At 72.8% G+C, this 57,366-nt stretch carries 50 protein-coding genes and 1 riboswitch (2 of these 51 cut by a window edge); of the genes, 32 read left to right on the top strand and 18 right to left on the bottom strand.

All coding sequences use genetic code 11. From position 1 onward, the window contains the following. The 6 genes from ACF089_RS17610 to ACF089_RS17585 form a co-directional block, all read left to right on the top strand. On the top strand, positions 1–203 hold the final stretch of the coding sequence (locus ACF089_RS17610) for a VOC family protein (RefSeq protein ID WP_392027048.1). Its footprint begins 328 nt before the window's first position; only the last 203 of its 531 coding nucleotides appear in the window; its start codon lies beyond the left edge, outside the window; the stop codon is at positions 201–203. Between the two features lie 240 nt (positions 204–443). Continuing rightward, positions 444–1,748, top strand: coding sequence for an MFS transporter (locus ACF089_RS17605; protein ID WP_392027045.1), 1,305 nt, complete (start codon positions 444–446; stop codon positions 1,746–1,748). 353 nt (positions 1,749–2,101) lie between these two features. Then, a complete protein-coding gene (locus ACF089_RS17600; protein ID WP_392027043.1) occupies positions 2,102–7,837 on the top strand; it encodes an amino acid adenylation domain-containing protein in 5,736 nt (1,911 codons plus the stop codon). Between the two features lie 313 nt (positions 7,838–8,150). After that, complete coding sequence (locus ACF089_RS17595; RefSeq protein WP_392027040.1) at positions 8,151–8,795, top strand: LmbU family transcriptional regulator; 645 nt, start codon at positions 8,151–8,153, stop codon at positions 8,793–8,795. A 415-nt stretch (positions 8,796–9,210) separates the two neighbouring features. Beyond that, positions 9,211–10,293 (top strand): nitrous oxide reductase family maturation protein NosD, encoded by a 1,083-nt coding sequence (locus ACF089_RS17590; RefSeq protein ID WP_392027038.1) that lies wholly within the window; start codon positions 9,211–9,213, stop codon positions 10,291–10,293. A gap of 54 nt (positions 10,294–10,347) precedes the next feature. Further along, positions 10,348–11,409, top strand: coding sequence for a methyltransferase (locus tag ACF089_RS17585; RefSeq protein ID WP_392027035.1), 1,062 nt, complete (start codon positions 10,348–10,350; stop codon positions 11,407–11,409). 77 nt (positions 11,410–11,486) lie between these two features. On the opposite strand, the gene ACF089_RS17580 is transcribed toward ACF089_RS17585, so the two are convergent. From ACF089_RS17580 to ACF089_RS17550, 7 genes are read right to left on the bottom strand one after another with little or no spacing between them, the layout of a single operon-like run. Then, on the bottom strand, positions 11,487–11,831 hold the full coding sequence (locus ACF089_RS17580) for a TcmI family type II polyketide cyclase (RefSeq protein ID WP_392027032.1): 345 nt from the start codon (positions 11,829–11,831) through the stop codon (positions 11,487–11,489). A gap of 20 nt (positions 11,832–11,851) precedes the next feature. After that, the gene (locus ACF089_RS17575) at positions 11,852–12,331 is read right to left on the bottom strand and encodes an SRPBCC family protein (RefSeq protein ID WP_392027030.1); all 480 of its coding nucleotides are present in this window, start codon (positions 12,329–12,331) and stop codon (positions 11,852–11,854) included. A gap of 1 nt (position 12,332) precedes the next feature. Further along, positions 12,333–12,593 carry an acyl carrier protein gene (locus tag ACF089_RS17570; protein ID WP_392027027.1) on the bottom strand — a complete coding sequence of 87 codons (261 nt, stop codon included), beginning with the start codon at positions 12,591–12,593 and terminating at the stop codon, positions 12,333–12,335. Then, the gene (locus ACF089_RS17565) at positions 12,590–13,921 is read right to left on the bottom strand and encodes a ketosynthase chain-length factor (RefSeq protein ID WP_392027025.1); all 1,332 of its coding nucleotides are present in this window, start codon (positions 13,919–13,921) and stop codon (positions 12,590–12,592) included. Before ACF089_RS17565 ends, ACF089_RS17570 begins: the two co-directional genes overlap by 4 nt. Continuing rightward, the gene (locus tag ACF089_RS17560; RefSeq protein ID WP_392027023.1) at positions 13,918–15,186 is read right to left on the bottom strand and encodes a beta-ketoacyl-[acyl-carrier-protein] synthase family protein; all 1,269 of its coding nucleotides are present in this window, start codon (positions 15,184–15,186) and stop codon (positions 13,918–13,920) included. The genes ACF089_RS17565 and ACF089_RS17560 overlap by 4 nt, the downstream gene beginning before the upstream one ends. Next, positions 15,183–15,629 (bottom strand): cupin domain-containing protein, encoded by a 447-nt coding sequence (locus ACF089_RS17555; RefSeq protein ID WP_392027021.1) that lies wholly within the window; start codon positions 15,627–15,629, stop codon positions 15,183–15,185. The genes ACF089_RS17560 and ACF089_RS17555 overlap by 4 nt, the downstream gene beginning before the upstream one ends. Before the next feature lie 54 nt (positions 15,630–15,683). Continuing rightward, positions 15,684–16,808, bottom strand: coding sequence for a SchA/CurD-like domain-containing protein (locus ACF089_RS17550; protein WP_392027018.1), 1,125 nt, complete (start codon positions 16,806–16,808; stop codon positions 15,684–15,686). 234 nt (positions 16,809–17,042) lie between these two features. Between ACF089_RS17550 and ACF089_RS17545 the strand changes: the two genes are divergently transcribed. The 3 genes from ACF089_RS17545 to ACF089_RS17535 all read left to right on the top strand — a co-directional run bounded on the left by ACF089_RS17545 (position 17,043) and on the right by ACF089_RS17535 (position 22,439). After that, entirely contained in the window at positions 17,043–18,800 is a 1,758-nt protein-coding gene (locus ACF089_RS17545; RefSeq protein WP_392027015.1) for an FAD-dependent oxidoreductase, read from the top strand. Positions 18,801–18,930: 130 nt separating this feature from the next. Beyond that, the gene (locus ACF089_RS17540) at positions 18,931–21,654 is read left to right on the top strand and encodes a SpoIIE family protein phosphatase (protein WP_392027013.1); all 2,724 of its coding nucleotides are present in this window, start codon (positions 18,931–18,933) and stop codon (positions 21,652–21,654) included. Positions 21,655–21,695: 41 nt separating this feature from the next. Then, positions 21,696–22,439, top strand: a complete 744-nt coding sequence (locus tag ACF089_RS17535; protein WP_392027010.1) for a hypothetical protein — start codon at positions 21,696–21,698, stop codon at positions 22,437–22,439. A gap of 57 nt (positions 22,440–22,496) precedes the next feature. Here the strand turns inward: ACF089_RS17535 and ACF089_RS17530 are convergent, their stop codons facing one another. Further along, on the bottom strand, positions 22,497–23,099 hold the full coding sequence (locus ACF089_RS17530; RefSeq protein WP_392027007.1) for a histidine phosphatase family protein: 603 nt from the start codon (positions 23,097–23,099) through the stop codon (positions 22,497–22,499). Positions 23,100–23,152: 53 nt separating this feature from the next. After that, positions 23,153–23,287, top strand: a riboswitch (cobalamin riboswitch). Positions 23,288–23,330: 43 nt separating this feature from the next. On the opposite strand from ACF089_RS17530, the gene ACF089_RS17525 reads away from it, so the two are divergent. From ACF089_RS17525 to ACF089_RS17515, 3 genes are all read left to right on the top strand, one after another. Continuing rightward, the gene (locus tag ACF089_RS17525; protein WP_392027005.1) at positions 23,331–23,552 is read left to right on the top strand and encodes a CbtB domain-containing protein; all 222 of its coding nucleotides are present in this window, start codon (positions 23,331–23,333) and stop codon (positions 23,550–23,552) included. A gap of 60 nt (positions 23,553–23,612) precedes the next feature. Then, entirely contained in the window at positions 23,613–24,386 is a 774-nt protein-coding gene (locus ACF089_RS17520) for a CbtA family protein (protein ID WP_392027002.1), read from the top strand. Positions 24,387–24,720: 334 nt separating this feature from the next. Then, the gene (locus ACF089_RS17515; RefSeq protein ID WP_392026999.1) at positions 24,721–25,113 is read left to right on the top strand and encodes a VOC family protein; all 393 of its coding nucleotides are present in this window, start codon (positions 24,721–24,723) and stop codon (positions 25,111–25,113) included. Here ACF089_RS17515 and ACF089_RS17510 read toward each other — a convergent pair. Both ACF089_RS17510 and ACF089_RS17505 read right to left on the bottom strand, forming a co-directional pair. Then, positions 25,089–25,781: a DUF6597 domain-containing transcriptional factor gene (locus ACF089_RS17510; protein WP_392026997.1), complete on the bottom strand. Its 693-nt coding sequence runs from the start codon at positions 25,779–25,781 to the stop codon at positions 25,089–25,091. The two genes, ACF089_RS17515 and ACF089_RS17510, sit on opposite strands and share 25 nt — an antisense overlap. 55 nt (positions 25,782–25,836) lie before the next feature. Continuing rightward, positions 25,837–27,036, bottom strand: coding sequence for a YihY/virulence factor BrkB family protein (locus ACF089_RS17505; protein ID WP_392026994.1), 1,200 nt, complete (start codon positions 27,034–27,036; stop codon positions 25,837–25,839). A gap of 17 nt (positions 27,037–27,053) precedes the next feature. Here ACF089_RS17505 and ACF089_RS17500 point away from each other — a divergent pair, with 17 nt between their 5' ends. The 16 genes from ACF089_RS17500 to ACF089_RS17425 all read left to right on the top strand — a co-directional run bounded on the left by ACF089_RS17500 (position 27,054) and on the right by ACF089_RS17425 (position 41,582). Beyond that, positions 27,054–28,688, top strand: a complete 1,635-nt coding sequence (locus tag ACF089_RS17500) for an acyl-CoA dehydrogenase family protein (RefSeq protein WP_392026991.1) — start codon at positions 27,054–27,056, stop codon at positions 28,686–28,688. A gap of 237 nt (positions 28,689–28,925) precedes the next feature. After that, on the top strand, positions 28,926–30,173 hold the full coding sequence (locus tag ACF089_RS17495) for a GAF domain-containing protein (RefSeq protein WP_392026988.1): 1,248 nt from the start codon (positions 28,926–28,928) through the stop codon (positions 30,171–30,173). Positions 30,174–30,178: 5 nt separating this feature from the next. Beyond that, positions 30,179–30,766, top strand: coding sequence for a GNAT family N-acetyltransferase (locus ACF089_RS17490; protein ID WP_392026985.1), 588 nt, complete (start codon positions 30,179–30,181; stop codon positions 30,764–30,766). Between the two features lie 244 nt (positions 30,767–31,010). Further along, complete coding sequence (locus ACF089_RS17485; protein WP_353590813.1) at positions 31,011–31,094, top strand: putative leader peptide; 84 nt, start codon at positions 31,011–31,013, stop codon at positions 31,092–31,094. A 185-nt stretch (positions 31,095–31,279) separates the two neighbouring features. Then, complete coding sequence (locus tag ACF089_RS17480) at positions 31,280–32,977, top strand: nitrite/sulfite reductase (protein WP_392026982.1); 1,698 nt, start codon at positions 31,280–31,282, stop codon at positions 32,975–32,977. Then, positions 32,974–33,153 carry a hypothetical protein gene (locus tag ACF089_RS17475; protein ID WP_392026979.1) on the top strand — a complete coding sequence of 60 codons (180 nt, stop codon included), beginning with the start codon at positions 32,974–32,976 and terminating at the stop codon, positions 33,151–33,153. The genes ACF089_RS17480 and ACF089_RS17475 overlap by 4 nt, the downstream gene beginning before the upstream one ends. Continuing rightward, positions 33,150–33,845, top strand: coding sequence for a phosphoadenylyl-sulfate reductase (locus ACF089_RS17470; protein ID WP_392026976.1), 696 nt, complete (start codon positions 33,150–33,152; stop codon positions 33,843–33,845). The genes ACF089_RS17475 and ACF089_RS17470 overlap by 4 nt, the downstream gene beginning before the upstream one ends. Then, a complete protein-coding gene (cysC, locus tag ACF089_RS17465; RefSeq protein WP_392026973.1) occupies positions 33,842–34,420 on the top strand; it encodes an adenylyl-sulfate kinase in 579 nt (192 codons plus the stop codon). The genes ACF089_RS17470 and cysC overlap by 4 nt, the downstream gene beginning before the upstream one ends. After that, on the top strand, positions 34,417–35,367 hold the full coding sequence (gene cysD / locus ACF089_RS17460) for a sulfate adenylyltransferase subunit CysD (RefSeq protein ID WP_392026970.1): 951 nt from the start codon (positions 34,417–34,419) through the stop codon (positions 35,365–35,367). Before cysC ends, cysD begins: the two co-directional genes overlap by 4 nt. A gap of 2 nt (positions 35,368–35,369) precedes the next feature. Continuing rightward, the gene (locus ACF089_RS17455; RefSeq protein WP_392026967.1) at positions 35,370–36,704 is read left to right on the top strand and encodes a sulfate adenylyltransferase subunit 1; all 1,335 of its coding nucleotides are present in this window, start codon (positions 35,370–35,372) and stop codon (positions 36,702–36,704) included. A 207-nt stretch (positions 36,705–36,911) separates the two neighbouring features. After that, positions 36,912–38,021, top strand: a complete 1,110-nt coding sequence (locus ACF089_RS17450; protein WP_392026964.1) for an ABC transporter substrate-binding protein — start codon at positions 36,912–36,914, stop codon at positions 38,019–38,021. 31 nt (positions 38,022–38,052) lie between these two features. Next, complete coding sequence (locus ACF089_RS17445; RefSeq protein WP_392026960.1) at positions 38,053–38,841, top strand: ABC transporter ATP-binding protein; 789 nt, start codon at positions 38,053–38,055, stop codon at positions 38,839–38,841. Further along, positions 38,828–39,721, top strand: coding sequence for an ABC transporter permease (locus tag ACF089_RS17440; RefSeq protein ID WP_392026957.1), 894 nt, complete (start codon positions 38,828–38,830; stop codon positions 39,719–39,721). The genes ACF089_RS17445 and ACF089_RS17440 overlap by 14 nt, the downstream gene beginning before the upstream one ends. Before the next feature lie 50 nt (positions 39,722–39,771). Beyond that, positions 39,772–40,542: a sirohydrochlorin chelatase gene (locus tag ACF089_RS17435; RefSeq protein WP_392026954.1), complete on the top strand. Its 771-nt coding sequence runs from the start codon at positions 39,772–39,774 to the stop codon at positions 40,540–40,542. 246 nt (positions 40,543–40,788) lie between these two features. Continuing rightward, positions 40,789–40,980 (top strand): DUF4236 domain-containing protein, encoded by a 192-nt coding sequence (locus ACF089_RS17430; RefSeq protein WP_392026952.1) that lies wholly within the window; start codon positions 40,789–40,791, stop codon positions 40,978–40,980. 35 nt (positions 40,981–41,015) lie between these two features. After that, the gene (locus tag ACF089_RS17425; protein ID WP_392026949.1) at positions 41,016–41,582 is read left to right on the top strand and encodes a GNAT family N-acetyltransferase; all 567 of its coding nucleotides are present in this window, start codon (positions 41,016–41,018) and stop codon (positions 41,580–41,582) included. Here the strand turns inward: ACF089_RS17425 and ACF089_RS17420 are convergent. From ACF089_RS17420 to ACF089_RS17400, 5 genes are all read right to left on the bottom strand, one after another. Continuing rightward, positions 41,566–42,765 (bottom strand): S8 family serine peptidase, encoded by a 1,200-nt coding sequence (locus tag ACF089_RS17420; RefSeq protein ID WP_392026946.1) that lies wholly within the window; start codon positions 42,763–42,765, stop codon positions 41,566–41,568. The genes ACF089_RS17425 and ACF089_RS17420 overlap by 17 nt on opposite strands. A gap of 322 nt (positions 42,766–43,087) precedes the next feature. After that, positions 43,088–44,296, bottom strand: a complete 1,209-nt coding sequence (mgt, locus tag ACF089_RS17415; protein WP_392026943.1) for a macrolide-inactivating glycosyltransferase — start codon at positions 44,294–44,296, stop codon at positions 43,088–43,090. 109 nt (positions 44,297–44,405) lie between these two features. Next, positions 44,406–45,764 (bottom strand): ABC transporter substrate-binding protein, encoded by a 1,359-nt coding sequence (locus ACF089_RS17410; protein ID WP_392026940.1) that lies wholly within the window; start codon positions 45,762–45,764, stop codon positions 44,406–44,408. Further along, positions 45,764–46,597 carry a carbohydrate ABC transporter permease gene (locus ACF089_RS17405; protein WP_392027222.1) on the bottom strand — a complete coding sequence of 278 codons (834 nt, stop codon included), beginning with the start codon at positions 46,595–46,597 and terminating at the stop codon, positions 45,764–45,766. Before ACF089_RS17405 ends, ACF089_RS17410 begins: the two co-directional genes overlap by 1 nt. Continuing rightward, a complete protein-coding gene (locus ACF089_RS17400; protein ID WP_392027219.1) occupies positions 46,597–47,556 on the bottom strand; it encodes a carbohydrate ABC transporter permease in 960 nt (319 codons plus the stop codon). Before ACF089_RS17400 ends, ACF089_RS17405 begins: the two co-directional genes overlap by 1 nt. Positions 47,557–47,733: 177 nt before the next feature. On the opposite strand from ACF089_RS17400, the gene ACF089_RS17395 reads away from it, so the two are divergent. After that, entirely contained in the window at positions 47,734–48,588 is an 855-nt protein-coding gene (locus ACF089_RS17395) for an aminoglycoside phosphotransferase family protein (RefSeq protein WP_392026937.1), read from the top strand. A gap of 316 nt (positions 48,589–48,904) precedes the next feature. Here ACF089_RS17395 and ACF089_RS17390 read toward each other — a convergent pair whose 3' ends face one another. Both ACF089_RS17390 and ACF089_RS17385 read right to left on the bottom strand, forming a co-directional pair. Then, entirely contained in the window at positions 48,905–49,627 is a 723-nt protein-coding gene (locus ACF089_RS17390) for a 3'-5' exonuclease (RefSeq protein ID WP_392026934.1), read from the bottom strand. Positions 49,628–49,879: 252 nt separating this feature from the next. After that, complete coding sequence (locus tag ACF089_RS17385) at positions 49,880–51,112, bottom strand: SAV2148 family HEPN domain-containing protein (protein WP_392026931.1); 1,233 nt, start codon at positions 51,110–51,112, stop codon at positions 49,880–49,882. A gap of 308 nt (positions 51,113–51,420) precedes the next feature. Here ACF089_RS17385 and glgX point away from each other — a divergent pair, with 308 nt between their 5' ends. Continuing rightward, positions 51,421–53,541, top strand: coding sequence for a glycogen debranching protein GlgX (gene glgX / locus ACF089_RS17380; protein WP_392026929.1), 2,121 nt, complete (start codon positions 51,421–51,423; stop codon positions 53,539–53,541). A 139-nt stretch (positions 53,542–53,680) separates the two neighbouring features. Next, complete coding sequence (gene treY, locus ACF089_RS17375) at positions 53,681–56,017, top strand: malto-oligosyltrehalose synthase (protein WP_392026926.1); 2,337 nt, start codon at positions 53,681–53,683, stop codon at positions 56,015–56,017. A 149-nt stretch (positions 56,018–56,166) separates the two neighbouring features. Here the strand turns inward: treY and ACF089_RS17370 are convergent, their stop codons facing one another. Next, the gene (locus ACF089_RS17370; protein ID WP_392026924.1) at positions 56,167–56,733 is read right to left on the bottom strand and encodes an FHA domain-containing protein; all 567 of its coding nucleotides are present in this window, start codon (positions 56,731–56,733) and stop codon (positions 56,167–56,169) included. Positions 56,734–57,012: 279 nt separating this feature from the next. Between ACF089_RS17370 and ACF089_RS17365 the strand changes: the two genes are divergently transcribed. Further along, positions 57,013–57,366 carry the 5' end (the start) of a GNAT family N-acetyltransferase gene (locus ACF089_RS17365; protein ID WP_392026922.1) on the top strand. It continues 549 nt past the right edge of the window, so the window shows 354 of its 903 coding nt (coding positions 1–354); its start codon is at positions 57,013–57,015; the stop codon falls past the right edge of the window.

The following is a 57,366-nucleotide window of genomic DNA, read 5'->3' as shown; positions in this document are numbered from 1 at the left end:
GCGCGGAGGAGCTGACCGCCTGGCACGCCCGCTGGTTCGCCGTCCACGCCTCGGGCGCCCACCGGTTCACCCGGGACGAGCCGGCCACCGACATCGTCGTCGACGGCGACGGGGTGCGCAGTTTCTACGCGTACGACGTCAACGGGGTGGAGTTCGAATTCACCTGGATCCCGGGCGATCCGCCGGCCGCCCCGGGCCTCTGAACGGCGGCCGGGCGGCCGGACGGGAGCCACGCGATCCGGTTCCGTCGGCCGGGAGTGAGCCATGCCGTCCGGTTCCGGCGGCCGGGCATGGGACCTACCGTCCGGTTCCGGCGGCCGGGCATGGGACCTACCGTCCGGTTCCGGTTCCGGTTCCGTCGGCCGGCAGTGAACAGCCGGTGCGAACGGCCTCCCTCGGGAAGGGTGTGACCGAAACGGTTCACCGACTCACCGGAGGTATCCGTGGCGCCCGCCCTCGGCCGCATGCTGCGCTCCTCGCCGTACTGGCCCGTCGTCAGCGACCGGACCCTGCGGCGGGCTCTGCCCGGGTTCGCGTTCTCCGCCCTGGGCCACGGGATGGCCGCGGTCGGGGTGAGCTGGCTGGCGATCGAGCTGGCGCCGGCCGGATCGCGCGGGGCCTGGGTCGCGGTGGCCGTGGCCGCCTACACCCTGCCCGGGGCGGCGGGCGCCCTGCTCCTCGGCCGCTTCCTGCGCGACCGCGACCCCGTGCGGCTGGTCCGCTGGGACGCCTCGCTCCGAGCCGTCGCCCTGGGCCTGATCCCGGTGGCGTACGCGCTGGACGCGCTGGACGGCCCGCTGTACGTGGGGCTGCTGGCGGCCTCCTCCGTACTGCACTCCTGGGGTCAGGCCGGCGTGTACACCCTGCTCGCCCGAGTGCTGCCCGAACGCGACCATCTGGCGGGCAACGCCGTGCTCTCCACGGTGTTCTCGCTCGCCACCGTGATCGGCCCCGCGCTGGCGGGCGCGCTGATCGCGTGGACCGGGGCGGCGGTCGTGGTCATCGCGGTGGACGCGGTGGCCTTCCTGGTGCTGGCGATCGTCTTCCGCTTCGTGTCCGCGCCGGAGGACGGCCCGGCGGGCGGCCAGGCGGAGAGAACGGAGGAGGGGCCGGTGGAGCCCGGGGCCGCCCCGCCGCCCCGGCCGGCCGGGCTCACGATCATCCGGAACGATCCCGCGCTCTTCGGCGTGCTCGGGCTGAGCTTCGGCTTCTTCTTCCTCTTCGGACCGGTGTACGTCGCCCTCCCGCTGTACGTCTCCGAGGATCTGCGCGGCTCGGCGAGCCTGCTCAGCGGCTTCTACACCGCGTTCGGCGTCGGAGCCGTCCTCGGGGCCCTGGTCTCGGGCTACTTGAGCCGCTGGCGGCTGTGGCCCACCGTGATCGGCATCGTCATCGGCTTCGGGATCTTTCTGCTGCCGGTCGGACTCGGGGCGTTCACCCCGGTCGCCATGGCCTCGTTCGCGCTGGCCGGACTGGTCTGGCCGCCGTACTCCTCGCTCTCCACCACGCTCGTCCAGCGCGCGGCCCGGGGGCCGGAGCTGGCCCAGGTGCTGGCCGTCAACTCCTCGGTGAGGGTGGTGTCGGTGCCGCTGGGGACCGCGCTCGGCGGTCCGCTGGTGGCGGCCTTCGGCTCGGGGCGGACCCTGCAGATCTCGGCGGTCGGCATCCTGGCGCTCGGGATCGCCTCGGCGCTCGCGCTGGGGCTGCGCACGGCGGGGGGAGCCAGGTCCGTCCGTCCGCGGAAGTGAGCCGGGGCCGCACCCTCCGGGCCCCGCCCACGGGCCCGTTGGGACCTCGGCCCGGGCCGGCCGCGCAGACGGCCGCCGCGAGGACACCCGTACCGGCAGTCGTCCAGACCCCCGCACAGACCCCAGTAGAGACCGCCGTACAGGCAGCCGTAAAGCCCCCCGCACCGCCCGGCGTCCCGCCGGCGGGACGGAAGCGAGCGCTCCTGTGGATTCCCGGTCACGGGATCGTGTGGGCAGATATCATCTCGAATGCTTCCGGATCGCGGAAATTCAGATGTTCCCGACGGACGCTGAGATATGCACATCTTTTCGAGTTCCCCGCTGTGGCCGCCGGCTGATGGAGCGTTATGAGGATGGACGAAGCGATCGACGAGTCCGAGGGGCATCTGCTGGACCGGTTCGAGGCGGTGGTCCGCTCCGTCCCCGACGCGGTGGCCCTGGACCATCTCGGCGAACATCTCGCCTACCGCGAACTCGACGTCCGCGCCAACCGGCTCGCCCACCAGCTCACCGAGCACGGCGTCGGGCCCGAGGACGTCGTCGCCGTCTGCCTGGGCCGGGGACCCGACGCCATCACCGCGCTCCTCGCCGTCCTCAAGGCCGGAGCCGCCTATCTCCCCCTCGACCCGGCGCTCCCCCCGCAGCGCCTCGCCCACATGATCCAGGACGCCGGCACCCGGCTCGTCCTCACCGCTTCCACCCACACCCCCGCCCTCCCCACCGGCGACCTGCCTGTCCTCCACCACGACAAACACACCCCCGACCGTCACCCCGCCACTCCGCCGGACGTCCCCCGGGACCGGGACGCCCTCGCCTATGTCGTCTACACCTCGGGCACCACCGGCGTGCCCAAGGGCATCGCCGCGACCTGGCACACCCTCCACCACGTCATCCGCTTCGCCGTCGACGAGGAGGGGCCGGCGGCCGACGAACCGCTCGTCTGCCCGCAGTTCGCCTCGCTCGGCTTCGACGTCTCCCTGCTGGAGATCTTCACGACGCTGCTCCGGGGCGGGCGGCTGCTGCTGATCCCCGAGGTGCTGCGGCACGACCCCGACGGTTTACTCGATCTGCTCGCGGACCGGCGGGCCACCCGGATGTATCTGCCCCCCGCGATGCTCGATCAGCTGGCGGTCGCCCGGGCGGACCGGCCGGTGGATCTCGCCCTGACCCGGCTCTGTCTCTCGGGAGAGGCGCTCAGCCTGCACCCGGGCATCCGGGAGCTGTTGTCGGCGTTGCCGGGGGTGGTGCTGGAGAACCAGTACGGACCCTCCGAAACCCACCACGCCACCTCCGCCCTCCTCACCGGAGACCCCGGAACCTGGCCCACCACACCCCCCATCGGCCACCCCCTCCCCGGCCTCCACATCCACCTCCTCGACCACCGCCTCAACCCCGTACCCCCCGGCGTACCCGGCGAGCTGTACATCACCGGACCCACCCTCGCCCGCGGCTACCTCGGCCAACCCGCCCTCACCGCCCAACGCTTCACCGCCAGCCCCTTCCACCCGGGCACCCGCATGTACCGCACCGGCGACCTCGCCCAATGGACCCACCACGGCACCCTCACCTACCTCGGACGCACCGACGACCAGATCAAAATCCGAGGCCACCGCATCGAACCCGCCGAAATCGAAACCACCCTCACCACCCACCCCCACATCACCCACGCCACCGTCCACCTCCGCCACGACCAACCCCACCACCCCCACCTCACCGCCTACCTCGTCCCCACCGAGGGCGAGGAGTGTCCCGGGCCGGGGGACCTCCACGCGTTCCTGCGGTCCCGGCTGCCCGCGTACATGGTCCCGACCGCGTTCGTGCCGGTGGACGCGGTGCCGCTGACCCGCAACGGGAAGGTCGACCGGCTGCGGCTGCCCGCGCCGGCCCAGGAGCACCGGCCCTCGGGGGCCGGGGCGGCGCCGGAGAACGGGACGGAGCGGGCGATCGCCGACATCTGGCGGGAGCTGTTCGGCACGGAGGGCATCGGCGTCGAGGACGACTTCTTCGACCTGGGCGGGCACTCGCTGATCGCGACCAGGATCGTCTCCCGGCTGCGCGCCGCCGTGGACCCGGCCGTCTCGGTGCGCGATCTCTTCGAGCACCGTACGGTCCGGGCGCTCGCGGCGGCCGTGCGGGCGGCGGAGCCCGCGTCCGGGACGGGCCGGGTGCTGCCCCGGGCCGCCGGGACGGGCGAGCTGTCGTTCGCCCAGCGGCGGCTGTGGTTCTTCGACCAGCTCTCCCCCGGCTCCGCCACGTACAACGTCACGGTGGCGTGGCGGGTCGGCGGCCGGATCGATCCCCAGGTGCTGGCCCGGGCCCTGCGGGAGATCTGCGAGCGGCACGAGGTGCTGCGGACCTCCTTCGCCGAGTCCGAGGGCCGGCCGTATCCGGTGGTGAGCCCCTCGGCCGCGTTCGTCCTGGAGACGGAGGACCTCCGGGGCGCGGAGGACGAGGCCGTACGCCGGGTGCAGCGGCTGGCGGTCAAGCCCTTCGATCTCAACGCGGGGCCGCTGCTGCGCGTCCAGCTCTTCAAGGTCGCCGAGGACCGGCACCGGCTCGCGCTCCATCTGCACCACATCGTGGTCGACGGCTGGTCGATGGACGTCCTGTGGAAGGAGCTGTCGGCGCTGTACGACGCGTACGCGGCCGGGCTGCCCTCGCCGCTGCCGCCGCCCGCGATCCAGTACGCGGACTACGCGGCCTGGCAGAACGCCTGGCTGGAGAGCGAGCCGGTCCGGGAGCAGCTGCGGTACTGGACCGGGGCGCTGGCGGGGGCTCCCGAGTCGCCCGTGCTGCCGTCCCGGCCCCGGCCGAAGGTGCGCAGCGGGCGCGGGCGCACCCATCGCTTCACGGTGCCGGCCGAGACCGCCGAGGCGCTGGGCGCGGTCGGCCGGGCGCACGGGGCGACGCCGTTCATGGTCTTCCTCACCGCCTTCCATGTGCTGCTGGCGCGGTACACGGGCGGCAGTGACATCGTCACCGGCTCCCCGGTCGCGGGGCGGGTGCGGCCCGAGAGCGAGGAGCTGATCGGGTTCTTCGTCAACGCCATGGCGCTGCGGCTGAGGTGGTCGGGGGATCCGGCCTTCTCCGAGCTGCTGGCGCGGGCGCGCGCCACCGTCCTGGACGCGCAGCGCCATCAGGACATCCCCTTCGACCGGGTGGTGGAGGAGCTGGGTCCGGAGCGCGACCTCAGCCGTAATCCGGTCTTCCAGATCTTCTTCGCGTACAACGCGGCCGACGACCACCCCACTCCCGCGGGCTGGTCGGTGGAGCGCGCGGACACGGATCCGGGGCTGGCCCGCTTCGATCTGGAGCTGGAGCTGGAGGAGGGTCCGGAGGGGGTGCGCGGGGCGCTCTGCTACAGCACGGATCTCTTCGAGCCGTCGACGGTGCGCGGGCTGGCGGAGCATTTCGTCACCCTGTGCGCGGGGATCGCGGCGGATCCCGGGCGTACGGTGTCGGGGCTGCCGCTGCTGGACGAGACGGAGCGGGACCGGATTCTGCGAGTCTGGAACGAGCAGGAGGAGCGGGGGGAGCCCCGGGCGGACGAGGGGCATCCGCTGGACCGGTTCGAGGCGGTGGTCCGCGCGGCCCCGGACGCGGTGGCCCTGGACCATCTCGGCGAACATCTCGCCTACCGCGAACTCGACGTCCGTGCCAACCGGCTCGCCCACCGGATCGCCGAACAGGGCGTCGGGCCCGAGGACGTCGTCGCCGTCTGCCTGGGCCGGGGACCCGAGGCCATCACCGCGCTCCTCGCCGTGCTCAAGGCCGGAGCCGCCTATCTGCCCCTGGACCCGGCGCTCCCCGTACGGCGTCTCGCCCATATGCTCCAGGACGCCGGCGCGCGGCTCGTCCTCACCGCCTCCGCCCACACCGCCGCCCTCCCCGCCGGCGATCTGCCCGTCCTGCTCGTGGACGGGCGGGCGTCCGGCCGTCACCCGGCCACTCCGCCGGACGTGCCCCGGGACCGGGACGCCCTCGCCTATGTCGTCTACACCTCGGGCACCACGGGGGTGCCCAAGGGCATCGCCGTCACCTGGCGCACCCTCGACCACGTCATCCGTTTTGACGGGCACCGGGAGCGGACGCGGGGGATCGCGCCCCGGTCGTGCGCGCAGCTGGCGTCGCTGAGCTTCGACGTGTCGTTGCAGGAGGTGTTCGTCACCCTGCTGCGCGCGGGGCGGCTGGTGCTGGTGGGGGACGAGGCCCGGCGGGATCCGGACCGGCTGCTGGAGCTTCTGTCGGAGCGGGAGGTCGAGCGGGTGTATCTCTCGCCCGCGCAGCTCGACCAGCTGGCGGTCTCCTGGAGCGAGCGGCCCTCGGCGCTGGCGGTGCGCCATGTGAGCGCGGGCGGGGAGGCGCTGCGGCTGGGGCCGGAGGCGGTGGAGCTGTTGTCGGCGTTGCCGGGGGTGGTGCTGGAGAACCAGTACGGACCCTCCGAAACCCACCACGCCACCTCCGCCCTCCTCACCGGAGACCCCGGAACCTGGCCCACCACACCCCCCATCGGCCACCCCCTCCCCGGCCTCCACATCCACCTCCTCGACCACCGCCTCAACCCCGTACCCCCCGGCGTACCCGGCGAGCTGTACATCACCGGACCCACCCTCGCCCGCGGCTACCTCGGCCAACCCGCCCTCACCGCCCAACGCTTCACCGCCAGCCCCTTCCACCCCGGCACCCGCATGTACCGCACCGGCGACCTCGCCCAATGGACCCACCACGGCACCCTCACCTACCTCGGACGCACCGACGACCAGATCAAAATCCGAGGCCACCGCATCGAACCCGCCGAAATCGAAACCACCCTCACCACCCACCCCCACATCACCCACGCCACCGTCCACCTCCGCCACGACCAACCCCACCACCCCCACCTCACCGCCTACCTCGTCCCCACCGATCCGGGCACGCTGGATCTGGCGGCGGTCCGGGCACATCTGGCCCGTTTCCTCCCCGATTACATGGTCCCGTCCGCGCTGGTGCCGATCGACCGGCTGCCGCTGAACGCCAACGGCAAGGTGGACGTACGGGCGCTGCCGCGTCCCCGGCCGGCGGCGGCGGCGCGGCGGCGGCCCCGGTCGATGCGGGAGGGGCTGCTGTGCGAGCTGTTCGCGGAGGTGCTGGGCGTGGACGCGGTGGGCGTGGATCAGAACTTCTTCGACCTGGGCGGTCATTCGCTGCTCGTGCCCCGGCTGATCAGCAGGATCCGCTCGGCGCTGGGGGTGGAGCTGCCGATCCGGCGGCTCTTCGACGCGCCGACGGCGGGCGGGCTGGCCGCCGCGCTGGACGAGCGGGTCGCGGGACGGCAGGTCACGAGCGGGCTGGAGACGCTCTTCCCGCTGCGTACGGCGGGGACGGGCGTGCCGCTGTTCTGTGTCCATCCGGCGGCCGGGATCAGCTGGTGCTACGCGGGGCTGCCCCGGCTGCTGGGCCGGGGCGTTCCGGTGTACGGGCTCCAGGATCCGGGGCTGGCCGATCCGGCGCGGCTGCCGGGGAGTGTGGAGGAGATGGCGGCCGGCTATGTCGAGCACATCCGCGCGGTGCGTCCGCACGGTCCGTACCATCTGCTCGGCTGGTCGTTCGGCGGTCTGGTGGCGCAGGAGGCCGCGGTGCGGCTCCAGGAGCAGGGCGAGGAGGTCGGGCTGCTCTGTCTGCTCGACAGCTATCCGCGGTACGGGATGCGCGACGGCGGGCGGTTCGCGCTGTCGGCCCCGGCGGATCCGGGTGAGCGGGCCGGTGAGCTGCGGAGGGTGGCCGGGGTCTCGGTCGAGCTGGACGAGCGGGAGCTGGCCGCGGTGTATCGGTGCACGGTCAACAACGCGCGTCTGATGAGCCGGTTCGAGCCGAGGCGGTTCGACGGCGATCTCACCTTCGTCACGGCGGCCCTGGAGCGGGAGGAGGGCGATCCCGGCTGGGAGAGCTGGCGGCCGTATGTGTCGGGGGCGGTGGAGAACTCCGCGGTGGCGTGCGCGCATCTGGGGATGATGCGGCCGGAGCCGCTGGCCGAGGTGGCGGCGACGGTGCTCCGGGCGCTGCGGCCGGGGCCGGGGCGCGGGCGGCGGGCCCGCTCCGGTCCGGCCTGACGGCGCGGGGGCACGGGGTCCGGGGTCGCGGCGGACGGCGCCGGGCGGAGGAGGCAGTGCCTCCGCCCGGCAAGGGCTATTCCGGCCCTTTCCTTTTCCTTTCAGTATTGATCGAATTCGCTCGGGAATGAGATCACGGGTGACATTTTTAGCTGGGTGTCCATCGTGCGCCCCCGGTGATCTAGGAGCCCTTGTATCATCCATCGGGCGTGTTACGTTCTGTCCGGTCGACGCCTCCGGACAGAGGTGATACGCATCGGTCATCTCATGCTGAGAAGAGGCAGATCCGCACCTGGACCGAGAGGAATCACTTATGCGCGCCGACCTTCCGGTAAGGAACTCGACCGGCCTCGCGCTCACCGGGCGTTCCGCGTTCCCGCGCGAGAGCCGCCCGCTCGACCAGCCCGGCTCCTGCTGCACACCCGTCGGCGCGGTGGCCGAGCGGACCCGCCTCACCCTCCCCGACGATCTTCCGCTCGACGTCTGGTGCCGAATCGGGGATCAGATCGTCTCGGTGGCGGACTCCTCCGCGTGGTGGATCGGCGACTGGCTCGTCTTCGGCCAGGAGCAGTACCACGACCGGTACAAACACGCCATGAAGGAGACCTCGCTCGACTATCAGACGCTGCGCAACTACGCCTGGGTGGCCCGGAAGTTCGAGCCGTCACGCCGACGGGACGCGCTGACCTTCCAGCACCACATGGAGGTCGCGGCGCTCTCGGCGGACGACCAGGAGCACTGGCTGGACTTCGCGGTGCGGCTGGGCTGGTCGCGGAACGAGCTGCGGAAGCAGATCAGGGCGAGCACCGCCCCGGACGAGATACCGGACGCGAATCCGGAGATCCAGCTGAATCTGCGGCTGGACAAGGACCGGCTGAAGTGCTGGGAAGAGGCGGCGCACAAGAGCAATCAGAGCCTGATGGAGTGGATGTCCACGGTGCTCGACCGAGCTGTCTGAAACCCCCGGGGCCATCGATCGGGCAGCAGGGATCGGGCGTCGGGGATCAGGGATCAGGGATCAGGGATCACCCGGATTCTTCGGCGCGGAAATACTTGAGCGGGTTGATTCTTCGGTCCGGCGCGCATTTCCCGCCGCTCACGATCTCCGTCTCCTCCGCTTCCCACTCCCCGCTCGACACTCCGCACTGCGCAGTCCACACTCCGCCGAATATCGAATCGGTATGCGCGGCGGCCGCCCTCGTGCCCGGCTTCCGCATATCGCGGAGAACCACGACCGGAGCGGCCCGGGACGAAAGAGCGAATACGGCCGGCGTCCGGCCGCCCGCCCCCGCCGGGTCGCACGATCGGCGCACGGCCCATCCATCCGGCTACTCCATGTGGCGAGCCCTCAGGAACGCCCATAGCTTCGCCTCATGGCACAACGACAAAAGCACCAGAGAAGACAGATCGGATGCCTGCTGGGCGTGCTCGCCGCCGTGGTGTCGGGCGTCGGCGCCGCGCCGGCGGCCGAGGGCCCGGCGCGTCACACCGTACGCCCCGGGGAGTCGATCCAGGCGGCGGTCGACGCCGCGAAGCCCGGGGACACGGTCGTCGTCCGCGCCGGCACCTACCGCGAGAGCGTCCTGATCACCACGGCGAATCTGACCCTGCGCGGGTCGGGACCCGACACCGTGCTGGTCCCCGCCCCGGTCCGGTCCCTCGCCGCCAACAGCTGCGCGCGGGCCGGCCACGGCATCTGTGTGACCGGCACCGAGAAGGCGGACGCCGACCGGGTCGCCGTCCGCTCGCTGACCGTGCGCGGCTTCAAGCAGCACGGACTGTGGGCCTCCCGCACCGACCGGCTCTCGGTGCGGCAGGTGACCGCGGAGGACAACGGCGTCTGGGGGATCGCCCAGCAGCGCTCGACGCGGGCCTCGTTCCGCGAGAACACCGTCCGGGGCAACGGCGACGCGGGCATCTTCCTCGCCAACGCCGTCGACGCCGAGGGCGGGGCCACCGACCAGGGCGGGGCGCTGATCGCCGGCAACACGGCGACCGGGAACCGTATCGGGCTGACCGTACGGCGGGTCAGAAACCTCACCGTCCGGGACAACCGGCTCGCCGAGAACTGCGCCGGGATGTTCGTCGTGGGCGACGAGTCCAAGCCCGCCGCCGGGGCGATGACCATCCGCTCCAACACGATCGAGAAGAACAACAGGCTCTGCCCCGCGACCGCGCGGCTCCCCGTGATCCAGGGCTCCGGCATCGTCCTCACCGGCTCCGAGGCCACCGTCGTCCGCTCCAACACGATCCGCGACAACGTGGGCTCCGCCCCCATGTCCGGGGGCGTCGTGCTGTTCGAGTCGCTGGTGGGCGCGTCCAACACCGACAACGTCGTCGAGAACAACCGGATCGAGGGCAACGCCACCGCCGATCTGGTCCACCGAGGCGGCGGCGCGGGCAACCGGTTCACCGGCAACGCCTGCGCCTCGTCCGAGCCCGCCGGACTGTGCTGATCCCCAGCCGCCCGCCCCGCGCTCCCCCACCCGTCCCAAGGATGCGAGCAACGTATGACCACCCTCAGTACCCGACCGGTCCAGACCGCCCCCGCCGACGCCGCCCCTCCCCCGGGCATGCGACTGCGCGAAATCGTCTTCGGGGCGGCCTGCGCCGCCGCCGTACGGGCCGCGGCGCGGCTCGGGGTCGCCGACGCGCTCGGCGATGTGCCGGCGAGCGCGGAGAAGCTCGCCGCCGCCGTCGGCGCCGAGCCGGGGCCGCTGCGGCGGCTGCTGCGCGCCCTGTCCTGCCACGGTCTCTTCGAGGAGCGCCCGGACGGGACCTTCGGCCACACCGAGATGTCCCGGATGCTCCGCTCGGACGATCCGCAGAGCCTGCGCGACATCGCCCTGTGGTGCACCGAGCCCTGGACCTGGGCCGCCTGGCCCCGGCTGGACGACGCGGTCCGCCCCGGCGGGACCCCGGTCTTCCAGGAGCTGTTCGGGAAGGGCTTCTTCGAGTATCTGCACCAGGACGCCGCCGAGTCGGCCCAGATCTTCAACCGGGCCATGACCACCTCCAGCAAGCAGTCCGCGCTGGAGGTGGCCGAGCTGCTCGACCTCACCGGGGTCTCCTCGGTCGCCGACATCGGCGGCGGGCAGGGGCATGTGCTCGCCGGTCTGCTGGAGAAGCACCCCGAGGTGCGGGGCACCCTGCTCGATCTGCCCGATGTGGTCGTCAAGGCGGATCCCCGGCTGCTGGAGGGCGGCTCGCTGGCCGGGCGGGTCACGATCGAGCCCGGCGACTGCCGGCGGGCGATCCCGGTCCGGGCGGACCTCTACATCATCAAGAACATTCTGGAGTGGGACGACGACAGCACCCGGGCCACCCTCGGCCATGTGATCGCCGCGGCCCGCCCCGGCGCGCGGGTCGTCGTGATCGAGAACCTGGTGGACGACACCCCGTCGATGAAGTTCACCACCGCGATGGACCTGCTGCTGCTGCTCAATGTGGGCGGCGCCAAGCACACCCGGCAGAGCATGGTCGAGCGGATGACCCTGGCGGGCCTTCCGCCGGTCGACATCCGCCCGGTCAACGCCTATCTGCACGCCTTCGAGGCCGTCGTCCCCGGCTGAGCGCGACCGGCGCGCCGACGCCCCGGGCCCCTCCTCGGCGGAGGGGCCCGGGGCGTTCTCGCGGTCGCGCGCCGGTGCTAGCCCGGCGGCGCCCAGGTGTAGAAGCGGCGGGCCATCGCGTCCTTGGGACCCCGCCAGGTCTCCGGGTCGTACGGGCTGATGAACGCGTCCAGCCGGTCGCTCAGATCCCGGAACTCGGGGTGCTCGACCACTTTCGCCACCGCCGGTCCCGGCGGCCGGTCCGATTCGATCAGATGCAGATACACATCGCCGAACTGGAAGAGGCTGCGCCGCCGGACGCCGACGAGATGCGGCAGTTCGCCCTCGTCGGACGCGGCGAACAGCCGGGCGATGCCGTCGGCCGAGTCCGGCGTCATCCGGGCCACGATCAGCGCCTGGTGCGGAAAGGGGGCTTCGGTCATCGCTGGTCCGCCTCCCCCGCTCAGCCCGCGGCGGGAGCCGCCGTGCGGCGCTCCCGGTCCCGCTGCTCGATCTTGTCCCGGATGAGCGCCATCTGGATCTTCGAGTTGCGGTTGATGTTGTCGGTCATCCAGTCGTCGTCGACCGGCGCGTCCGGCTTCATCGCGAAGTCCTGCCGCCAGTGCATCCGGGTCCCGCCGGGGACCTCGGAGAACTCCCAGTGGATGTCCATGTGCTGGAACGGGCCGGTCTCCACCCGGCGCGCCCGTACCGTACGGCTCTCCCGGTCGGGGGTGCGCTCGGAGACCCAGCTCCACACCTTGCCGTTGTCGTCGGGGTGCATGGTCAGCCGGAAGGTGGTCGTGTCGCCCTTGCGCTCCAGAACCTCGACCGAGGCGTACTCGCTGAAGAGCTGGGGCCAGTTCTCCAGGTCGTTGGTGATGTCCCAGACGACGTCCAGGGGGGCTCTGACGGTGATCTCGTTCTCGGTGTGTCCGGGCACTTCAGGCTCCGCTCTTGGTCAGGGACTTGTTCACGAGGTCGAGGAACTCCCTCGGGGTGCGGCTCTTCTCCGCGTCCTGCGGCATCGGCGCGCCGTGCCGGTTCTCCAGCGCGGCGACGATGCCGAGCAGGCCCAGCGAGTCCAGGCCGTACTCCTCGAAAGAGGTGTCGGGGTGGTCCGCCAGCTGGGCCGGCTCCACGGCGATGCCGGCGTTCTGCCGCATCAGGCCGGCCAGTTCCTCCGGGGTCACTGCGTCTGTCATGCGCTTTCTCCTTGTCGGGTGGGGTTCCGCGGCGGGGGCGCGGGGGCCGCGCTGCGCAGCACGAGCGCCGCGTTCGACCCCATGAGGCCCCGGCTGAGCACCAGTGCCGTGCGCAGCGGGGCCCGGCGCGCCTTGCCGGTCACGACATCGATGTCGTGACAGACGTCGAAGACGTTCGGCGTGGGCGGTACGACGCCGTGCTCCATCGCCATGACCGCCGTGGCCACATCGAGCACCGGTCCGCCGCAGTAGGCCCGTCCGATGCCGGTCTTCGGGGCGGTGACCGGCACCCGCCGTCCGTGCGCGCCGAGCGCGTCGGTGATCGCCAGGGCCTCGGCGCGGTCGGCCTCCGGGACCCCGAGCGCGTCGGCGAAGACCACGTCGATCTCCTCCGGCGCGCACCGGGCGTCCTGGAGCGCGCCCTGGATCGCCCTGGCCAGTCCTTCCCGGGACTCCTGCCACCGGGAAGGACCGGTAAAGGTGGCCGCGTGCCCGGCGATCCGGGCGCGGGGCCGCGCGCCGCGGCGCAGCGCGGCCGTCTCCTCCTCGACCACCAGCATCGCGCCGCCCTCGGCGGGCACGAAGCCGCGGGCCTCGGTGGTGAAGGGCCGGTAGGCGCGGGCGGGGTCGTCGCTGGTGCTGAGGTCCTCGTAGCCGAGCTGGCAGACGACCGAGTAGGGCGCGAGGGGGGCCTCGGCGGAGCCGACGACGACCGCGTCGGTGCCGCGCCAGATCGCCCCGGCGGCGTGGGCGAAGGCGTCGAGGCCGCCGGCCTCGTCGCTGCACACCACTCCGCAGGGGCCCTTGAAGCCGCCGCGGATGGAGATCTGGCCGGTGCTGGCGGCGTAGAACCAGGCGATGGACTGGTACGGGCCGACGAAGCGGGAGCTCTTGCCCCACAGCGCCTGGAGTTCGCGCTGGCCGAACTCGCCGCCGCCGGATCCGGCGGCGGTCACCACGCCGACGCCGAAGGGCGAGCCCTCGTAGTCGGCGCGGCCGAGCCGGGCGTCGGCGAGGGCGAGGTCGGCGGCGGCCATGGCGAAGTGGGTGAAGCGGTCGGTCTGGACGAGGAAGCGCTCCTCGACCATGGTGTCCGGCTCCAGGTCGCGCACTTCGCCGCCGACGCGCAGCGGCAGATTCTCGCAGCCCTCGCGGGTGATCCGGTCGAGGACGCTGATGCCCTCCTGGGTGGATTTCCAGAAGACGTCGGCGCCGATGCCGTTGGGGGCGATGACGCCGATCCCGGTGACGACGGTGCGCCGGGGGCCGCTGTCGCGGTGGCGGTCGGGGCTCGGGTCGCGGCTCCGGCCCGCTCGGGTGCTGCTCATCGTGGCCTCCCACTGGGCCGGGTCATGACGACCGCGGACTGGAATCCGCCGAATCCGCTGCCGACGGAGAGCACATTGCGCAGCTTCCGCGAGCGGGCGGTGCGCGGCACGTAGTCCAGGTCGCACTCGGGATCGGGGGTCTCGTAGTTGGCCGTCGGGGGCACCGTCTGGCGGTCCATGGCCAGCACGCAGGCCACCAGCTCTATCGCCCCGATGGCGCCCAGCGAGTGGCCGACCATGGATTTGATGGAGCTCATGGGCGTGTCGTAGGCGTGGGCGCCGAGGGAGCGCTTGACGGCGGCCGTCTCGTGGCGGTCGTTCTGCTTGGTGCCCGAGCCGTGCGCGTTGACGTAGTCGACGGCGTCGCCGGCGATCCGGGCGTGGCGCAGGGCGGTGTCGATGGCGCGGGCCATCTCGTGGCCCTCGGTGGTGAGTCCGGTCATGTGGTAGGCGTTGCCGAAGGTGGCGTAGCCGCTGATCTCGCAGTGGACGGTCGCGCCGCGGGCGCGGGCGTGCTCCAGCTCCTCCAGGACGAGGACCGCCCCGCCCTCGCCCATGACGAATCCGTCGCGGTTGGCGTCGAACGGCCGGGAGGCGTGCTCGGGGTCGTCGTTGTTGGGCGAGGTGGCCTTGATGGCGTCGAAGCAGGCCACGGTGATCGGGGAGATGGGCGAGTCCGAGGCTCCGGCGAGGCAGATGTCGGCGCGGCCCTCCTCGATGGCGTGGAAGGCGTAGCCGACCGCGTCGAGTCCCGAGGTGCAGCCGGTGGAGACGGTCTGCACGGGTCCGTGCGCGCCGATGTGCTCGGCGACGGCGGAGGCCAGGGTGGAGGGGGAGAAGGCGCGGTGGAGATGGGCACCGGCGGGGCGGTGGTCCACGTCCCAGCGGGTTCCGGCGGAGGAGACGGCGACATAGTCGTGCTCCAGTCGGGTGGTGCCGCCGACCGCGGTGCCCAGGGACACTCCGACCCGCCAGGGGTCTTCCTCGCCGGGGTCGAGCCCGGCGTCGCGTATCGCCTCCCGGGCGGCCGCCAGCGCGAACTGGATGTAGCGGTCCGAGCGGGCGACGTCCTCGGCGTCGAGGCCGTGCTCGGCGGGGTCGAAGTCGACCTCGGCGGCGATCCGGGAGCGGAATCCCTCGGGGTTGAAGAGGGTGATGCCCCGGGTGGCCGTGCGGCCGTTCTCCAGCAGGTCCCAGAAGGCCGGGGCGCCGACGCCGCCGGGGGCGACCACGCCGACCCCGGTGACCGCCACCCGCCGGGTCACGAGACCGCCCCCGAGCGTTCCGGCGGGCCGCCGGGGGCGGCGGTCCCGTCACCGGCCTCGGCGGCCTCGGTGTCGACGTGGCCGAGTTCGGGGCGGGGGGCGAGCGGGCCGAGGTGGAAGACCATCCGGGCCTCGGTGTCGCCGACGTTGCGGAACCGGTGGCGTACGTTCAGCGGGATCATCAGGCCCTGGTCGGGCCGCATGGAGTGGGTGACGCCGTCGAGGTCCACTTCCAGGAGTCCGCTGACCACATAGACGAACTCCTCGGAGTACGGGTGGTAGTGCTCGCCGATGCGCTCGCCGGGCCGGATGATGGCCAGGCCCATGAAGCCGCTGGTGGCGCCGACGGCGGTCGGGGTGAGCAGGGCTCGCAGATCCCCTCCGCGCCGGGTGTTGGGCTTGGTCTCGCTGAGGTCCACGATGCGTGGGGTGTGCGTGGTCATTCTGCTTTCCTCCAGTTGGCCTCGGTGGCCCGGCGGGGACCGGTGGGGCGCGGGTCAGGCCTCGGGCGCCGCGAGCCGGTCGGTGATCAGTTGCATGTCCGAGTTCGTGACGAAGCGGGAGATGTCGTCCTCGGTGCCCCGGGCCACGTCGTCGCCGTCGACGAGCAGCCGGGCGAGGATGGCGGCCTTGCGGTGGCCGCGGACGCCGAGCGCGAGCGCCGGGTGGTCGTCCAGGGGCCCGTTGACGTCGATGAGCCGGACGACGATGTCGTCACGCTGGAAGACGGTGCTGCCGACGATGGGATTGGCCGGGTCCTCGGCGGCCGCCTCGTCCTGCCGGGCGAGCAGCCGGGCGACGGCGAGGCCGCACTCCTCCTTGGCCTGGTAGAGCAGCGCGTGCCGGTTGGCCTCGTCGGGCCAGGGGCCCTCGGCCGCCACGTGGTGCACCGCGGGGAGGGCGGCGCGGGTGAAGAAGAGCCGGGCGGAGTTGGGGTCGTCCAGGTCCCGGTCCTGCTCCAGATAGGGGTTGATGGCCTCTTCGACGGCCCGTACCTCGGGCTGCCGGGCGACGTGGCGCAGCGCCGCCATCAGTTCGCCCTGGACCTCGATGGCCCGTACCACCCGGTTGCCCTGCATGAAGAGGGAGGTGCGGCGCAGCCGGGTCTGGTCGTCCACGCGCGCGGACGGCGAGGTGTAGCCGGCGAGGATCTTGGCCACGGCCTTCTCGCTGCCGGGCTTGACGGTGAAGGTGAGGGCGTGGCGCACGACTCCGTCGCCGACCCGGGGGGAGGCCTGGAGGCCGCCCTTGAGCTGCTGCTCGGGGGTGGCGCTGAACGCCTGCCCGGTCTCGCGCAGCACGCTGAAGCGCAGGGAGCGGGTGTCGCGTACGCAGCTGTGCAGCGGGAGGACCGTCTCCACGTGCTCCTCGCTGTTGACCCAGGCGAGGAAGGGCGGTGCGCTCTCCCATTCGCTGGTGATCAGCCACTGGGAGGGGTTCTCGATGGACTGGCAGAGCTGGTCGCTGATGTGTCCGGGGACGGAGGCGACATGGTTGCGCATGTGCTCGTACGCCTCCAGGAACTGCTTCTGGGCGCCGTCGTAGAGATCCAGCAGCAGTACGACCCGCAGTCTGGAGCCGTCGAAGGCGGACTGCGATATCCGTTCCGACAAGGTGGTCATCCCTGTTCACACTCCTTCGCGACCGCGCCGCCGCCACGGACATGGCCCCTCGTCAGTCGTCGTTCGGTATCCGCCGCGGGCGGTGGTCGGCCGCCGTGCGGTGCGCGCGATCGCCCCTGGGCCGGGGCGCTCCCGTGAACCGATCGTGGTCCGGTACCACGTGTGGCGCGAGAGATGGGCACCATGCGAGTGAATGGGCGGGGCAAGGGCGATCGTGACGGGCACACAGATTGCATGGAAGGGACCCTCAAGAACGCCAATCACGCCGAGACCGCCGCTCACGCAGAGCCTCCCGGGGACACCGGGCCCCCCGACGGCGCGGTGCGGACCGCGACCGCCGGGGGCTGCGGGGCGGCGGACGTCCGCGTGCCGATCCTGATCGTGGGCGGCTCCCTGGTGGGCCTGTCCACCTCGATGTTCCTGAGCCGGCACGGCATCGGGCATCTGCTGGTCGAGAAGCACTCGGGCACCTCGACCCATCCGCGCGGGCGGGGCATCAACGTCCGCTCGATGGAGCTGTTCCGGGGGGCGGGGGTGGAGCGGGAGATCCGCGACGCGGCCGCCGTCCTCGCCGAGAACCATGGAATCCTGCAGGCCGGCTCGCTGACGGGCGACGACCAGGAGTGGCTGTTCAGGGAGATCGACCCGGGGGGCGGGCTGGCCCGGATCAGCCCGTCGACCTGGTGTCTGTGCAGCCAGAACGACATCGAGCCGGTCCTCGCGGCCCGGTCCCGGGAGCAGGGGGCCGATCTGCGGTTCGGGACCGAGCTGCTCTCCTTCGAGCAGGACGCCACCGGGGTGACGGCGCTGGTGAAGGATGTGCGCTCGGGGGCGCACACGACGGTGCGCGCGGACTATCTGGTCGCGGCGGACGGGCCGCGCAGCCCGGTCCGCGAGCAGTTGCGCATCGGTCAGAGCGGGGGCGGCGAGCTGTTCCACAATGTGAGCCTGACGTTCACCTCGCGGCAGCTCATCGGGATCGTGGGGGATCGGCGGTTCATCGTCTGCTATCTGACGACTCCGGGGGCGGACGGGGCGCTGCTGCCGGTGGACAACCGGGAGCGCTGGGTCTTCCACGCGCCGTGGAGTCCGGAGCGCGGCGAGACGCTGGAGGACTTCACCGACGAGCGCTGCCGGGATCACATCCGGGCGGCGGTGGGCGCTCCGGGCCTGGATGTGGAGATCACCGGGAAGGCTCCGTGGCATGCCGCCGAGCGGGTGGCGCGGCGGTATTCGGTGGGCCGGGTGTTCCTGGCCGGGGACTCGGCCCACGAGATGTCGCCGACCGGCGCTTTCGGCTCCAACACCGGTATCCAGGACGCGCACAATCTGGCCTGGAAGCTGGCGGCGGTGCTGAAGGGCTGGGCGGGCGCGGGGCTGCTGGACAGTTACGGCGAGGAGCGGCAGCCGGTGGCGAAGGCGACGGGCGAGCGGGCGTCGGCGCGTTCGGCGGAGCACAGCCATCCGGGGTACGCGGCTCCGGTGACGCCGGGCGGGCGGCAGGGCGGGGTGCTGACGGTGGCGATGGGGTACGGCTATCCGCGCGGTGCGGTGATCGGCGTCGATCCGGCGCGTCCGGTGGTGCCGGAGCGGATGGCGCTGACGGGGGAGCCGGGGACCCGGGCGCCGCATCTGTGGGTGCGCAAGGAGGGGGTGCGGCTGTCGACGCTCGATCTGTACGAGCGTTCACTCGTCCTGCTCTGCGGGGAGGGGGCCGTCTGGCGGGACGCGGCGCACAAGGCGGCGGCGCGGCTGTCCGTACCGCTGGACGTGTACGCGATCGGGGACGGGCCGCTGGCGGATCTGGTCCCGGAGGAGGGGTGCGACTGGACCGGGACGCACGGCACGACGGCGGAGGGCGCGCTGCTGGTACGGCCGGACGGGTTCGTGGCCTGGCGGTCGGCGGGCGGCGCGCTGGACGGCGAGAAGGCGGTCGCGGAGGCGTTGGCGCAGGTGCTGCGGCTGGGGTCGTCGGGCTCTCATCAGGACTGATTCCCCGTCGGGCGGGCAGCCGGGAGGTCACGCGCGTCGGGGGGATTCGGGGAAACGCGTTACGTGTGTGACCTCCGCGTTCTACCGTGCGCGGATAGCCCGCCGGGTACGGGAGGTGTACAAAGAAGACATGGCCGAACGTTACGGTCGCCCACGCTCGGTCTTGCGCATGCGGACTGTCGCCGGGCAGGTCTTTCTCCTCCAAGTGGCGATCGTGCTGTTGCTCGTCGGCGCGAGCATCGTCGCGCTCGTCCTCCAGTCGCACGCCGACAGCGAGCGGGAGGCCCTCAACCGGTCGACGGCGGTGGCCCAGACCTTCGCCGACTCGCCGGGCATGGACGCGGCGCTGCGCAGCCGCGATCCGTCGGCGATCCTCCAGCCGAGCGCCGAGGACGCCCGCAAGGACGCCGACGTCGACTTCATCGTGGTGATGAACACCGACGGCATCCGGTACACCTCCCCGCTGCCGAGCGAGATCGGCGGCCGGTTCGTCGGCGACATCGGGCCCGCGCTCGACGGCGAGGTGATCACCCAGCGGGTGCCGAGCAATCTCGGCCCGCTGATCCAGGCGGTGGTGCCGGTCTTCGACCGGCGCGGCACGGTGATCGGGGTGGTGTCCTCCGGGGTCACCGTGGAGCGGGTGAGCGGGGCGGTGGAGGACCAGTTCCCGCTGCTCTTCGGGGCCGCCGCGGTGGTGCTGCTGCTGACCACCGGGGGGACGGCCCTGGTCACCCGGCGGCTGCGGCGGCAGACCCATGGGCTCGGTCCGGAGGAGATGACCCGGATGTACGAGCACCATGACGCGGTGCTGCACGCGGTCCGCGAGGGGGTGCTGATCGTCGGGGAGGACGGGCGGCTGCTGCTCGCGAACGACGAGGCGCGCCGGCTGCTGGAGCTTCCGGTGCGGGTGGAGGGCCGGCTGGTCACGGAGCTGGGGCTGGATCCGCAGACCGCGCGGCTGCTGGCGTCGGGCGGGACGGTGACCGACGAGGTGCACCAGGTCGGCGACCGGCTGCTGGCGGTGAATCAGCGTCCGGCGAGCCGGGACGGCAGTCTGCTGGGGAGTGTGGCGACCTTCCGCGACACCACGGAGCTTCAGGCCGTCAGCGGCCGGGCGGAGGTGGCGCAGGGGCGGCTGAAGCTGCTGTACGACGCCGGTACGGAGATCGGGACCACGCTGGACGTGGTGCGCACCTGCGAGGAGCTGGCCGAGTTCGCGGTGGGCCGGTTCTGCGACTACGCCACCGTCGATCTGGTGGAGCGGGTGCTGCGCGGCGAGGAGCCGGTGTCGACGGGCGCGGGCGAGGACATGCGGCGGGTGGCGGCGGCCGGTCTGGGCGAGACGACGGCGCACTTCCGGCTGGGCACGACGATCCGCTATCTGCCGACGACCCGGATGGGCGCGGGGCTGAGCGAGGGCGAGGCGATCCTGGAGCGGGATCTCGGCGCGTACGCGGGGTGGGAGCAGCAGTCGCCCCAGCGGGCCGAGCAGCTGGTCGAGGCGGGTTTCCACTCGATGATCGCGGTGCCGCTGCGGGCGCGCGGGGCGATTCTGGGCGTGGCGATGTTCTGGCGTTCGCGCACGTCGGAGGCGTTCGAGGAGGAGGACCGCTCGCTCTCCGAGGAGCTGGTGGCGCGGGCGGCGGTGAGCGTCGACAACGCCCGCCGCTACGACCGTGAGCACACCATGGCGGTGACCCTTCAGCGCAGTCTGCTGCCGCGCGGGCTGCCGGAGCAGACGGCGCTGGACATGGCGTACCGCTACCGTCCGGCGCAGGCGGGGCTGGGCGGGGCCGGCGGGGTGGGCGGGGACTGGTTCGACATCATTCCGCTGCCGGGCGCGCGGGTGGCGCTGGTGGTGGGCGATGTGGTGGGCCACGGGCTGCACGCCGCCGCGACGATGGGTCGGCTGCGTACGGCGGTGTACAACTTCTCCACGCTGGACCTGCCGCCGGACGAGCTGCTGTGGCATCTGGACGAGCTGGTGGTCCGGCTGGACCAGGACGAGTCGGCGAGCGGGCCGGACGTCCAGGTCACGGGTGCGACCTGTCTGTACGCGATCTACGATCCGGCCTCGGGCCGCTGCACGGTCGCGCGGGCGGGGCACCACCGGCCGCTGGTGCTCCACCCGGACGGGACGGCGTTCTTCGCGGATGTGCCCGGCGGTCCGCCGCTGGGGCTGGGCGGGCTGCCGTTCGAGACGCTGGAGCTGGAGCTGCCCGAGAACAGCAGTCTGGTGCTGTTCACGAAGGGTCTGGTCGAGGACCGGGACCGGGACATGGACGAGGGGCTGGCGCTGCTGCGGGAGACCGTGGAGGGGCATGCCGGGCGGACCCCGGACGAGACCTGCGAGGCGGTGCTGGGAGCGCTGCTGCCGGAGCGTCCCCGGGACGATGTGGTGCTGCTGGTGGGGCGGACCCGGATGCTGGACTCGGGAGAGGTGGCGGAGTGGGACGTCCCGTCGGATCCCTCGGCGGTGGGCGAGGTGCGGAACGCGGTCACCCATAAGCTCGGCGAATGGGATCTCGGCGAAGAGGCGTTCACGACGGAGTTGATCCTGAGCGAGCTGGTCACCAACGCGATCCGGTACGCGATCGGACCCATCCGGGTGCGGCTGATCCGCGACCGGACGCTGATCTGCGAGGTGTCGGACCACAGCAGCACCTCGCCGCATCTCCGGCAGGCGGCGAGCACCGACGAGGGGGGCCGGGGGCTGTTCCTGGTGGCCCAGTTCGCGGACCGGTGGGGGACGAGGTACACGCCGGACGGGAAGGTGATCTGGACGGAGCAGCCGATCGCCGAGGAGGAGACGGAGCCGGAGAGCGCGGCGGCGCCCGGGGACGGGGTCCGATAGCGCTGTGGATCGGCGGTCCGCCGGGCGCGGGGAAGACGACGGTGGCCCGGCTGCTGGCGCGCCGGCACGGTCTGCGCCGGTACAGCGCGGACGCGCACACCTGGGGGCACCGGGACCGGGCGCTGGCTGCGGGTCATCCGGCGGCGCTCCGCTTCGAGTCGCTGTCCCCCGGGGAGCGCTGGTCCCGGCCGGGCGGGGAGCTGCTCGCGATGTCGCTGCACCATGAGCGCGGTCCGATGATCGCCGACGATGTGCGGGGGCTGCCGGCGGCTCCCGCCGTGGTGGTGGAGGGCACCCCGGTCACCCCGCCCGTCGCCGGGGTCCACGCGCTGTGGCTGCTGCCGACGCCCCGGGTGCAGCGGCGCAGGCTGGCGGAGCGGGGGCTGGGCGAGGGCGCGCTGGAGCTGTACCGGCTGCTGGTGCGGGAGATCGGCGCCCAGGTGACGGAGTACTCCGGCGCGCGGCTGGCCGTCGACGGCGACCGGGGCGTACGGGAGACCCTCGCCGCGGTGGAGGACCACTTCGCCGAGGCCCTGGCCTCGGCTCCCCGCGAGACGACCGCGGCCGGCCGGGCGGGGCTCGCCCGGTACGCGAACGAGGCGCTGGCGGGCCAGTACCGGGGGTACTTCGGCCGGCCGTGGGCGCGGGGGGACGCGGGGGCGACGGTGGTGGCGTTCGACTGCGAGTGCGGGGCGGCGGACTGCGAGGAGGACGTGGCCCTGCCCCGGCGCGACTTCGGCGTCTCCCCCGTCCTGGCCCCGGGCCACGCCGCGCCGGGAGCGTGAGCCCGCCGGAGCGACGGCCCGCGGGCCCGTTCTCGGGCGCGGACCGGCGACGGCGCCTCAGCCGTCCTGTCCCGGCGGGGCGTCCCCGGGGGCCTGGAGGCGGGCGCCGCAGTGGAGGTTCCAGTGGGGCGGGGTGCGGGTGGTGAGTTCGGTGAGGGCGAGGGGGGCGATGTCGAGACGCCAGAAGGTCTGCGGGGGGAGGGCGAGGGCGTGGACGAGGGCGGCGCGGACGACGGCGGGGTCGACCACGGCGAGGAGCCGGCCGGGGGCGGCGGGGAGGCCGTCGAGCCACGCCCCGACCCGGGTGCGGAGCGCGGTCAGCGACTCCCCGCCGTGGGGCGCGGCCGAGGGATCGGCGAGCCAGCGCGCCACCGCGTCCGGTTCCGCCGCGCTCACCTCCGCGAGGCTCCGGCCCCGCCAGCGCCCCATGTCCCAGTCGGCCGGCGCGTCCTCCCCCGTCACCCGCAGCCCCAGCGCCAGAGCGGTCCCGCGACAGCGCTCGGCGGGCGCGCAGACCGCCCGGTCGACCCGGGGCAGCGCCCCGGCGGCGGCCCGCGCCGCGCGCAGCCCCGCCGCGTCCGGCGGCTCGTCCACGGGGAATCTGGCCCCGCGCAGCGCCGCCGTGGTCACGGGCGCGACCAGCATCAGCCGCAACGTCATTCCCATCCCCTCCCCGAATCCATCAGTTTCGGCCAACTCACACCATGGCGGCGCACGCTCCGAACCGGTACGGTCGCGTGGACATGACGAAAGTGTGATGGAAGTCCGGTGAGATTCCGGCACGGTCGCGCCACTGTGTACCCGCGGTTTCGCGGGAAGTCAGACCCGCCGCCTTCGTCGTAGGCACCAGGCACCACGACCGGGACGCGTGTTCCCCCAGGAGGTTTCGCCATGGCTCATTCCACCGTGCCCGCCGCTCCCGCCGCCGCACCGGCGCTCCCCCCTCTCTCGCTCAAGGAGATCGCTCCCTGGGCCGTGTTCGTCGGCGTGCTGGCGCTGATCCTGCTCTATTTCGTCGGCGCGGAGCAGGGCGCCACCTCCCTGATCGCCGGGGAGACGGTGCACGAATGGGTCCACGACGGACGGCATCTGCTCGGCTTCCCCTGCCACTGAGGGCGGTCGCGAGCCCCCAGCACCGCCGTTTCGCCCGGATCCAGTCACAGGGGAACGTCCATGAACTCCATATCCGTCAGAGCCCTGCTCGTCCGCGGCATGCTCGCGGGCCTGATCGCCGGGGCGGTCGCCGCGCTCGTGGCGTACGTCCTCGGCGAGGGCCCGGTGGACGCGGCCATCGCGTTCGAGGAGAGCCACAGCCATGAGCACGGCGGCGAGGAACTCGTCAGCCGGGCCGTGCAGTCCACGGCCGGGCTCGCCACCGCGCTCCTCCTCTTCGGGGTGGCCGTCGGCGGTGTGGCGGCCCTCGCCCACGCCACGGCCCTCGGCCGCATCGGCTCCTTCGGCCCGCGCGCCACGGCCGCGCTGATCTCCCTCGGCGGGCTGCTGACCGTCTACGTCGTGCCCTATCTGAAGTACCCGCCGAACCCGCCCGCGGTCGGCGACCCGGAGACGATCGGCCGGCGGACCGCGCTGTACTTCCTGATGGTCGTGCTCAGTGTGCTGCTGGGGGTGGCGGCGGTCATCCTCGGGAAGCGGCTGGCCCCCCGGCTGGGCAAGGAGAACGCGACGGTGGCGGCGGCGGCCGCGTTCGTGGGCGTCGTGGCCCTGGCGTACGCGTTCCTGCCGTCGTTCGACGAGGTCCCGAAGGGGTTTCCCGCGGCCGTGGTCTGGGACTTCCGGCTCGCCACCCTCGCGATCCACGTAACGCTCTGGACCGTCTTCGGACTCACCTTCAGCCACCTCGCGGGCCGCCTCCACACCGGCCCGACACCGGCGAGGCGGGACCACTCACGCGCGTCCGTCGCACAACCCGGCCCGTCCGCCGATTGAGGACGGACCGGCATTTCCAGCCCGTCCGGCGATTGAGGACGAACCCGAGCCACGGAATCCCGCAGCCGACCGCACCGCCACACCAGGGCTCCGCCCCACACCCCGCGCCTCAAACGCCGGCGAGGCTGGATTCCCCCCAACCCGCCCGGCACACAACCCAGCCGCGCGGCACACAACCCCAGCCTGCCCGGCGATTGAGGACAGACCAGCATTTCCAGCCCGTCCGGCGATTGAGGACGAAGCCGAGCCACAGGAACCCGCAGCCGACGAGCCCCCCACCCCCTTGTCCGATTCATTCAAGACCCCCCACCCCCCTGCGGCCTACGGTGACCCCATGACTCCACGACTCGACGCGATCGGCGTCGTCACCTCCGACATGGCCGCCTCACTCGCCTTCTACCGCCGCCTCGGCCTGGATCTCCCGGCCGACGCGGACACCGCGCCGCACGCGGAGATCGCGCTTCCGGGCGGGATCAGGGTGCTCTGGGACACCGAGGAGACGGTGCGCTCCTTCGACCCCGGGTGGACGCGGCCGTCGGGCGGCGAGCGGGTGGGACTCGCCTTCCGCTGCGACAGTCCGGCGGAGGTGGACTCGGTGTACGCGGAGCTGGTCGCGGCGGGCCACCGGGGCCGTCTGGAGCCGTGGGACGCGGTCTGGGGCCAGCGGTACGCCATCGTGCTGGACCCGGACGGCTGCGGGGTTCAGCTGTTCGCCGACGCCACATAGGCGCTGAGCGTGACACCGGCCAGCTCCCGCATCTCCCGGGCGAGATGGGCCTGGTCGGCGCAGCCCGCGGCGAGCGCGGCCGCCGCGTACGGCGTCCCCTCCCACACCAGCGCCAGCGCGCGCTGGAGCCGCAGCACCCGGGCGAGGGTCTTGGGGCCGTAGCCGAAGGCGCGCAGGGAGCGGCGGTGCAGCGAGCGGGGGCCGAGCCCGACGGCCTCGGCCGCGGCGGCGACCGTGGAGCCGCTCTCCAGCTGTCGTACGACAGCGGCGAGCAGCGGATCGGGGGGCCGGACCGCGGTCCGCGCCCGGCGCAGCGCGAGGGCCTCCAGCTCGGCGCCAGGGTCGGCCGCGCCGTCGATCCGCTCGGTGAGTTCGCGGGCCTTCGCCGCGCCCCAGACGTCGGCCAGCCCGATCCGCCGGTCGAGGGTCTCGTCGGCGGCCACGCCCAGCAGGGCCGGAGCGGCCCCGGGGGCGAAGCGGACCCCGGCGTACCGGGTGCGGCCGGGGACCTCGGGCCGGTGGGCGCGGGTGTCCGGGCCCGCGATCAGCAGCTCCCCCGGGGTCCACAGCAGGTCCATGCACCCGTCGGGCAGCACGGGCCGGGCGCCGGGGCCGGTCTGCTCCCAGACCACGGCGCCGTCGAGCCGCGAGACACGTTCTCGATACACGCGTCCGAGGCTATCCGCTGCCGGCCGGGCCGCGTCCCGGGCCCCGCCCCGGCGGTCAGCCGTCCGGGCCGGGCCGGCCGGGCGGCGGGGGCTTGTGGTGGTCGCGGCCCGCGTGCAGCCGGGATCTGAGGTCCTCGGGCGGCAGGAAGCGGGACCAGCGCTCGGGGAACTCCGAGGGCATCTCGCCGGAGCCGCCGAGCCCGTCGCCGTACTCGTCGTCCCAGTCGTCGTCGTCCTCGTCGTCGGCGGTGTCGAAGATCTGCGCCGCCCTGGCGCGGGCGAGCACCTCCACCGCGTGGGCGGCCCGGGCGCGCTCGCCCTCCGCGCGGGCGGCCGCCGTGGCGACCGAGGGCCAGACATGGTCGATGGCCGCGTTCACCGCGGCGCCGACGAGGACCGCGAAGGCGGAGATGCCGATCCACAGCAGGACGGCGATCGGCGCGGCCAGCGAGCCGTAGATGGTGGGTCCCTCGACCGTGCTGGTGAGGTAGATCCGCAGCAGGAAGCTCCCGAGCACCCACATCCCGAGGGCCACCAGCGCCCCGGGCACATCCTCGATCCAGGGCGAGCGCACCGGCACGGAGACGTGGTACAGCGTGGTGAGGAAGGCGATGGAGAGCAGGCTGACCACCGGCCAGTACAGGACGGTGACGACCTCCGTGCCCCAGGGGATCAGCTCCACCACCCGGTCGGGGCCGACCACCGCGAGCGGCAGCACCACCGCCCCGATCAGAAGGGCCATCAGATAGAGGAGGAAGGCCAGCAGCCGGGTGGCGACGATGCCGCGCCGGCCGTCGAGCCCGTACATCACGGTGATGGTGTCGATGAAGACGTTCACCGCGCGCGAGCCGGACCACAGGGCGATGGCGAAGCCGATGGAGATGATGTCGGGCTGGCCGCCGTGGGTGACGTCCGCCAGCAGCGGCCGCGCGATGTCGTTGACGCCCCGGTCGGAGAGGACCGTGCCGACGGCGTTGAGGATGTTCACCTCGATGGAGGCGACCGTGGTGGTGTTCGTCCAGTCGTCCATGTAGCCGAGCAGGCCGAGGAGGCCGAGCATCAGCGGCGGCAGGGAGAGCAGGGTGAAGAACGCCGCTTCGGCCGCGAGCCCCAGAATCCGGTACTCGATGCACGAGTTGACGGTGTCCTTCAGCAGGAGCCACGCCATCTTCCGCTTGGAGACATTGCGGTAGAGGACTCGGGCCCGGTGGAGTCGGCCCGTCGGCCGCTCGGGTGTTTCATTTGCTGCCTGCACCTCCTTACCGTATCGGCATGGCAGCCAGCACCCACACAGTGACCAATCAGGCTCCGCCCCTGGTCGGGTACGACGTCTACACCGCCGACCGGGCTCTCACCGAAGCGGTGGAGCGTCATATTCCGCCATCTCTCGCCGTTCCCGTCCACGATGAACTCACCCGGTTGGGCCGTACCGCCGGGTCGGCCGAGGCACAGGACTGGGGGTTTTCGGCCAATGAGAACCCGCCCCGGCTGCGCACCCACGACCGGTACGGCAACCGGATCGACGAGGTCGACTTCCATCCGTCCTGGCACCGGCTGCTGGGGCACGCCGTCGGCGCGGGGCTGACGAACGCCTGGGGCAGGCCGTCCGGCCACGTCCGGCGCGCCGCGGGCTTCCTGGTGTGGACGCAGACGGAGGCCGGGCACGCCTGTCCGCTGTCGATGACCCACGCCGCCGTGCCGGCGCTGCGCACCGATCCGGAGCTGGCCGCCGAGTGGGAGCCCCGGCTCACCTCGCCGGTGTACGACGCGGAGCCGGCCGCGCCCGGCTCGCGGCCGGGGAGCCTGTTCGGCATGGGGATGACGGAGAAGCAGGGCGGCAGCGACGTCCGGACGAACACCACCGACGCCCGGCCGCTCGACGCGGCGGGCGAGTACGTCCTCACCGGCCACAAGTGGTTCTGCTCCGCGCCGATGTCGGACGGGTTCCTCGTGCTGGCGCAGGCCCCCGGCGGCCTCAGCTGCTTCCTGGTGCCCCGGGTGCTGCCCGACGGCTCCCGGAACGTCTTCCTCATCCAGCGGCTCAAGGACAAGCTGGGCAATCGGTCGAACGCCTCGGCCGAGGTCGAGTTCGCGGGGACCTGGGCGCGTCTGGTGGGCGAGGAGGGCCGGGGGGTGCGCACCATCATCGAGATGGTGGCGGCGACCCGGCTGGACTGTGTGATCGGGTCGGCGGCGCTGATGCGGCAGTCGGTCGTGCAGGCGATCCACCACAGCTCGCACCGGAGCGCGTTCGGCGGGGTCCTCGTGGACAAGCCGCTGATGCGCAATGTGCTGGCCGATCTGGCCCTGGAGTCGGAGGCGGCGACCGCGCTGGGGCTGCGGCTGGCCGCCGCGTACGACGCGGACACCGACGAGGAGCGGGCCCTGCTGCGGCTGGCGGTCCCGGCCGCCAAGTTCTGGGTGACCAAGCGGTGTACGCCGACGGTGGGCGAGGCCCTGGAGTGTCTGGGGGGCAACGGCTACGTCGAGGAGTCGGGGATGCCCCGGCTGCTGCGGGAGGCGCCGCTCAACTCGATCTGGGAGGGCTCGGGCAATGTGCAGGCGCTGGACGCGCTGCGGGCGCTCCAGCGGGAGCCCGCCGCGCTCAACGCGTTCCTGCGGGAGGTCGGCGCGGCGCGCGGCGCGGACCACCGGCTGGACGCGGCCATCAAGGGGCTGCTGACCGAGCTGGCCGATCTGGAGGGCGCCGAGGCGCGGGCGCGCCGGGTCGTGGAGCGGATGGCGCTGGTGCTCCAGGGCTCGCTGCTGGTGCGGTTCGCCCCGTCGGAGGTGGCGGACGCGTTCTGCGCGTCGCGGCTCGGCGGGGACTGGGGCGCGGTCTTCGGGACGCTGCCGGGCACCCTGGGGCTCCGGGCGATCGTGGAGCGGGCCGGGGTCGCGGTGTGAGGGGGGCGGTCAGATGTGCGGGAGCGCCGGGACGGCGGAGGCGGCGTGGCGTGGCGTGACCGGTCCCCGTCATAGATGATCATGCTCGGGGTGGTGCTGCGCCGACACGGCACCACCCCTCGCGCTGTTCACTTTCGGACAACTCGCTCTCATTCGCGAGGGTTGCAGAGGGTTGCAGCGCACCTGCCGTGCCGACCCGCACCGCAGAGACCGCATCGCCGCGCAGGAGGCCCCCGCGTGCAGACCAGACCGATCGATCCGGCCGTGCTCGCCGCCATGGACACGGCGGAGGCCACCCGGCTGCTGAAGGGGGTGCGGGAGGCGACGCTCAGCGGGCGGCGTCCGCCGGTCGGACCGCGGACGGAGATCGAGGAGTCCTGGCGGCGGCTGCTGCTGAGCGGCGCCGATCCGGACCGCGAGCGCCGGGTCGGGCCGCTCTCGCTGGAGGAGGTCGAGCGGCGCAGAATCGACTCGCCGCTGCGCGAGGTGCTGCCGGTGCTGCGGGAGGGGCTGGTGTCGATCGCCGAGGCCGCTCAGCATGTGATGGTCGTCGCCGACAGCGAGGGGCGGCTGCTGTGGCGGGAGGGCAAGGCGTCGGTGCTGCGCAAGGCCGACGCGCACGGGTTCGTCCTGGGCGCCGATCTCCGGGAGGAGGTGATCGGCACCAACGCGGTGGGCACCGCGCTGATCATCCGCCGTCCGCTCCAGGTCCACGCGGCCGAGCACTTCGTCTCCGTCTATCACAGCTGGACGTGCGCGAGCGCGCCGGTCACCGATCCCCGCGACGGCAGACTGCTGGGGGTGGTGAACGTCAGCGGGCCGCTGTCGGGGATCCATCCGGCGACGCTCGCGCTGGTGACCATGGTCGCCCGGCTCGCCGAGGCGGAGCTGCGCGATCGGCACTTCCGCGCGCTGGAACGGCTGCGCAGTGTGGCGTCGCCGCTGCTGGGGAGGTTGTCGGGGCGGGCGGTGGCGGTGGACGGGGACGGCTGGCCCGCCGCGGTGATCGGGATGCCGCCGCCGGGCCGGCTGCCGCTGCCGCGCTCCCCGGCGGACGGCTCGCTGTGGCTGCCCTCGCTGGGGATGTGCACGGTGGAGCCGCTGCCGGGCGGCTGGCTGGTGCGGGTGGGCGCGGAGGAGGATCCGGTGGGGCCCGCGGTCCGGGTGGCGCTGGATCTGAGCAGTCCGCACCACGCCTCGGTGACGGTCTCCGGCGGCGCGGGCAGCTGGACGCACGAGCTGAGCCCGCGCCACGCCCAGCTGCTGTACGCGCTGGCGCTGCACCGGGAGGGGCGGAGCGCGGCCCAGCTGGCGGGGGACCTCTTCGCCGATCCGTCCCGCACGGTGACGGTACGGGCGGAGATGTCCCGGCTGCGGCGGCATCTGGCCCAGGTGCTGGCGAGCCGTCCGTACCGGTTCGCGGACGGGGTGGAGGTGGAAGTGGTGCCCCGGCTTCGCCGCGGACACCCGGGCGTGCTTCCCTGACCTGTATGAACATCGCCGTGACCACCTGGTCCCTGGAGCAGACCTCCCCCGCCGACGCGCGGCCCGCGGGCCCGCCCCCGGCGGAGGTGCGGATCGAGCGCGCCGCGATCCCCTCGCCCGAGTTCAGCCGGTTTCTGTACACGGCCGTGGGCGGGGACGTTCAGTGGACGGACCGGCTGAGCCTGACGTACGGCCAGTGGGCCGAGGCGCTCGGCGCTCCGGGCACGGAGACCTGGGTGGCGTACGAGAAGGGCACCCCGGCCGGGTACGCGGAGATCGCGGCGCAGGACGGCGGCTCGGTGGAGATCGTCTACTTCGGGCTGATCCCGGCGTTCCGGGGGCGGCGGATCGGCGGCCATCTGCTGTCGTACGTACTGGAGCGGGCCTGGGACCTGGCGGAGCGGTGGCCGGAGCTGGGGCCGACCAAGCGGGTCTGGCTGCACACCTGTTCCAAGGACGGTCCGCACGCCATGGACAACTATCTGCGCCGGGGCTTCCGGCTCTTCGACACCTCGGTCGAGGACGAGCCCGAGACCGTGACGCCCGGCCCGTGGCCCGGCGCGTACCCGGACTCCTCCCCGGCAGCCTCCTAGACCCCCGAGCCCTCTCCGGGCCCGTTCGCGGGCCCCCTCCGGCCGCTCCCCGGGCCGCTCCCCGAGCCCCCGCGCGGGCCCCCGCGCGGGCCCCCGGCCGGGCCTCGCCCCCGTCCGCCCCGGACCCGCCACGGCTTCGCCCACCGGGGCCCCGGCGGCCCTGGCGTCTCGCGATGCGGGACAGCTTTGTCCATCATTCGGATAATGGTGGACTGCCGTCCGATCGCCGTGACACGCTTCCGTCATGTCTCGAGCTGGAATTGCCTTGGTGAGTCGACGCCACGTCGACCTCGGCCGTATGTCCAGCGCCATCTGTCCCGTCCGCTGACAGCCCAGCACAGCCGAGCATTTCACCGCACTCCCCCCAGCCCGTCCCGCCGCTCCGCACTCTCTGCGTACTCCCGTCTGAGCCGCCTCGGCGACCATCGAGCACCATCCCTGCGCACCGCTGCGTTCCCCCTGCGAGTGTGCAGCTCAGAGCCGCCCTCCTGCTGTCCCGAAGGACATATCGCCATGCCCGCCACCCCGGAAGAGCCCACCCCCGCCGCGCCCCGCCGCAGAGTCGGACGCCACCGCGGCGAGGGCCAGTGGGCCGTTGGCCACATGACGCCCCTCAACGCCAACGAGCAGGCCAAGAGAGATGACGACGGTCTCAATGTGCGGACACGCATTGAGACGATCTACTCCAAGCGCGGCTTCGACTCCATCGACGGCGCGGATCTGCGCGGCCGCATGCGCTGGTGGGGTCTGTACACCCAGCGCAAGCCCGGGATCGACGGCGGCAAGACCGCGATCCTGGAGCCGGAGGAGCTGGACGACAAGTACTTCATGCTCCGAGTCCGCATCGACGGCGGCCGGCTGACCACCGGTCAGCTCCGGGTCATCGGCGAGATCTCCCAGGAGTTCGCGCGCGGCACCGCGGACATCACCGACCGGCAGAACGTCCAGTACCACTGGATCCGCATCGAGGACATGCCGGAGATCTGGCGCCGGCTGGAGGCCGTCGGCCTCTCCACCACCGAGGCCTGCGGAGACACCCCCCGGGTGATCCTCGGCTCGCCGGTCGCCGGCATCGCCGAGGACGAGATCATCGACGGCACCCCCGCCATCGACGAGATCTACCGCCGGATCGTCGGCAACAAGGACTTCTCCAACCTCCCCCGCAAGTTCAAGTCCGCGATCTCCGGCTCCCCGCTGCTGGACGTGGCCCACGAGATCAACGACATCGCCTTCGTCGGCGTCGACCACCCCGAGCTGGGCCCCGGCTTCGACGTCTGGGTCGGCGGCGGCCTCTCCACCAACCCCAAGCTCGGCGTACGGCTGGGCGCGTGGGTCTCGCTGGACGAGGTCCCGGACGTGTACGAGGGCGTCATCTCCATCTTCCGCGACTACGGCTACCGCCGGCTGCGCACCCGCGCCCGGCTGAAGTTCCTCGTCGCCGACTGGGGCCCGGAGAAGTTCCGCCAGATCCTGGAGGAGCAGTACCTGCTGCGCAAGCTCGCCGACGGGCCCGCCCCCGAGCAGCCCGTCCAGCACTGGCGCGACCACGTCGGCGTCCACCGCCAGCAGGACGGCCGCTTCTACATCGGATTCGCGCCGCGCGTCGGCCGTGTCGACGGAACCATCCTCACCAAGATCGCCGAGCTGGCCGAGACCCATGGCTCCGGCCGGGTGCGCACCACCGCCGAGCAGAAGATGATCGTCCTCGACATCGAGGAGAGCCGGATCGAGTCGATGGTCGCCGGGCTGGAGGCGCTGGACCTGCGGGTCAACCCCTCCCCCTTCCGCCGCGGCACCATGGCCTGCACCGGCATCGAGTTCTGCAAGCTCGCCATCGTCGAGACCAAGGCGCGCGGCGCCTCGCTCATCGACGAACTGGAGCGCCGGATCCCCGAGTTCGATCAGCCGATCACCATCAACATCAACGGCTGCCCCAACGCCTGCGCCCGTATCCAGGTCGCGGACATCGGTCTCAAGGGGCAGCTGGTCCTGGACGACGACGGCAATCAGGTCGAGGGCTACCAGGTCCACCTGGGCGGCGCGCTGGGCCTGGAGGCCGGATTCGGCCGCAAGGTCCGCGGCCTGAAGGTCTCCTCCGCCGAACTCCCCGACTACGTCGAGCGGGTGCTGCGCCGCTTCGAGGAGCAGCGCGAGGACGGCGAGCGCTTCGCCGCCTGGGCCGCCCGCGCCTCCGAGGAGGCCCTGTCATGAGCGAGCGCGCCGCCCCCTTCTACTGCCCCTACTGCGGGGACGAGGATCTGCGCCCCAGCGAGGAGGGCCACGGAGCCTGGGAGTGCCACAGCTGCAACCGGGCCTTCCGGCTCAAGTACCTCGGGCTGCTGGCCCGCGGGTTCCGGCCGGGCGAGACCGGGGGCGAGGAGATATGACCGCGCTCACCGGCTCGCTCAGGGAGCTGGCCGAGAACGCCGGCCGCGAACTGGAGGACGAGTCCGCGCTGACCGTCCTCACCTGGGCCGTCGAGACCTTCGGCTCCCGGTTCTGCGTCACCTCCTCCATGGAGGACGCGGTCGTCGCCCATCTCGCCTCCCGGGTCCGCCCCGGCGTCGACGTCGTCTTCCTGGACACCGGCTACCACTTCCCCGAGACCATCGGCACCCGGGACGCGGTCGAGGCGGTGATGGACGTCCGGCTGATCACCCTCACGCCCCGGCGGAGCGTGGCCGAGCAGGACGCCGAGTACGGTCCCCGGCTGCACGACCGGGACCCCGACCTCTGCTGCGCGCTGCGGAAGGTGCGTCCTCTGGAGGACGGGCTGACCGGGTACGACGCCTGGGCGACGGGACTGCGCCGCGACGAGTCCCCCACCCGCGCGGGCACCCCGGTCGTCGGCTGGGACGAGCGCCGGCAGAAGGTCAAGGTCTCGCCGATCGCCCGCTGGACCCAGGACGACGTGGACGCCTATGTCGCCGAGCACGGCGTGCTCACCAATCCGCTGCTGATGGACGGCTACGCCTCGGTGGGCTGCGCGCCCTGCACCCGCCGCGTGCTCGACGGCGAGGACGCGCGCGCCGGCCGCTGGGCCGGGCGGGGAAAGACCGAGTGCGGACTGCACGGATGACCGACGACAAGCCGAAGACCCTTCTAAAGCAGGAGAATCATGTGACCGGGGCGACGATCTGGCTCACCGGGCTGCCGAGCGCGGGCAAGACCACCATCGCCTACGCGCTGGCCGAGCGGCTGCGCGTCGAGGGCCGTCGCGCCGAGGTCCTCGACGGCGACGAGATCCGCGAGTTCCTCTCCGCGGGCCTCGGCTTCAGCCGCGAGGACCGGCACACCAACGTCCAGCGCATCGGCTTCGTCGCCGAACTGCTGGCCTCCCACGGCGTGACCGTGCTCGTACCGGTGATCGCGCCGTACGCCGACAGCCGCGAGGCCGTCCGCAAGCGGCACGCCGCCGAGGGGACGGCCTATGTCGAGGTGCATGTCGCCACCCCCGTCGAGGTCTGCTCCGAGCGCGACGTCAAGGGGCTCTACGCCAAGCAGGCGGCGGGCGAGATCAGCGGACTGACCGGGGTGGACGACCCGTACGAGGAACCTCTCTCCCCGGATCTGCGGATCGAGTCCCAGCACCAGACCGTCCAGGAGTCCGCGGCCGTCCTGCACGCGCTGCTCACCGAGAGGGGCGTCCTGTGACCGACGCACACGGCACCACCGCCGTCGCCGGGCCGCAGGGCTCGGACAGTCCGTACGCCCTCTCCCACCTGGACGCCCTGGAGTCCGAGGCGGTGCACATCTTCCGCGAGGTGGCGGGCGAGTTCGAGCGGCCGGTGATCCTCTTCTCCGGCGGCAAGGACTCCATCGTCATGCTGCATCTGGCGCTGAAGGCGTTCGCCCCCGCCGCGATCCCCTTCTCGCTGCTGCACGTGGACACCGGGCACAACTTCCCCGAGGTCCTCGACTACCGCGACCGGACCGTCGCCCGCCACGGGCTGCGGCTCCATGTCGCCTCCGTACAGGAGTACATCGACGCCGGGACGCTGCGCGAGCGCCCCGACGGCACCCGCAACCCGCTCCAGACCGTGCCGCTGACCGAGGCGATCCAGCAGCGGCGCTTCGACGCGGTGTTCGGCGGCGGACGCCGCGACGAGGAGAAGGCGCGCGCCAAGGAGCGGGTCTTCTCGCTGCGGGACGAGTTCTCCCAGTGGGACCCCCGCCGGCAGCGCCCCGAGCTGTGGCAGCTCTACAACGGCCGCCACGCGCCCGGCGAGCACGTCCGGGTCTTCCCGCTCTCCAACTGGACCGAGCTGGACGTGTGGCAGTACATCGAGCGGGAGGAGATCGAGCTGCCGCCGATCTACTTCGCCCATGAGCGCGAGGTGTTCCGGCGCTCCGGGATGTGGCTGACCGCGGGCGACTGGGGCGGCCCCAAGGAGTCCGAGCCGGTCGAGACCCGGCTGATCCGCTACCGCACGGTCGGCGACATGTCCTGCACCGGGGCCGTCGACTCCGACGCCACCACGCTCGACGCGGTGATCTCCGAGATCGCCGCCTCCCGTCTCACCGAGCGGGGCGCCACCCGCGCCGACGACAAGATGTCCGAGGCCGCGATGGAAGACCGCAAGCGCGAAGGGTACTTCTAGTCATGACCACCACCGCCGAGCATCTCTCGGCCACCACCCTGCTGCGTTTCGCGACCGCCGGATCCGTCGACGACGGAAAGTCCACCCTGGTCGGACGGCTGCTCCACGACTCCAAGTCGGTCCTCACCGACCAGCTGGAGGCCGTGACGAGCGCCTCCCTCTCCCGGGGCCAGGACACCCCGGACCTGGCGCTGCTCACCGACGGACTGCGGGCCGAGCGCGAGCAGGGCATCACCATCGACGTGGCGTACCGCTACTTCGCCACCGCCCGCCGGCGGTTCATCCTCGCCGACACCCCCGGCCATGTGCAGTACACCCGCAACATGGTGACCGGCGCGTCCACCGCGGAGCTGGCGGTCGTGCTGGTCGACGCCCGCAACGGCGTGGTGGAGCAGACCCGCCGGCACGCCGCCGTCGCCGCCCTGCTGCGCGTGCCCCATGTGGTCCTCGCCGTCAACAAGATGGACCTGGTCGACTACGCCGAGCCGGTCTTCGCGGCGATCGCCGAGGAGTTCACCACCTACGCCCGGGAGCTGGGCGTGCCGGAGGTCGTGGCGATCCCGATCTCCGCGCTCGCCGGGGACAATGTGGTGGACCCGTCGGCGAACATGGACTGGTACGGCGGGCCGACCGTCCTCGAACATCTGGAGACGGTGCCCTCCAGCCACGATCTGACCGACTGCCACGCCCGGCTGCCGGTGCAGTACGTGATCCGCCCGCAGACCGCCGACCACCCCGACTACCGCGGCTACGCGGGCCAGATCGCCGCGGGCGTCTTCCGGGTCGGCGAGCCGGTGACCGTCCTGCCCTCCGGCCGTACGTCGAAGGTCGCCGGGATCGATCTGCTCGGCCGCGCGGTGGACATCGCCTGGGCCCCGCAGTCGGTCACCCTGCTCCTGGACGACGACATCGACGTCTCGCGCGGCGATCTGATCGTGCCCAGCGGCGACGCCCCGGCGACCGCCCAGGACATCGAGGCCACGGTCTGCCATGTCGCCGACCGTCCGCTGACCGTCGGCCAGCGGGTGCTGCTGAAGCACACCACCCGCACCGTGAAGGCGATCGTCCAGGACATCCCCTCGCGGCTGACCCTCGACGACCTCTCCCGGCACCCGGCGCCGGGCCGACTCGTCGCCAATGACATCGGCCAGGTGCGGGTGCGCACCGCGGAGCCGCTGGCGCTCGACCCGTACGCCGACTCACGGCGTACCGGATCCTTTCTGCTGATCGACCCGGCCGACGGCACCACGCTGGCGGCCGGTATGGCGGGCGACTCGTTCGCGAGCACCGCCAAGGCCGCACAGCCGGCCGAGGACGACGGGGAGTGGGACTTCTGATGACGACGACCGACGCGTTCGCCACCTTCGCGAAAGAAGGCGGCCGGGTGGGCAGCGGGACACTCGGCTCCGGATCCGGGGGCGTGTCGCGATGTGCGCGATGACCCGGAGGCACCACCCGTACCAGAAGCGAAGACCCAGACCAGTCGACATCCCGGCCGCGCCGCCAGAGCGCGGGGGCCGGGGCTTACGAGGGGACCATCTCCCGTGCGTGTCATCCGTACCACCCTGCGCCGCCGAACCGCCGCGGCGGCCGTACTGCCGCTGCTGATCGGCGCGCTCGCCTCCTGCGGCTACGGCTCCGAGGCCGACAAGAACGACAAGGACGCCCCGGCCGCCAAGGGCGAGAAGCTCTCCTCGGACACGGTCCGGCTCGGCTACTTCCCCAATCTGACCCACGCCACCGCCCTCGTGGGCGAGCAGGAGGGCATCCTCCAGAAGGAGCTGGGCGGCACCAGGCTCACGTCCACCACCTTCAACGCCGGCCCCTCCGAGATCGAGGCGCTGAACGCGGGCTCGATCGACATCGGCTTCATCGGCCCCTCCCCGGCCATCAACGGCTACACCAAGTCCAAGGGCGAGAATCTGCGGATCGTCTCCGGCGCCGCGTCCGGCGGGGTGAAGCTGGTCGTCAACCCCGAGAAGATCAAGACGCTGGACGATCTCAAGGGCAAGAAGATCGCCACCCCGCAGGTGGGGAACACCCAGGACGTCGCCTTCCTCAACTGGATAGCCGAGAAGGGCTGGAGCACCGACGCCCAGAGCGGCAAGGGCGACGTCTCCGTCGTCCGCACGGACAACAAGATCACCCCGGACGCCTACAAGTCCGGCTCCATCGACGGCGCGTGGGTGCCGGAGCCGACCGCGTCCCGGCTGGTCAGCCAGGGCGCCAAGGTCCTCCTCGACGAGTCGACCCTGTGGCCCGACAAGAAGTTCGTGATCACGCACATCATCGTCTCCCAGACCTTCCTGAAGGACCACCCCGACGTGGTGGAGGCCGTGGTGCGCGGCTCGGCGAAGACCAACGCCTGGATCAACGCCAACCCGGACAAGGCGAAGGCGTCCGCGAACGCCAAGCTGAAGGCGCTCACCGGCAAGGACCTCCCGGCCGAGATCATCGACCCGGCCTGGAAGTCGATCCTGTTCACCCCCGACCCGCTGGCCTCCACCCTGCAGACGCAGGCCGGATACGCGGTGAAGGCGGGGCTGCTGAAGGAGCCCGACCTGAACGGCATCTACGACCTGTCGGCGCTCAACAAGGTCCTCAAGGCCGACGGCGAGCCCGAGGTCTCCGACGCCGGTCTCGGCGTCAAGTAACCGCAGCCACGTTCCCCAGGAGGTGACGACCATGGCCACTCTCACCAAGGATCAGGCCGAGGACCGCACGACGGCCGGATACTCCGCCCGCATCGAGCACGTTTCGAAGTCCTTCACGGGGCCCGCGGGGCGGCAGCTCGTCCTGGACGACATCACCCTCGATGTCGCTCCGGGCGAGTTCGTCACCCTCCTGGGGGCCTCCGGCTGCGGAAAGTCGACCCTGCTCAATCTGGTCGCCGGGCTCGACGCGCCCAGCGCCGGGACCATCGCCACCCACGGCCGTCCGGCGCTGATGTTCCAGGAGCACGCGCTCTTCCCCTGGCTCACGGCGGGCAAGAACATCGAACTCGCGCTGCGGCTGCGCGGGGTCGCCAAGAACGAACGGCGCGCCGAGGCCGAGCGGCTGCTCGACCTGGTGCGCCTGGGGGGCGCGTACGGGAAGCGGGTCCACGAGCTGTCCGGCGGCATGCGCCAGCGGGTGGCGCTCGCCCGGGCTCTCGCCCAGGACAGCCAACTGCTCCTGATGGACGAGCCGTTCGCCGCGCTCGACGCCATCACCCGGGACGTGCTGCACGACGAGCTGACCCGGATCTGGCGCGAGACCCGGCTGTCGGTGCTGTTCGTGACGCACAACGTGCGCGAGGCCGTCCGGCTCGCCGAGCGCGTGGTGCTGCTGTCGTCCCGCCCGGGCCGGATCGCCCGGGAGTGGACCGTCGGCATCGAGCAGCCGCGCCGGATCGAGGACGCCGCCGTGGCGGAGCTGTCCGTCGAGATCACTGAAGAACTGCGTGGGGAGATCCGCCGACATGGCCAGCACTGAGACCACCGCCAAGGGCGCCAAGTCCGACGATCTCGCCGGGCTGGAGGCGGGGCTCGACGCCCTGGACGCGGTGCAGTCCCACCGCACCCCGCTGCGGGAGGTCCTGCTCAAGAAGGTGCTGCCGCCGGTGATCGCGGTCGCCCTGGTGATCGCCGTCTGGCAGGCCCTCTTCTGGGCGGAGGTCACCGACGAGGGCAGTCTGCCCGCGCCGTCCGCGGTGTGGGACAGCGTGTCCGAGCTGTGGCTGAAGGGGACTCTGCTGGAGGTCGTGTGGACCAGCGTCTCCCGCGGTCTGCTCGGCTTCCTGCTGGCCCTGGCCATCGGCACCCCGCTGGGGCTGCTGGTCGCCCGGGTGAAATTCGTCCGGGCCGCCATCGGACCGATCCTGTCGGGACTCCAGTCCCTGCCGTCGGTCGCGTGGGTGCCGCCCGCGGTGATCTGGCTCGGACTCAACAACCAGATGATGTACGCCGTGATCCTGCTCGGCGCGGTGCCGTCGATCGCCAACGGGCTGGTGTCCGGCGTCGACCAGGTCCCGCCGCTCTTCCTCCGGGCTGGCCGCACCATGGGCGCGACCGGGCTCAAGGGCACCTGGCACATCGTGATGCCGGCCGCGCTCCCCGGCTATCTGGCGGGGCTCAAGCAGGGCTGGGCGTTCTCCTGGCGGTCGCTGATGGCCGCCGAGATCATCGCCTCCTCGCCCGATCTGGGGCTCGGGCTCGGCCAGCTGCTGGAGAACGGACGCAGCAACTCCGACATGCCGGGGGTGTTCATGGCGATCCTGCTGATCCTGGCCGTCGGCATCGCCATCGACCTGCTGATCTTCAGCCCGCTGGAGCGATCCGTGCTCCGGGGCCGCGGACTGCTGGTCAAGAGCTGAGACCGCCGCCGACCGCCGCCCACGCCCCACCACAGGAACCGAGTACGAGCATGCGCCCTCCCGTCCTTCTCGTCGTCGCCCACGGCAGCCGCGATCCGCGGCACGCCGCGACCGTCCACGCGCTGGTGCGCCGGATCCGCTCGCTGCGGCCCGGGCTGCGGGTGGAGACGGGGTTCCTGGACTTCAACGCGCCGTCGGTGCCGCAGGTGCTGGAACGGCTCGCGGCCGGCGGCGAGGAGGAGGACGTGATCGCCCTCCCCCTGCTGCTGACCCGGGCCTTCCACGCCAAGTCGGACATCCCCGGCGTGCTGCGGGAGGCCTCCGCCCGGCTCCCGCGGCTGCGGATCCGGCAGGCCGAGGTGCTGGGGCCCTCGCCGCTGCTGCTCGCCGCGGTGGAGCGGCGGCTGCGGGAGGCGGGGCTCGGACCGTCCGACCACGACTCGACGGGGCTGGTCCTGGCCTCGGCGGGTTCCACAGACCCGGAGGCGATCGCAGCGATCGCAGACATGGCGCGGGAGCTGAGGCGCACCGGTTGGTGCTCCGTGCGGCCTGCGTTCGCCTCCGCCTCACTGCCGCGCACCGAGGAAGCGGTGCGCGCGCTGCGGGACGAGGGGTGCGCCCGGGTGGCGGTGGCCCCGTATGTCATCGCCCCCGGCCGGCTCCCCGACCGCATCGCCGAGGGCGCGCGGGAGGCGGACGTCCTGGCGGGAGTGCTGGGCCCCTCCCCCGAACTGGCCGCGCTGGTGCTGCTCCGCCACGACGGGGCCCGCGCCGCCCTGCTGCGCCCGGCCGGGCGGGTCCGGCTGAGCGTGCCGGCGTAACGACGGGGCCCGGCCGAGGGCCCGGGTATCGGCGGATCCGGCCGGGCGCCCGCGTAACGGCGGATCCGGCCGGGGGCCCGTGCGGTAACGGCGGATCCGGTCGGGCGGGCCCGCGCACGGCGGTCCCGGGGCCGGTCCGGGCGCGTGCCCCGCGGCTGTGCGCCCGCGTCGCCGGTGACAGGGCCGTGGCCTTACCGTGACGGGTACGGAGCGCGTCGGGCGCACCATCGAGGGAAGGAGGCCGACATGTCGTTCCACTACCACAAGCGGATCACGCTGATCCCCAGGCTGCTGCATCTGAACATCGGCTCGCACGGCTGGTCCTGGACGCTGGGCGGCCGCCGCGCCCACATCACCGGGGACCGGCACGGCCGCCGCAGCACCTCCGTACGCCTTCCGGGCGGATTCCGCTGGCGCGGGCGCTCCCGGCGCCGCTGAGCGGGCGGCCGCCGCCCGTGGCTACGCTGCCGGACATGGTGGAACTGGAGAGGCTTCGGGAGGACCACGCGGCGGCGCTGCTGGTCTTCGAGCGGGAGAACCGGGAGTACTTCGCCCGGTCGGTGCCGGACCGGGGGGACGCGTACTTCGCCGGGTTCCCCGCGCGGCACGCCGCCCTGCTCGCCGAGCAGAAGGCCGGTCTGATCCACTTCCATGTCGTCGTGGACGCCTCGGGGACCCTGCTCGGCCGGGTCAATCTGATCGCCGACGCCGAGGCGGCGGGCCGCGCCGAACTGGGCTACCGGATCGGCGAGCGGGCCGCGGGCCGGGGAGTGGCGACGGCCGCCGTCGCCGAGGTGTGCCGGCTGGCGGCGTCGGCGTACGGGCTGACCGCGCTCACCGCGGTCACCACCCGCGACAACCTGGCCTCCGCGACCGTGCTGGAGCGCAACGGGTTCGCCGCCGTCGCGGACATCGAGCTGGTGGGCCGGCCGGGGATCCGCTACGAGCGCCCGCTGCCCCCGGCGGACGGAGAAGGCGGCCTCCGCGCCCCGTGGGGGGAGGGCGCGGAGACCGCCGGCTCGGCTACGGCAGGAGCTTGAGCAGCTTGTTGGGCGTGCCCGAGGTGGGGTTGGAGACCTTGCCGGGGGTGGCTCCGTCGGTCAGGGCCTTGGCGATCTGCGCCGGGGTGGCGGTCGGCCGGGCCGCGAGATGGACCGCCGCCGCGCCGACGACGTGCGGGGCGGCCATGGAGGTGCCGGAGATCGTCCGCGTGCCGGTGTCGCTGGTGTGCCAGGCGGAGGTGATGTCGGAGCCGGGGGCGTAGAGGTCCACGGTCCGGCCGAAGTTGGAGAACGAGGACTGGGCGTCGGTCCTGGTGGTGGAGGCCACGGTGATGGCCTCGGGGACGCGGGCGGGCGAGACGCGGCTCGCGTCGGAGGACTCGTTGCCCGCCGCGACGCCGAAGGTCACACCGGAGGCGATCGCCTTGCGGACGGCCGCGTCCAGCGCCACGTCCACTCCGCCGCCGAGGCTCATATTGGCGACCGAGGGGCCCTTGCGGTTCTTGGCCACCCAGTCGATGCCCGCGATGACCTGTTCGGTGGTGCCGGAGCCCCGGTTGTCGAGCACCCGGACGGCGACGATCTTCGCCTTCTTGGCGACTCCGTGGCTCGCTCCGGCGATGGTGCCGGCGACATGGGTGCCGTGGCCGTTGCCGTCGTCGGCGATGTCGTCCCGGTCTATCGCGTCGAAGCCGTGGCTGGCGCGGCCCTGGAAGTCCCGGTGGGTGACCCGGACGCCGGTGTCGAGGACGTACGCCGTCACACCCGCGCCGGCGGTGTCGGGGTAGGTGTACTTGCGGTCGCCGGGGGTGGCGGTCTGGTCGATCCGGTCCAGGCCCCAGGACGGCGGGTTGGTCTGGGTGGCGTTGATGGAGAAGGTCTTGTTCTGGACCACCTGGGAGACGGCCGGGTCGGCGGCGAGCCGCCTGGCCTCGGTCTCGGTCAGTCCGGACGCGGAGAATCCGTTGATGGAGGAGTCGTAGGCGCGGCGCAGCGAGCCGCCGTACTCCTCGGCCAGATCGCGTTTGTCGGCCTTCTCGTCGAGCAGCACGATGTAGCTGCCGCTGACGGCGCCCTCGGCCCCGAGGCCGTGGACCGTGCCCTCGGCGGGGGCGGCGGCGCCCGCGAAGGAGGTGCTGAGCGCGGTGCCGCCGACGATGGCGGCGACGGCGGCGATGCCCGCGGTGAGCTTGACTCTGCTCTTGCGGCGGTGAGTTGCCATGAGGGGAGGGCTCCTCGTCATCAGGTGTGGGGGTGGGGAGCCACCGGCCGGAAGATCCTTCCGGCGGCTGGCTCGAACCCTTGCCCATTGACGCGCTCAGATCAAGCGATCCCCCTACGGCTGTGACTTTTACAACAAGGTTATGTAATGAAAAGTCAGCCATGACCGCCCAGACCGGACCGACGGCCCCTCATCGCCCGTGTCCCCGGCCCGACTTCGCCCCGGTCCCGGCCGGCGCCGACGGATCCGGGGCGGGCCCGCCGGGCGCCCCTGACACGGAAGCGCGGCGGGCCCGGGGCCGTTCCTGCCCCGAAAGGCGTGATCAGGCGGTACGCCGGGGCAGTTCGGCCTCGATCAGATCGGCCGCGGCACGGGTGCCGCCCTCCCCCGCCATCTCCTCGCGGATCACGGCGAGCCGCCGCGCGACCTCGGGGTCCGAGACGAGGGCGAGCACCGCCTCCCTCAGCTCCCCGGCCGTGGCCGTCCCGGAGTCCAGCCGCCGGGCGACCCCGAGCGCGACCAGCATGTCCGCGTTGCCGAACTGGTCCACCGCCTGGGGTACGGCCACCATGGGCGTGCCGGTCGCGAGCCCCTCCTGACTGCCGCCCGCGCCCGCGTGGGTGACGAAGGCGTCCGCCTCGCGCAGGATCGCCAACTGCGGCACCCAGGAGCGGACCTCGACGCCGGCGGGCACGGGACCGATCTCCGCCTCGGAGACATGGCGGCCGATCTGGAGCACCGTGTGCCAGCCGGGCAGCTCCCCGAAGGCCTTGACGCACTCCCGGTAGAACGCGGGCTGCTTGGTGAACGAGGAGCCCAGCGAGACCAGCAGCACCTTCTCCGCGCCCGCCGGACGCTCCCACTCCCCCTGGTCGGCACGGTCGCCCTGGCACGCGCCGACGAAGGTGAAGACGGACTCGTCCACCCGGTCGGCGTGCGGCTGGAGCGCCTTGGGGATCAGGACGACCGACCGCCGGGGCCGGGCGGTCAGATCCCCCGGATCCAGCTCGGTGAGCCCGTTCCCGTCGAGCCACTCCCGGAAGCGGGCCCAGTACGCCCTGCCCCGCTCCGACGACCTCAGCTCGTCGAGCATGGGCCGGCCCACCTCCTCCTCGTACCCCTCCCACGCGACGAGATTGGGCGACAGCGAGACCGAGGGCACCCCCCAGCGGTGCGCGAGCACCGGGGCGGGGAAGGAGGTGATGTCATGGAGGACGAGATCCGGCTCGTCCCCCGCGAACGCCGCCGCCAGCTGCGGCTGCGCCTGGATCGCGTCCCTCAGGAACGGTTCGAGGTTGTCGACCAGCTCCGTGCCCCAGGCCTCCGGATCGTCCTCCGTCGGCAGCACCGACTCGTACACCACCGGCGTCGCCCCCGTGGCCGCGACCCGCTCGGCGAACGACGCCGGAATCGCGTAACTGACCCGATGCCCGCGCGCGACCAGCTCCCGCACGACCTCCAGGCTCGGGTTCACATGTCCGGGGGCGGCGATGGAGAACATGGCGATGTGGGCGGGCTGTGGTTCGATCATGCGCCCAGAGTAGACGAGACGATACGTATCGTCCAATTGTGGGGACGGACCAGGGCGGGCCCGCCCCGGTGTCCGCGCCCGGCCAGGCGGCCCCAGGACCCGCACCCGGTCAGCGCTGGTAGCGGGCCAGGACGCGGTTGCCGTCGTCGGTCAGGCGGTGTTCGAGTTCGTCGCGGTCGATCGCGCCGCTGTAGTACTCCTGGTACGCCGGGGTCGCCACCTTGTCCTTCCATTCCGGGTAGCCGCGGACGGCGGGGGCGGGGGCCGCGCGGAGGCCGGGGGCGAGGGCGGCGCCGGTGGACCAGCCGTGGCGGGGGGTGCGCAGGGCGGGGTCGGACAGGGCCTCGGCGCCGGTCGGCAGCATCCAGTCGCCCTTGGCGAGGCGGACCATGTTCGCCGGGCGGAGGAGGAAGTCGATGAAGGCGGCGGCCTCTTCGCGGTGCGGGCTGTCGCGGGCGATCGACAGGGTCTGCGGGCTCACCCCCTGCACCGGGCCCCCGGGGCCGGCGGGCGCGGGCAGCACGGTCCACTCGAAGCCCTCCGGGGCCTGCTGGACGATCTGCTGGCGGTACGAGAACCCCAGCGGGACCATCGCGTACTTGCCGCCGAAGAAGCCGGGGAGCGCGTCCGAGCCGCCGGAGCCCAAAGTGCTGCGGGACGCGGTGCGATCGGTGTTGACCTGGGCGTGGACGGTGTCGGGCACCACGGCGTCGCCGTCCGTGAAGCGGATCTCCGTCTTTCCGTCGCCGTCGCGGTGAAAGAGCCGTCCGCCGGCCGAGAGCCCCAGATTGAGGGTGACGGAGACCGGTTCCTTGAGCGGCCAGGCGACCGCGTACCGCCCCTCGCCCATCGACGCCGTGAGGGTTTTGGCGATCTCGCGGAACTCCGGCCAGCTCCAGGGGCGCTCCGGGGTGGGGATCCGGACGCCCGAGGAGCGGAGCAGCGCGGTGTTGGCGATCAGGACGCGGGGCTCCTGGAGGAAGGGGACGCCGTAGACGCCTTCGCCGAAGGTGACCGACTCCCAGCTCGGGCCGGGGATGTCGGAGGTGAGCCGCTCGGAGAGCAGTCCGCGCAGATCGGCGAGGTAGCCGCCGTGGGCGAAGTCGGAGAGGTCGTCGGACGCGTCGTGGATGACATCGGGGGCCTCGCCGCCCTCGAAGGAGGTCAGCAGCTGGTCGTGGACGCTGTCCCAGCTGCCCTGGACGTACTGGACCTGGACCTCGGGGTGGCTCGCGTTCCACTCCCGTACCAGCTCCTTGTTGGCGTCGACGGACTCCTTCTGCCAGGCGAGCGACTGGAAGCGGAGCCGGATCTTCCCGTCGCCGCCCGCCCCGCCGCCGTCCGTGCAGCCGGTCAGCAGCAGGGCCAGCGCGACGGCGGTCGCGGCCGTCCGGCCGGTACGGGTACGGGCGCCGGTCCGGGTACGAGCGCCGGTACGGGTGCGAGGGACGCGGGTCTGTCGGGGCATCAGGCCTTCACCGCCCCCGCGGCCATGCCGCCGGTGATCCGCCGCTGGATCACGGCGAAGACGACGAGCGAGGGGATCGTGGCCAGGAACGCGGCGGCGGCCAGCGGCCCGAGGTCGGCGACGCCCTCGGCGCCGAGGAAGTGGGTGAGGACGACCGGCAAGGTCTGTTTCTCCGGGGTCTTGAGCAGGACGAGGGCGAAGAAGAACTCGTTCCACGCGGTGATGAAGGCGAAGAGCGCCGTGGCCACGATGCCCGGCGCGAGCAGCGGGGCGACGACCGAGAGCAGGATCCGGGCCCGGCCCGCGCCGTCGACGGCCGCCGCCTCCTCCAGCTCGCGCGGCACCGCCCGTACATAGCCGACGAGCATCCAGAGCGCGAAGGGCAGCGCCCAGACCACATAGACCAGGATCAGCCCCGACAGGGTGTTGATCAGCCGCAGGTTCTTGAGGATCAGAAAGAGCGGAATGATCACCAGGATGAAGGGGAACGCCTGGCTGACCACCACCCAGCCGGTGGCGGCGGTCGAGAGCCGGGTGCGGTGGCGGGCCAGGGTGTAGGCCATCGGGGTCGCGATCACCACACAGATCAGCGCGGCGGAAACGGCGACGAGCAGGCTGTTGCCGGCGGCCCGGAACAGGGGCTGTTCCTCGAACGCCTGGCGGAAGTTGGCGAGGGTGGCGTCCTCGGGAATCCAGGTCGGATGGAGCGAGCCCAGCTCACGGGCTGGTTTGAAGGCGGTGGAGATCAGCCAGAGGAAGGGGAACGCGAGAAGGACGAGGTAGCCGAGGAGGGCGAGATACTGTCCGGCGCGGCCCACCCGTCCGGTGCGGATCACTGGTCGTCGCCTCCTTTGAGCCGCCCCACGAGGTAGAGGGCGAGCATCACCGAGATGACCGCGACCATGACGCAGCTCATGGCGGCGGCGTAGCCGAACTGGCCGTAGCGGAATGCCTCCTCGTACGCGAAGAGCATCGGGAGCCGGGTCCGGCCGCCGGGGCCGCCGCCGGTGAGGACGTACACCAGGGCGAACGCGTTGAAGTTCCAGATGAAGTTGAGGGCGGTGATCGCGAGGGCGACGGGTCTGAGGGCGGGCCAGGTGACGGTGCGGAACCTCCGCCAGGCCCCCGCGCCGTCGAGCGCCGCGGCCTCGTGGAGTTCGGCCGGGGTGTTCTGGAGGCCCGCCAGCAGGGCGACGGTGGTCTGGGGCATCCCCGCCCAGACGCCGACGACGATCACGGCGGGCAGGGCGGTGCCGAGCCCGGTCAGCCAGTCGTGTCCGTCGCCGAGTCCGAGATCGCGCAGGGTCTCGTTGAGGATTCCGGCGTCGGGGTTGTAGACGAGCCGCCACATGATGCCGACGACCACCTCGGGCATCGCCCAGGGGATGATCGCGAGCGCCCGGGCCAGCCAGCGGAGCCGGAGGTTCTGATTGAGCAGCAGCGCCAGGCCGAGGGCGAGCGCGAACTGCGGCACGGTGACGCCGACGGCCCAGAGGAGGCCGATGCCGAAGGAGTCCCAGAAGAGGGTGTCGTGGACGAGGTCCTGGAAGTTGAGGGTCCCGATCCACTGGGTGGGTGCGGTGCGTCCGGCCTGGGAGTCGGTGAAGGCGAGCGAGACGCCGTAGAGCAGCGGGCCGACGCTGAGCACCAGGATCGGGAGGAGGGCCGGGAGGACGAGGAACCAGGCCCCGTGGTCCAGGGTCTTCCCGGGCCGCCGCCCGGAGCGCCGCGCCGGGCGGCCGCCGCCGGGCCGTCCGGGAGGTTCGCCGGGGTCCTCGGCGGGGCGGGCCACGCTCGCGGTTGTCACGCAGGGGACTCCTTTGGGCGGCTTTGTGACGGTCTGCCCACCCGGGCGGCCCCCGTCATCGTGCTGACGGGCCGTGGGTTCGTCAAGGAGACCTACGGGCGGATGCGAGACTTTGGCGGATTCGAACGGGTTGGGCACGGGTGAGCGGAGAGAGGCGCGGCGATGGACGAGGCACGGGCACGGGAGGTGCTGGAGGCGGCCGGGGTGTCCGCCGGCGCGCGGCTGCTGGCACTGGGCGAGAACGCGGTGTTCGAGGCGGGCGAGCTGGTGGTGAAGGTCGGCCGCTCCGCCGAGCTGCTGGCGCGGGCCGAGCGGGAGGTGGCCGTCGGGCGGTGGCTGGAAGAGGCCGGCGTCCCGGCGGTGCGGCCCGCGCGGGCCGCGGCCCGACTGGCCGACGGCCATCCGGTGACGTACTGGCACCGGCTGCCGGACGCGGTCCGGCCGGCCGGTCCCGAGGATCTGGCCGGGCTGCTGCGGCAGGTGCACGCGCTGCCCGCGCCGCCGGATCTCGGGCTGCCGCGGCGGGAGCTGCTGGGCGGGGTGGAGCGGTGGCTGCGGCTGGCGGGCGAGGCGATCGACCCGGCGGACGCGGAGTATCTGCGGGCCCGCCGTGACGGCTTCGCCGAGGCCTCGGCCGCGCTCGCCCCGCGCCTGTCGCCGGGGCCGATCCACGGGGACGCGCTGCCGCGCAATGTCCATGTGGGCCCCGGGGGCGCGGTGCTGGTGGATCTGGAGACCTTCTCCGCCGATCTGCGGGAGCACGATCTGGTGGTGATGGCCCTCTCCCGGGACCGGTACGGGCTCGCGCCGGAGGCGTACGACGCGTTCACCCGCGCGTACGGCTGGGATGTGCGGGAGTGGGAGGGGTGCGCGGTGCTCCGGGGCGCGCGGGAGACGGCGAGCTGTGCGTGGGTGGCGCAGCACGCGGGGTCGAATCCGCGGGCTCGGGAGGAGTTCTCCCGGCGGGTGCGCTCGCTCCGCGAGAACCGGCCCGAGGTGCGCTGGCACCCGTTCTGAGGTCGGGGCCGGGGGGCCTGCCCGGGCCCGTCGGCCGCAACCCGGCAACGACCACCACCCGGGTCCGTCGGTCATGTCCACCGGCCGGGTACGCCGGCCGGGTCCGGCGGCCGGGTCCGGCGCGCGGGCATCCACGGCCCGCGTACGCCGGCCATACGGACCGGACCGGTACGGCGCGCGGGCATCCACGGCCCGGGCCCGTCGGCCGCGTCGACCGCCCGGATCCACCGGCCGGACCCGTCGGCCCGGCTCGCGGTCCCGGCAGCCGGGCGGGCGTGCGGGGCGGGCGGCGCGGCCGTGCAGGCGGGCGGGCCGGTCAGCCCGTGGCCGGCGCGAGCACCTTCATCGGCCAGGAGGTGTCCACCACCGCGTCCGCGTTCCCCTTGCGGCGGAGGAATGCCTGGAAGTCCACCGCCCACTCCTCGTACCACCGCACCTGACGCTCATGCAGCAGATCGGGGGCGAGCGCCGCCACCGAGGGGTGGCGCTCGGCCACGGCGCGCGCCACCCGCACCGCCGCGACCGCGTCCGAGGTGGCGTCGTGCGCCGCGTCCAGCACCACTCCGTACTCCGCGCAGACGGCCTCCAGCGTGCGCTTGCCCTTGCGATAGCGGTCGACGGCCCGGTCGATGGTGTAGGGATCGATCACCGGGCCGATCGGGCGGCCGCCCAGCCGCTCCGAGAGCGAGGGCAGTCCGTGCCGCCGCAGCTCGGCCGTGAGCAGCGTCAGATCGAAGGCCGCGTTGTACGCCACCACGGGAACGCCGCGCTCCCAGTGGCCGGTGAGCGCGCCGGCTATCTCGTCCGCCACCTCGCGGGCGGGGCGGCCCTCGGCCGCGGCCCGCTCACTGCTGATGCCGTGGATCGCCGAGGCCTGCTCGGGGATGCGGACGCCGGGGTCCGCCAGCCAGAAGGCGCGCTCCTCCGGCTCCCCCGCCCGCACCCGGACGACCGCGGCCGTGACGATCCGGGCCTCCTGCGGATCGGTGCCGGTCGTCTCCAGGTCGAAGCCGACCAGCGCTTCCCCGTGCCATGTCATCGTGCGGCCCTCCTCTGTGGTGCCTTCCCCCATCGGGTACTCACCTTCCCACGCGCCACTGACAACGAGGACGACGGGCCGGACGGGACCGCCGGACCCGACCCGGGGTCAGAGGACCGCGCCGGCGGTCGGCGGACCCCGCCGGAGACCGGGCCCGGAAGACCCGCCGAGGCCGGGACGGCCGGCATCGGAAGACCCGCCGGGGCCGGGGCGGCCGGCATCGGAGGACCCGCCGGGGCCGGCCGCCCGGCATCAGGAGACCGGCCGGGAGTCGGCCCACTCCGCCTCGAACTCCTCGCGGTAGGTCTGGAACAGACCGTGCTCGTCCTCGTTCCCCGCGCGGACCACGGAGCGCCCGCCGCCGCGCAGCACCAGCACCGGGGCCTCCATGCCCCGGGCCCGGCGCAGATAGCTCTGCACGACCGCCAGACCGTCCGGCCCGTCGCCGTCGACGAGATAGGCCGTGAAGCGGGGCGTCTCGTCGAAGACCTGGATCTCGAAGGCCCCCGGGTCGCGCAGCCGCGCCCGCACCCGGCGCATATGGAGGATGTTCATCTCGACCGTACGGCTCAGCTCGCCCTTCTTGATGCCGAGTTCGCGCTCGCGCCGCTTGACCGCGCTGCTCGCCGGATTGAGGAAGAGCAGCCGGATCCGGCAGCCCGACTCGGCGAGCCGGACCAGCCGGCGGCCGGAGAAGTTCTGCACCAGCAGATTGAGCCCGATCCCGATGGCGTCGAGCCGGCGCGCGCCGCCGAAGAGGTCCTCGGCGGGGAGCTGGCGCTGGAGGCGGACCCGGTCGGAGTGGACGGAGACCACGTCCGCGTACCGGTCGCCGACGAGGTCCTCGACCGCGTCGACCGGGAGCCGGTCGGCGGAGGGGACCCCGGCGCCGCCGCCGAGTATGTCGAGCAGCCGGGCGGAGGCCCGCTCGGCCTGGGCGAGGACGGCCTCGTTCAGCGCCCGGTTGCGGGAGACCACATTGCGGGTGACCTCCAGCTCGTCGAGGGCCAGCTCCACATCGCGCCGGTCGTCGAAGTAGGGCTCGAAGCAGGGCCAGTGCTGCACCATCAGCTCGCGCAGCTGGGGCAGGGTCAGAAAGGAGAGGACATTGTCGTCGGCGGGGTCCAGGAGATAGCCCTTGCGCCGGGAGACCTCCCGCACCGCGACCGCCCGCTGGACCCACTCCTGGCCCGCGGGGCCGGCCGCGGCCACCACCCAGTCGTCGCCGTGGACCGGCTCGTAGATCGGCCGGAGCACCGCCGCGACCACGGCGCGCAGCCGCTGTTCGACCAGATTCAGCCAGATGTAGGCGCGTCCGGCCCGTTGGGCGCGCGTACGCACCTCGCTCCAGGCGTCCGCGCCCCAGTCCAGCTCCGCCCCGATCTCCATCGGTCTGGCGAGAGAGACCGCACCGGGCGGGATTCCCCCGGAGTCCCCCTCGTGACCCGTGTCACCGGGGGGCAGCTCCAGACCTCCCGAGCTCACCCGCGCACCGCCTTCCCGTCCCCCACCCAACGATCAAGGAAGACTACTCCGCATGCGGGACACGGTGCAGCCGGATCGCCGGGGTCCTTTCCCAACTCCCCTGCCCCGGCGATACGTTCCTGCGGGTGAGATCCCCCGGAGTGAGCCGATTCATAGCGGTACGGCCCCGATCGCCGCGCGAGGGGTACGGAAGGAACCCGATGTTGACCGCGTCGTCCACGGCGACCGGGGGTGCGGCCGCGATACTTTCCTCATGATCCGGACCTTGTGTCCCCCTTACACCCGGATCGGAAGGGTAGGAGTCTTCCATGCAGGTCTGGCCGGGACGGGCATATCCCCTCGGCGCCTCCTACGACGGCGCCGGTACCAACTTCGCGGTGTTCTCCGAAGCCGCCCACCGCATCGAACTGTGCCTGCTGCACGACGACGGCTCGCAGACGGCGGTGGAGCTGCGGGAGACCGACGCCTTTGTCCGGCACGCGTATCTGCCGGGTGTGATGCCTGGTCAGCGGTACGGATTCCGGGTCCACGGACCGTACGCGCCGGAGCGCGGGCAGCGCTGCAACGCCGCCAAACTGCTTCTGGATCCGTACGCCCGTGCGATGAGCGGCCGGGTCGACTGGGGTGAGTCGGTCTACGGCTATCACTTCGGCCGGCCGGACTCCCGCAATGACCTGGACTCGGCCGCGCGCACGATGGCGTCGGTCGTGGTCAATCCGTACTTCGACTGGGGCGACGACCGCTCGCCCCGTACGGACTACCACCGCACGGTGATCTACGAGGCCCATGTGAAGGGTCTGACGATGCTCCATCCGGAGCTGCCGGCGGAGCTGCGCGGGACGTACGCCGGACTGGCCCATCCGGCGGTGATCTCGCATCTGACCGAGCTGGGCGTCACCACGCTGGAATTAATGCCGGTCCATCAGTTCGTCCACGACCACCGGCTGGTGGACGCCGGGCTGAGCAACTACTGGGGCTACAACACCATCGGATTCTTCGCCCCGCACAACGCCTACGCCTCCTGGGGCGAGCGGGGCGAACAGGTGCTGGAGTTCAAGCACGCCGTCCGCGCCCTGCACCAGGCGGGCATCGAGGTCATCCTCGACGTCGTCTACAACCACACGGCCGAGGGCAGCCATCTGGGCCCGACGCTCTCCTTCCGGGGCCTGGACAACGCCTCGTACTACCGGCTGGCCGAGGACCGCCGCCACTACACGGACACCACCGGCACCGGGAACTCGCTGCTGATGCGCAGCCCGCACGTCCTTCAGCTGATCATGGACTCGCTGCGGTACTGGGTGACCGAGATGCACGTCGACGGCTTCCGCTTCGATCTCGCGGCCACCCTGGCCCGTCAGTTCCACGAGGTGGACCGGCTGTCGTCCTTCTTCGACCTGGTGCAGCAGGATCCGGTGGTGAGCCAGGTGAAGCTGATCGCCGAGCCGTGGGACGTGGGCGAGGGCGGCTATCAGGTGGGGAACTTCCCGCCACTGTGGACCGAGTGGAACGGCAAGTACCGCGACACGGTACGGGATCTGTGGCGCGGCCGGCCGCGCACGCTCGCCGAGTTCGCCTCCCGGCTCACCGGCTCCTCCGACCTCTACCAGGACGACGGGCGGCGGCCGCTGGCCTCCATCAACTTCGTCACCTGCCACGACGGTTTCACCCTGCGCGACCTGGTCTCGTACGACGACAAGCACAACGAGGCGAACCGGGAGGGGAATCGGGACGGCGAGAGCCACAACCGCTCCTGGAACTGCGGGGTGGAGGGGGAGACCGACGACCCCGGGGTGCTGGAGCTGCGCGGCCGTCAGATGCGGAACTTCATCGCGACGCTGATGCTGTCGCAGGGCGTGCCGATGCTGAGCCACGGCGATGAGTTCGGGCGCACCCAGGGCGGCAACAACAACGCGTACTGCCAGGACGACGAGACCTCCTGGGTGCGGTGGCCGGAGCCGGGGTCCGGGGCCGAGGGGACGCTGCTGGAGTTCACCCGGACGATGGTGTGGCTCCGGCGCGACCATCCGGTCTTCCGCCGGCGCCGCTTCTTCCACGGGCGTCCGGTGGAGGGCGCCCACGGCGAGCTGACCGATATCGCCTGGTTCACTCCCGAGGGTCGGCAGATGGCCCAGCGGAACTGGCAGTCGGCGCAGGCCAAGGCGCTGACGGTGTTCCTCAACGGGCACGCCATCTCGGAGCCGGGGCCCCGGGGGGAGCGGATCGCGGACGACTCCTTCCTGCTGATGTTCAACGCCGGGGCGGAGGATCTGGACTTCGCCGTGCCGGTGCGCCACGGGCAGCAGTGGCAGATCGTGGTGGACACCGCCCGGCCCGAGGGCGTCCCGCCGGGCGCGGGGCCGAAGGTGGCCGCCGGGGACCGGGTCTGGCTGGTGGGGCGGAGTCTGGTGGTGCTGCGGCGACCGGCCTGACGACGGGAGCCGCCGGGCGTACGGGGCCCGGGGCCCGGGACCCGTACGCCCGGGGCCCGGGACCCGTGTGAGCCGATCGGCGGACACCGGCCCCGGCCCCGGTGACACACCGGCCCCCCGGGCGGGTACGTAGGCAGTCATGAAGCCCACCTCCACCTACCGGCTCCAGCTCCAGCCCGGCTTCCCCTTCGCGTCCGCCGCCGGGGCCGTGCCGTACCTGGCCGGGCTCGGCGTCTCCCATCTGCATCTCTCCCCCGTGCTGGAGGCGGTCCCGGGGTCGGTGCACGGCTACGACGTCACCGACCCCACCCGGGTCCGCGAGGAGCTGGGCGGCGAGGCCGGGCTCCGCTCGCTCGCCCGGACCGCCCGCGACCACGGCATGGGGCTGGTCCTGGACATCGTGCCGAACCACATGGCCGCCGTCCCCCGCCACAACCGCGCCCTGTGGGAGGTACTGCGCGAGGGCCCCTCCTCCCCGTACGCCCGCTGGTTCGACATCGACTGGGAGGCCGGCGGCGGACGGGTGCTGCTGCCGGTGCTCGGCGGCCGGATCGGGGACGAGACGGACGCCCTGCGCGTGGAGGGGGACGCGCTGCACTACGGGGAACACCGCTTCCCGCTGCGGGAGTCGACGCTCGGCCTGCCGCTGCCGGAGCTGCTGGACGCCCAGTGGTACCGGCTCGGCTGGTGGCGGCTGGCCCGCACCGAGCTGACGTATCGCCGCTTCTTCACCGTCTCGGAGCTGATCGGGGTGCGCGTGGAGGATCCGGAGGTCTTCGACGCCACCCACGCGAAGATCCTGGAGCTGGTCCGGGACGGCGTGGTGGAGGGCCTGCGGATCGACCACCCCGACGGGCTCGCCGATCCGCCGGAGTATCTGCGGCGGCTGGACGCGGCGGTCGGCCCCGCCTGCTGGACGGTGGTGGAGAAGATCCTCACCGGGGACGAGCGGCTGCCCCCCGACTGGCCCGTGGACGGGACCACGGGGTACGACGCGCTGCACCGGATCGACGGCCTCTTCACCGACCCCGACGGCCTCCCCGGACTCCTCTCCCACTACCGGGAGTTCTCCGGCGCGCCCGGCGACCGGGGCGGCTACTGGGAGGCGACCGTGCGCCGGGCCGCCCACCGGGTGGTCACCCATGAGCTGGCCGCCGAGGTCGAGGCGCTGACCCGGCTCGCCGAACGAGCCTGCGCCGCCGACCGGGGCCTGCGCGACCTCGCCCCCTGGACGCTGCGGACGGCGATCCGGGAGCTGCTGGTGCGGGTGCCGGTGTACCGGCCGTACCGCAGGGACGCCGAGGAGGTGCTCAGCCCGCGCGCGGCGGCGGGCGCGAAGGCCGCCTTCACCGTGCCGGAGGAGGCAGTCGCGGTGGACGCCGTACGGAATCTGGCGCTCGGCGCGCTCGGCGAGAGCCCCTCCCGCGACGCCTTCCGCGCCCGGTTCGCCCAGACCGCCTCCGCCCTGCGCGCCAAGTCCGTGGAGGACACCGCCTTCTACCGTCATACGCCGCTGATCAGCGCCAATGAGGTCGGCGGCGATCCCGGGCGGCCCGCGGTCGAGCCCGAGGAGTTCCACGCGTACGCCGAACGGCTGGCCCGCGACTGGCCCGCCACCGGCACCGTGCTGACCACGCACGACACCAAGCGCAGCGCGGATGTGCGGGCCGCGATCACGGTGCTGTCCGAATGCCCGGAGCGCTGGGCCGAGTTCCTCGCCCGGGTCACCGAGGAGGCGGCCCGGCGCGACGGCGGCCGGGCTCCCGACGCGCAGCTCGCGTGGGTGGCGTGGCAGACGGCGGTCGGTTTCGGCTTCCCGTACGGCGACCGGCTGACGCGGGCGCTGCTCAAGGGGGTGCGGGAGGCGGCGCTGCACACGACGTGGACGGAGCCGGACGCGGCGTACGAGCGGGCCGTCGCCGCCTTCGTGGAGAACGGGCCGGCCGGGCCGCCGCTGTACTCGGTGGCGCGGTTCGCGCGGGAACTGGAGCCGTACGCGCGGGCGAACGCGCTGGGGGCCGCGCTGCTGCAGCTGGCGATGCCGGGGGTGCCGGACCTCTATCAGGGCACCGAGCGGGAGTACCGGGCCCTGGTCGACCCGGACAACCGGGGGCCGTTCGAGGAGGGGCCGCCGGACGGGCGGACCGCGCTGACGCGGGCGGTGCTGGGGCTGCGCCGGGAGCGGCCGGAGGTGTTCGGCCCGGCGGGGTCCTACGCCCCGCTGCGGGCGGCGGGCCCGGCCGCCGCGCACTGTGTGGCGTTCTGCCGTACGGGCGCGGTGGTGGCGGCGGTCACCCGGCTCTCGCTGGGGCTGGAGCGGTCGGGGGGCTGGCGGGACACCGAGCTGGTGCTGCCCGGCGGCGGCCGGTGGGCGGACCGGCTCGCCGAGGGGCGCTCGTGGGACGGCGGCGCGCCGGTACGGCTGGCGGAGCTGTTCGCGCCGGGCCCGGTGGCGCTGCTGAGCCGCGTCGGTTGAGCGGAGGCGGGGGGGCGGGCCGGGGCCGGGCGGAGGGCCGGGGCAGCGGATCGGGGAGCGGTGGGGCCGGGGCGGGCCGGCGGTGAGGGAGCGGTGGGGCCGGGGCGGTCCGGCCGTCAGGGAGCGGTGGGGCCGGGGCGGTCCGGCCGTCAGGGAGCCGTGAGCCGGAAGCTCATCCGGCCGAAGCCGACCATGTCCCCGTCCTGGACCACGACCGAGCCCGCCACCCGCCGCCCGTTGACGGTGGTCCCGTTGGTCGAGCCGAGATCCCTCAGCACCCATGCGCCGTCGCGCAGGGCGAGTTCGGCGTGCATCCGCGAGACCGTGTCATGGCTGAGGCGCAGCCCGTTGCCCGGGTCGCGGCCGATCCGCAGCGCGTACGGGCCGGGTTCGGGCAGCAGCAGGGGCGGCAGCTTCTCCGCCTGCCAGGCCCGCCGCAGCCGTACGAAGAACGCGGACGCGCCGCCGACCGCGCCGACCAGACGCTGGCCGATGCCCTCCGGCTGGGTCCGGATCCCGAGATCGGCGGTGAGCGCCTTGAGTTCCTCGGGACGGCTGGCGACCAGGGCCAGTTCCATCCGGCGCAGGAAGGTGTCGTGCGACAGCTTCCCCTCCGCCGCGCCGTCTCGCAGCACACCGACGACCCGGTCCCGCTCGGCGTCGGAGAGTCTGACGGCGGGAGCGGAGTACGTGGGGAACTCAAACGACGACGTCACTCGGTGATTGTCCGCCGGAAGGCGGCGCGGTGTCCAGAATCGGGAACGCCCCGGTCTGCGCCACCGCACGGCTGACCTGCATGGAAGCGCCCATTCCGGCCAGTTGGCGGCGGACCGGGCCACGCGCGGTCGTGTACAGTCGCCGCAACGCCAGACACCGACGGAGAGGAGGCGAGTGCCGTGTTCACCCCACGTATTCCGCGCTCCCGCCCCGTCCGCCCGGCGTTCGCAGTCTGACCGGGAGCGCTCCACCCCCTTTTTCTCCCGGAGGACCTCTCCATGACCGATCTGGTCATTCGCGCGCTCGACGAGAGCGACGCCCATCTCTTCGACACCCTGCCCGACCCGCTCGGCGTCGGCCGGGCCCTCGCCCAGGTCGTCCACCGCCCCGAGTGGAAGCGCGTCGCCCTGCGCGACGGCCGGGTCGTCGCCCGGGCCGCCTGGTGGGGCCGCCCCGGCGACCCGGAGCCGTTCAACGTCAACTGGTTCGACGTCGCCGAGGGCGAGGAGGAGGCGGGCGCGGAGCTGCTGCGCACCGCCCCGTACCGGGTGGAGTATCAGCTGATCCTGCCCAGGAACTGGCGCGAGGACCCCGTGGCGCACGCCGCGGGGCGGGCCAGGCTGCGGGCCGCC

Origin of the sequence: Streptomyces sp. NPDC014894 (genome assembly GCF_043080985.1) — a bacterium.
Lineage (GTDB): Bacteria > Actinomycetota > Actinomycetes > Streptomycetales > Streptomycetaceae > Streptomyces.
Note: the sequence above shows the minus strand (reverse complement) of the source record. Positions and strands in the feature narration are given on the sequence as shown.

Excerpts from the sequence above, each read along its gene's own strand:
- ACF089_RS17515 (WP_392026999.1), top strand. The coding sequence starts at position 24,721 with ATGACTCCACGACTCGACGCGATCGGCGTCGTCACCTCCGACATGGCC.
- ACF089_RS17500 (WP_392026991.1), top strand. The coding sequence starts at position 27,054 with ATGGCAGCCAGCACCCACACAGTGACCAATCAGGCTCCGCCCCTGGTC.
- glgX (WP_392026929.1), top strand. The coding sequence starts at position 51,421 with ATGCAGGTCTGGCCGGGACGGGCATATCCCCTCGGCGCCTCCTACGAC.
- ACF089_RS17590 (WP_392027038.1), top strand. The coding sequence starts at position 9,211 with ATGGCACAACGACAAAAGCACCAGAGAAGACAGATCGGATGCCTGCTG.
- ACF089_RS17570 (WP_392027027.1), bottom strand. The coding sequence starts at position 12,593 with ATGACAGACGCAGTGACCCCGGAGGAACTGGCCGGCCTGATGCGGCAG.
- ACF089_RS17525 (WP_392027005.1), top strand. The coding sequence starts at position 23,331 with ATGGCTCATTCCACCGTGCCCGCCGCTCCCGCCGCCGCACCGGCGCTC.
- ACF089_RS17440 (WP_392026957.1), top strand. The coding sequence starts at position 38,828 with ATGGCCAGCACTGAGACCACCGCCAAGGGCGCCAAGTCCGACGATCTC.
- ACF089_RS17395 (WP_392026937.1), top strand. The coding sequence starts at position 47,734 with ATGGACGAGGCACGGGCACGGGAGGTGCTGGAGGCGGCCGGGGTGTCC.
- ACF089_RS17600 (WP_392027043.1), top strand. The coding sequence starts at position 2,102 with ATGGACGAAGCGATCGACGAGTCCGAGGGGCATCTGCTGGACCGGTTC.
- cysC (WP_392026973.1), top strand. The coding sequence starts at position 33,842 with ATGACCGACGACAAGCCGAAGACCCTTCTAAAGCAGGAGAATCATGTG.
- ACF089_RS17545 (WP_392027015.1), top strand. The coding sequence starts at position 17,043 with ATGGAAGGGACCCTCAAGAACGCCAATCACGCCGAGACCGCCGCTCAC.
- ACF089_RS17480 (WP_392026982.1), top strand. The coding sequence starts at position 31,280 with ATGCCCGCCACCCCGGAAGAGCCCACCCCCGCCGCGCCCCGCCGCAGA.
- ACF089_RS17585 (WP_392027035.1), top strand. The coding sequence starts at position 10,348 with ATGACCACCCTCAGTACCCGACCGGTCCAGACCGCCCCCGCCGACGCC.
- ACF089_RS17595 (WP_392027040.1), top strand. The coding sequence starts at position 8,151 with ATGCGCGCCGACCTTCCGGTAAGGAACTCGACCGGCCTCGCGCTCACC.
- mgt (WP_392026943.1), bottom strand. The coding sequence starts at position 44,296 with ATGATCGAACCACAGCCCGCCCACATCGCCATGTTCTCCATCGCCGCC.
- ACF089_RS17550 (WP_392027018.1), bottom strand. The coding sequence starts at position 16,808 with ATGACCACCTTGTCGGAACGGATATCGCAGTCCGCCTTCGACGGCTCC.
- ACF089_RS17490 (WP_392026985.1), top strand. The coding sequence starts at position 30,179 with ATGAACATCGCCGTGACCACCTGGTCCCTGGAGCAGACCTCCCCCGCC.
- ACF089_RS17580 (WP_392027032.1), bottom strand. The coding sequence starts at position 11,831 with ATGACCGAAGCCCCCTTTCCGCACCAGGCGCTGATCGTGGCCCGGATG.
- ACF089_RS17485 (WP_353590813.1), top strand. The coding sequence starts at position 31,011 with ATGTCTCGAGCTGGAATTGCCTTGGTGAGTCGACGCCACGTCGACCTC.
- ACF089_RS17455 (WP_392026967.1), top strand. The coding sequence starts at position 35,370 with ATGACCACCACCGCCGAGCATCTCTCGGCCACCACCCTGCTGCGTTTC.
- ACF089_RS17445 (WP_392026960.1), top strand. The coding sequence starts at position 38,053 with ATGGCCACTCTCACCAAGGATCAGGCCGAGGACCGCACGACGGCCGGA.
- ACF089_RS17390 (WP_392026934.1), bottom strand. The coding sequence starts at position 49,627 with ATGACATGGCACGGGGAAGCGCTGGTCGGCTTCGACCTGGAGACGACC.
- ACF089_RS17530 (WP_392027007.1), bottom strand. The coding sequence starts at position 23,099 with ATGACGTTGCGGCTGATGCTGGTCGCGCCCGTGACCACGGCGGCGCTG.
- ACF089_RS17565 (WP_392027025.1), bottom strand. The coding sequence starts at position 13,921 with ATGAGCAGCACCCGAGCGGGCCGGAGCCGCGACCCGAGCCCCGACCGC.
- ACF089_RS17410 (WP_392026940.1), bottom strand. The coding sequence starts at position 45,764 with ATGCCCCGACAGACCCGCGTCCCTCGCACCCGTACCGGCGCTCGTACC.
- ACF089_RS17435 (WP_392026954.1), top strand. The coding sequence starts at position 39,772 with ATGCGCCCTCCCGTCCTTCTCGTCGTCGCCCACGGCAGCCGCGATCCG.
- ACF089_RS17425 (WP_392026949.1), top strand. The coding sequence starts at position 41,016 with ATGGTGGAACTGGAGAGGCTTCGGGAGGACCACGCGGCGGCGCTGCTG.
- ACF089_RS17520 (WP_392027002.1), top strand. The coding sequence starts at position 23,613 with ATGAACTCCATATCCGTCAGAGCCCTGCTCGTCCGCGGCATGCTCGCG.
- ACF089_RS17555 (WP_392027021.1), bottom strand. The coding sequence starts at position 15,629 with ATGACCACGCACACCCCACGCATCGTGGACCTCAGCGAGACCAAGCCC.
- ACF089_RS17430 (WP_392026952.1), top strand. The coding sequence starts at position 40,789 with ATGTCGTTCCACTACCACAAGCGGATCACGCTGATCCCCAGGCTGCTG.
- ACF089_RS17540 (WP_392027013.1), top strand. The coding sequence starts at position 18,931 with ATGGCCGAACGTTACGGTCGCCCACGCTCGGTCTTGCGCATGCGGACT.
- ACF089_RS17470 (WP_392026976.1), top strand. The coding sequence starts at position 33,150 with ATGACCGCGCTCACCGGCTCGCTCAGGGAGCTGGCCGAGAACGCCGGC.
- ACF089_RS17475 (WP_392026979.1), top strand. The coding sequence starts at position 32,974 with ATGAGCGAGCGCGCCGCCCCCTTCTACTGCCCCTACTGCGGGGACGAG.
- treY (WP_392026926.1), top strand. The coding sequence starts at position 53,681 with ATGAAGCCCACCTCCACCTACCGGCTCCAGCTCCAGCCCGGCTTCCCC.
- ACF089_RS17420 (WP_392026946.1), bottom strand. The coding sequence starts at position 42,765 with ATGGCAACTCACCGCCGCAAGAGCAGAGTCAAGCTCACCGCGGGCATC.